This is a genomic window from Corynebacterium sp. MSK041 (assembly GCF_030232265.1).
In the GTDB taxonomy this organism is placed as follows: domain Bacteria; phylum Actinomycetota; class Actinomycetes; order Mycobacteriales; family Mycobacteriaceae; genus Corynebacterium.
The window spans coordinates 57357-115027 of sequence record NZ_JASPJK010000006.1; the positions used below are offsets into that span (position 1 = coordinate 57357).

Here is a 57671-nt window from a genome sequence, read left to right on the forward strand (position 1 = left end):
CCTAGCTTTCCCAAGCCCTCGACTACTGCTGCTCGTCGGACCGGAACCAGTCCATACCGCGAATGATTTCCATTGTTTCTTTCCGCACCTCTGGATCAAGGCGGCGCAGATACAGCACACCATCCAAATGATCCGTCTCGTGCTGAATGCACCGGGCCAGCAAACCACTGGCACTGATGGTCACCGGACGGCCCATCACATCAAAACCACGGGCGATCACGGAATCATGCCGCACAACTTCCGCCTGCACATCCGGGATAGACAGGCAGCCCTCCATACCAATCTGGACCAGATCACCCACCGGCGCCCACTCCGGGTTCACCAACGCGCCGCGCAGCCCATCGCAGTCATACACGAAGATGCGCTGTGCCAGACCAATCTGATTAGCGGCTAAGCCCACACCACCAGCATCATCCATGGTTTCGAGCATGTCGGCGGCGAGGGTGGCCAGGGCATCGTCGAAAAGCTCAATGCTTTGCGCTTCGGTATTAAGGATCGGATCACCGAAAATCCGGATGGGGCGAACTGTCATGGGCGCGAGTCTACCTAGGTGCAGGGGTGGCCTAGCCGATGTGCATCGGGTTGACCTGAATCCGCAGTGGCGCATCCTGCTTGCGCGTTGCCCGGTTCACATTCGCCGCGCGCAACGCCTTGCCCAACGCATTGCGGGATGACAGCGGCGTGCGAATGAGCACGCGCTGCGCCTCCCCCAACGTTGCGCGGTCCCACTCACCCGGCAGATCCACACCGGGCGGCAGATCAACCGGCCCAAGAATATCCACCTGATCAGGCAGATCGATGTGCGCCAAGAAATCAGTCAGCGCTTCACGCGGCGCATCGACGGCCGCCATATGAACCGCTGGCGGGAAGCGCACCTCGCGGCGGGCGGCCAGTTCCAACGCCGCGTGGCCAGGCGCGTCCCAACGAATGAAATGCTGCACGACGGGAAGGCTCGGATCCGCCACAACCACGACATCCCCGCCTTTGCTATGCGGGGCGACAAGCGTGGCCGCCGCCATCCACTTGTGCATCGTCTCCTCTGTCGCGCGCAGGTCAGGGCGCCCCAACAGCGCCCACGTATCCAGCAGGACCGCGGCACCATACGTGCCACCTCCTTCAATGCGAGGCTCCGCGCCCGGTGTAGCCACCACCACGGCGGCTTTATCCGGGATCTCTGCGTGAATGCGCTCACCCCACGAAGAAATCACGGTGGCAGGGGCAAAAGCCCGGCCGAGTTCCTCAGCGGTGCGCTGCGTGCCGAGGACGACGGCGCGCAGACGGTGCGAACCGCACGAGGGACACGAATACGCACTATCAATCCGCCCACACCACCGGCAGGTGGGTGCTGCTGCTTCCCCACCACTGGGCAATCCCAACGGGCCATTACACGCACGGCAACGCGCCGGGGTGCGGCAGATACCGCAGGCCAACGCCTGGACATAACCCGCACGAGGAACCTGAAACAGCACGGGCTTGTTCTCCGCCAAGGCGCGGCGGGCCGCAGCAAAGGCAACAGAGGGCAAGCGCGCGGCACCAGCACGCGGGTCCCGCTGCAGCTCAAAATCACTATCCCCCGCTGCATGGATGTGCGGCGAGCGAGTGCGCAGCGCATTACGGGCAGCCACCAACGAGTGCATCCAGCCAGACTCCACCAGTAGTTGTGTCTCCGCTGTCCGGCCGTGGCCACCGATGATGAGGGAAGCTTTCTCCACTGCTGACCGCGTAGTCAACACCTCCCGCGCGTGGGTGTAGGGCGCGCGGGGATCCACCAGGGAATCGTCCCCATCAAACATGACCACCGCCAGCTTCAGGTTTTTCACCGGCGCAAAAGCAGCAGAGCGCGTCCCAATAACCAGCCGCCCCTGCCCATGCAGCACTGACAAGAATCGGCTGTATCGTGCCTGCGGCCCAAGAGAGGCCGTCAATGTGGTGATCTGCTTCGGGCCAACGTGTTCTGCCAGCGCCGCGGCCATCCGGTCCACGTCCTTCTGGTCGGGTAGGACGATGAGGGCCCCGCCACCGTCGATAGCAACCTTAGCTGCCAATGCCGCGAGCGCTGCTGCCCAATCATCACCGGGAGCGACCTGCCATGCGGCGCGTGCGAGTGTCCCCGTGACCACGGCATCCACGAAAGATTCGCCGTACTCATAGGCACTCCACGCGGAAAGGTCCGGCTCTGTGGCCTCCCCCTGCTCCTCCCATGGCGAGGTGGTGTCGGTCTGCTCCGCCTTCACGTGGCGCGGCGGAATAGCGGTGCGAAGAATATCCGAACGCACCGCCGCGTAACGGTCGGCCAAGTTATCCACCAGGCTCCGGATTTGCTCCGGATAGACAACCTCAGGCGAAATCACACGCTCAATGAACCGGATCTTGCCTTCATGATCGGATGTGGCCACGCGCTCCAGCACCAGCGCATCCGCCAGCCGGCCAGCGAAACGAATGCGCACACGAACTCCCGGCTGCGCGGCTGCTGAATCTTCCTCGGTGACCAGGTAATCAAAAGGCCTATCTAAGTGCGGCAATCCAAGAAGCGGCAGCACGCGCACCACAGGGAGTTTGGCGGCGAGCGTTTCTGGCATGGACATGATCCTAGCGGGCACCCACGACACCCCCTTCGTGGTTCGTTTTTTACCAAGGCAGAGGGCATAATCTATGCGTCTTATTTTCCTGTTTCTGCTTCACCGTCTGCCCATGCGCACCCGGTGCGATTTAGTTGGAGTCTGCGTTTAACTATGAAACGTTTGCTCACTTCGGGCGCCGCTGCTGTTCTCACTGCACTGTCCATGATTGCTGGCACGGGCATGTCTCATGCTGAGCCCAAGGCAATATTGGTGGGCACGGGTTCGGGTGTGTCACACCCCCTGGATCAGGACCCTGCGCCATCGTTCCGCATTGGCAGGTCCCCCTTGCCGCTGAAGCTGAAACCGATTGCCCCGCTGATTCCGCCTGCCCCGGGTGAGATCAATGAGTTTGAGCAGGTGTGGTGCGAAAACTGCGTGGCCATCACCTATGACGATGGCCCGGTACCCAACACCAATGTGCTCTTGGACGTGCTGAAGAAGAAGCGCGTCCACGCCTCTTTCTTCCTCGTCGGCGGTAATGCGAAAGCTTATCCGGAGATTGTGAAGCGGCTGCATAACGAGGGGCATGACATTGGCAATCACACATTGAACCACCCGCAGCTCACCGCGTTGAGCGATGCCCGCGTGGCGTACGAGGTCGATTCCACAAATACGGCTATCAAAGAGGCCGGTGGGCGTTACCCGAAGTGGATGCGCCCACCTTACGGCGCGACTAATAACCGTGTTGCTTCCGTCATCGGCTCCCGCGACCAGGCAGTGGCCCTCTGGGATGTAGACACGGTTGATTGGCGCCACCGCAGCACAGCAAAGACATGTTCAATCGCCGTTGCCCATGCGCAAGCAGGCTCCATCATCCTCATGCACGATATTCACCCAAGCACCGTCAATGCGGCCGAGTGCATTATCGACGGTCTTCGGGCCAAAGGCCTTCACCCCGTCAGTCTGGCAGAGCTGTTTGAGGAGCCCGAAGCCGGCGTCACCTACACCACCGCCAACGATGGCTAATGCCACTTAAGCCCCACCGCGGAACACACGGATCTGTTTGTTAGGTTTGTGGCCATGCAAAGCAACCAGGATGTCCCCGCCGACACCGAAACAGACGAGCAGCTAGACCGGTCAGGCTGGCAGAAAGCAACGCCCATCATCATGGTTCTGGCGTATGTTCTGGTCCCACTGATTCTCATCCCCGCTTTCGGCTCCGATAAAGCACTCATCCCGGTTCTGGTTTTTCTTTTTGGCAATGCTGCCGTCGCCGGCTTTATCGACGGGTGGACGTTCCGCAACACGTTCCCCTTACCCATTCTCGCTGGCGTGGGGTTCTGGGTTGCCAAAGTGCTCTATTTCAATGACGGCACTTTCATCTATGCATTGGGATGTGCCGTGACGGCAGCTATCGCGATGTTCGCCGGGCAGGCATTGCGTAAAGAACCACAGGTGAGCGCCTAAGCATGGACCGTCAAGAACACTGCGCCGACCTCTCGTGTGTAGAGGTCTGGTCCCTGCACCATCCCCGCTATGGACTCATTGAAATTCGCGCGGGTTTTGATCCTGATTTCGCCCGCATCCACGACGATTGGCCGGGCAAGGAAAGAGCAGGCCACCACCTCTCTGCCGAAAGCAGTTTGAAAGAGCGCATCAACGCCCGACGAACTAACCCGCAAACGCGTGTTGAGATCCTCGTGGACGGAGTCCCCCAATACCGCTTCGACCAGCTTGAGTCGGGTCGGTACAGCGTGTTTTCTGCAAAGGCCCCAGACAAGCTCGAGCCGATGATCTCCCTGGGCGTGGACCGCTCCAAGCCCCACGTGAAAATTGTGGCTAGCCCCTTTAAGGAAATCTTGCACGTGGATTTCCGCGAGGGATCGTCCGTCGTTGAATTTGATCCGCCACAGGGTTCGCGGGGCGAGAAACGCAGACAGTCAATGGAGTCCAGCTCATTTCGGCGCACGGCAATCCCCATCGTCGAAGGGATCGGCAAGGGCGGTTGGGCGCTTCTCCTGTTGGTGCTCGGCCCGATTCTGTCCCGCTTTCTCGATTGGCTGCTTCAATTCGTGCCAGATTGGGAACTGCCGGATATCACCTTGCCACACCTTGATCTGCCTGTGCCGCAACTTCCGCAGCTGACATTGCCCACGCCGAACATCAGGTTCCCAGACATCCCCTTGCCTGAGATCCCCGAGTGGGTTGCGCTGCTAGCTGAGTACTCCAAAATCTGGGTGCCGGTGCTCATCGGCATCGCGCTCGGGATCATTGCGCTGCGCAATCACCGCAAATCAGAGGCCGAAAAAGAAAAATGGGCCGAGCAAGAAGGCGTCGAAACGCTTTCCGACGATGCCCGGCCCCTTACGCAGTAAGCCTTAGAGGCCTGCTGCCGCACGCAGGTCGTCGACCTTGTTGGTCTCCTCCCACGGGAATGCAACATCGGTGCGACCGAAGTGACCGTATGCAGACGTTGCGGAGTAGATCGGGCGCAGCAGATCCAGCTCACGAATGATGGCTGCTGGGCGCAGGTCAAAGACCTTGTCCACTGCCTGCTGGATCGACTCATTGGTCAGGCCCTCAGCAGCCGTACCGAAGGTCTCCACATAGAGGCCCACCGGCGTTGCGCGGCCGATGGCGTACGCAACCTGCACCTCAACCCGACGTGCCAGGCCAGCAGCGACGATGTTCTTGGCTACCCAGCGCATCGCGTATGCAGCAGAGCGGTCCACCTTTGACGGGTCCTTGCCGGAGAACGCGCCACCACCGTGACGGGACATGCCACCGTAGGTGTCCACGATGATCTTGCGGCCGGTCAGACCAGCGTCGCCCATCGGACCACCGAGCACGAAGGAACCGGATGGGTTGACCAGCAAGGTGGTGTCCTCGTTGTAGTACTGGCCCAGGCCAGCGTCCTCGATAACCCACTCCAGCACGTGCGTGCGCAGGGCGTCCTCCAGCGCCTGGCCGGTGAAGTCCGGGTCGTGCTGGGAGGAGATGACCACGGTGTCCAGGTAGACCGGCTTATCCCCGTCGTAGGCAAAGGTCACCTGGGTCTTGCCGTCTGGGCGCAACCCCTGAACAATGCCCTCCTTGCGCACCTGCGTCAGGCGACGGGCCAAACGGTGTGCCGTGGAGATCGGCAGCGGCATAAACTCCGGGGTCTCATTGGTGGCGTAACCAAACATCAGGCCCTGGTCACCAGCACCGGATTGGTCTTCCTCACCAGTCGACTCGTTGGTGCGAACCTCAAGCGAATCGGTAACACCGTCGGAGATCTCAGCGGACTGGTCACCGATAGCAATATTTACGCCACAGGTCCGGCCGTCAAAGCCCACCTCGGAGGAGGTAAAACCGATCTCCACGAGCTTGTCACGCACAAGCTTGGCAATGTTGGAGTACGCCTGAGTGGTCACCTCGCCCACAACGTGGACCTGACCAGTGGTCACCATCGTTTCCACTGCCACGCGCGACAGCGGATCTTGGGCGAGCATGTCATCGAGGATGGTGTCCGAGATCGCGTCGCAGATCTTGTCCGGGTGGCCTTCAGTGACGGATTCACTGGTGAACAGGCGGTAGAACGGGTCGGTCATGGGATTGCAGGTCCTTACAGGTGAGACGGCTGTCAAAAGAAATGCGCGCCTTTACGGCGACTGTGCGCACCCAAGAATAGACCAAGCTGTCTAATTCTGTCGAATCGACTCTCCAGCACCTGACGTGATCTTCTCAATCGCATCCCAGATGCGTGCCGCGACCACGTGTTTCGGCCCATCCGCAATCTCTTCTGTCGAGCCATCCGCACCAAGCAGCCAGCCACTGTTGCATAGCTCACCGAAGACTTTGCCGCCTGCCACGGAATTCACCATGAGCATGTCCGCACCCTTGCGCGCCAACTTCGCCCGGCCATTCTCTAGCGGATCATCAGTCTCGGCCGCGAAACCCACGATCGTCGCGGATGTCTCTCCGGCTTCTCGCTTATCGACGAGCCCCCTCAAAATATCCGGATTCTCCACCAACCGCAGCGTCGATAAAGCATCATCCGCCTGCCCTTTCTTCAACTTGGAGTCGGCTTCGTTTTCAGGGCGGTAATCGGCGACAGCAGCTGCCATGATCACGATATCGGCGTTCACCGTAGCGGCGTCGACCGCTTCCTTCATGTCGCGGGTGGAACGTACACGAACGATCTGTGCACCAGGAGGCGTTTCCAACTCATCGGTGTCACCCGCGACGATGGTCACATCCGCACCGCGATGAACCGCAATATCAGCGAGCGCAAAACCTTGCCTGCCGGAGGAACGGTTGCCGATGAAGCGCACTGGATCGATGTTCTCCTGCGTACCCCCTGCGGAGATCACAACCTTCTTGCCTTCAAGTGAGCGTGTGAATCTTCCAGCTTCCACAACCGTGCGCGCCATCGCTGCAATCTGGGATGCCTCTGGCAACCTGCCCGGACCGGTATCCGTGCCGGTCAAACGCCCATGAGCGGGCGCCAGCACAATGACGCCCCGGCGACGCAGCGTTGCTACATTGTCCTGTGTAGCTGGATTCTCCCACATCTCCGTGTGCATGGCGGGCGCCAGCACCACCGGGCATGTGGCCACGAGCACCGTCGCAGTGAGGAGGTCATTTGCACGACCGGCTGCGATCCGGGCAATGGTGTCCGCCGTAGCCGGCGCAATAACAATCAGGTCAGCTTCCTTGCCCACGCGGACGTGCTGCACCTCATCCACGCGACTGAACACACCAGTGTCCACGTGGTGGCCGGACAGCGCTTCGAAGGTGGCAGCACCCACGAAATTCAGCGCCGACGGGGTCGGCACAACGCGCACACTGTCCCCCGCTTCTGTGAACTCACGCACCAAGTGACATGCCTTGTATGCAGCAATTCCCCCGGAGACACCCACAACTACGTTGAGGGCCTCTTTTTTATCTCCACCAACCCCGGTATCAGCACCGGCAGTCTCAGCAGTGTCCAGGTTCTTTGCAGCCATGTCGCTCATGGCCCCCGAGCTTACCTGCCACCGCATCCTCGGCTAGCGGCGAGGCTCACGCACCCAGGCACCAATAACACCAGGCACAACCTCAGGCGCTTCCCCTAGAAGTGCTTTCAAGTTACCTTCGCGTTCTACCGCCGATGTCACCGCTTGCACCCGGCCACGCTTCTGCTGCTTGCCTCCACGTGCTCCCATCCCGGGCGCCACACCGTACCCACCGGCGCCACTCGCTGCATTAACAGGCCCTCCAGCCCGCGCCCCCGCACCGGACGAACCAGCAATCATGCCGTTCGCACCAGCGCCAGCGCCAGCACCGGAACCAAAACCGTTGCTTCCCACACCGGACATACCCGGCCTCACACCGCCACCAAAACGGCCTGCACCAGCACCGAAACCTGATCCCGCACCGGCACCAAAGCCAGCGGCTCCTCGACCGGCAAACGGCATCGGTGCAGCTCCACCGAAACTTCCCAGTCCGCCCGGTGAGCCAAACCCACCTCCGAGACCACCGGCACCAGCTGGCGTCATGGTGCCACCCAGTGGTGCACCACCCATCGCTCCTACCGGTGGCAAGGTAGGCGCCGTGGCACTAGCGACCTGCGTGGGAGTCGCTCCGGAGGCAATGAAGTCCAACATCTCCGGATTGGGGCGACCTACCTGCTCAATGATCTCGGCCGGTGTCGACGCATGCGCAAGATCTTGCCACCCAGCCTCAGTCAAGGCCTGACTTACCACCTGTGGCAATGCCTGCTGGGTGAAGTCCGGTATCCCAGCACCTGAACCACCTTCATCCATCAATCCCCCCTTGGCTGAATCCAGAGAGGGCAGCAGCTGATGGAAGCTCGGCACCGTCGGATGCAACTCCGTGGTGAGGCGTGGCCCATACGTATTCAAATAGGCCTCTTCGATCCCTTTAGCCGCTAAAGGATGCGCCGTTGCCCGTGAGGCCGCCAGCACTGATGCCGCCTGAATCGCACTAGCCTCACTCAGCGTCACAAGTCCGCCAGTATGAACGCCTAGCACCTCGGAGTTGGTCAAATAGCGTGCACCGGCCAAGGCAACCAACTCCACATGGCCCATGGCCGCACTCACCGCTTCCGTCTCCGCGGACCCTGCCAGCAGCCTCAAGGCCTCTGGCACCTTTTCAAGCGCTTGACTCAGCGTCGTGGCGGTTGAGAACCAGTTTTGCGACACCCCCATCATCGACGCCACATCCGTCGCGGCCAACTGGGATACCAACCACTCCAAATTCAGTGGCCTCCCCGCGATGGGAGTAATAACACTAAAAGGATTAACCAGAGGCTGCTCCAACGTGGACGTAACCAACCCACCTGAAACATCCCCACCCGGCGAATTAAAGGACTCCCCGATCCCCACATCCACCGCTGTAAACCCATCAGCCTGCTCCGACAGCAGCTTCGCCGCATTGGCCAGCAACGTACCCAACCCCCGCGTCGCCTCAGGCTGACTCACCGCACTAATCGAGCCGTGCATCTGCCCGGCCTGATCGAAGCCGGAGACAGTCGAGAACGCGCCTAAGCTTCGTAATCCCCCAATAAGTGCAGAGCCCTGCAATTGACTCGCCGCATTGTCAACAATATTCGCAGCCTGCTTCACGGCGATTACGTCAATGAACATGTTCTCTTTTATCCCCCTATATTAAATGTTTATGTTCCGAAAAAGGACTCCATGATGCTTTGAGCAGTTGAACACAGCGTCTGTTCCCCTACCGACTGATCCGCATCCGCAACGATGATCGAAAACTGCCCGCGTGTTGTATCAACTGCAGAAACGCAGCTTGCACTTGCTGTTTCAGTACCGCGGTAGAGAATCAGGCCTGGAATGACGGTCGAATCAGCATCCCTAACATTCGAATCAGGCTGTAGCTCCAAATCCTCGCGCGTAGCCGCGGACGTGCCGATAGCAAGATATTGTCCACGAACATCGCTTACGAGTCCGCACCCAACTCCGCCACCTGGAAGAACACTTTGGGCCTCCAAAGGCTCCAGCCCCACCACTGCGAACTCCTCCGCCGAGATTTCGGTGCAAGGGTTGAAGAGGTTGTCCTTGATGGCGTTGTAGTCGAAGTCGCCGAGGACGAGGTCGCCACTGGCGAAGTGGAAGGCTGGAGCGCCGGTCTGGGATGCAGTGTGGGACTCGGAGGCTTCAGCTGGTGTTGCTGTGTCGATCGTGCCGTGAGGTTCGGCGGTGGTTTCTCCGGTGTCCTGGAAAGGTGTGCAACCAGTCAGTGCCGCGGTCAACATGACCCCCGTGATGTAGGAGAAGCCCCTGTGCTTCATATCCGCCTACCCCCCGGATTTCTAGGTGGATCCTCACATCTTCGTTTGCCCCGGCACTGACCGGCTGCCCTTTGAATATGGCATGGTTTCCTCAGATTCGGAACACCAAACTGTCCACTAAAGTGGACATTCATCGACGCAACGCGCTGACCAGCAGTTTTCGCTTAAATATTCCTAAATGATTCCTTAGAGTAATACCCCCGTTCAGGGGGAAATAATTGTTATAGGTGAAACAAATAACCATGTCAAGGCGACTTGGGAGGGCGGGTCGAGAAGGGGGACGTCGATAAGCGATTGAGAAACTCTTAGAAAATTGAGCGCGCTCGAACGGCAAAACGCGGGCCCCGGCTTACACCGAGACCCGCGCTAAAACTGATGAGTTGAGGCTTACTGGCCTTCCTCATGCTCCAAGAGACCGTGCTCGATCTCACGCAGAGCGATAGACAGAGGCTTCTCCCCCTGCTCCGGAGTGACCAGGGGGCCGATGAACTCGAACACACCCTCATCCTGCTCCTGGTAGTAGCTGTTGATCTGACGCGCGCGCTTAGCGGCGAAGATCACCAGAGCGTACTTGGAAGACACCTTGGTCAACAGCTCATCAATAGGCGGTGCCGTGATGCCTTCAGGTGTGTCATACACCTGCTCGTTGACATCGACATCAGCCGAAGTAGCCAGATCGTTGGTCACGTTGCTCACTTACACCTATTCATTGGTCGGACGATTAACGGACAGAAGAATATCACTAATCCCTGAAACCGCCTCATCCAGGTCCTTGTTCACAATGACTGTGTCGAACTCATCCTGGGCGGCAAGCTCCTCACGCGCCGTTTCAAGGCGACGTTCAATGACATCCTGAGATTCTGTCGCGCGGCCGGTCAAACGATCAACCAGCACTTCCCATGACGGTGGAGCAAGGAAAACAGTCGTTGCTTCCGGCATGAGCATCTTGATGTTGCGAGCGCCAGCAAGATCAACCTCTACGAGCACAGGACGGCCGGCTTCCATAGCCTCACGCACTGGACCCGCTGGAGTGCCTGAACGCTGCAACCCGCTGTGGATATCAGCCCACTCGAGCATCTCACCCGCGTCGATCTTGTCCTGGAATTCCTCAGGTGTGACAAAGAAGTAATCCTTGCCGTGAACCTCTCCCGGACGTGGATCACGCGTGGTCATGGAGACGGAGAAGTACAGATCTTCCACTGACTCCCGGAGGCGCTGAACCACAGTTGACTTACCAACGGCAGAAGGGCCAGCCAAAACAACAAGCCGACCCTTCTTATTCACGGTTGTCACCGATTAGTCCGCGAAGCCAAAACGCTCGAGCAGTGCACGGCGCTGACGCTCGCCGAGGCCACGCAGGCGACGGGTCTGAGCGATCTCCAGCTCTTCCATGATCTCGCGTGCCTTGACCTTGCCCACCTTCGGCAGAGCCTCCAGGAGAGCAGAGACCTTGGTCTTGCCGATGATCTCGTTGGACTCAGCCTTCGCGAGAACTTCCTTCAGGTTGGTCTCGCCGCGCTTCAGGGAAGCCTTCAGCTCTGCGCGCTGCTTACGTGCCTCTGCAGCCTTAGCCAGAGCTTCCTGGCGCTGCTCCGGGGTCAGTTGGGGAAGGGCCACTTCGGTTCCTCCATAAATAGTAGGGGTTAGTTAGTTTTTGACAGTCCAGTGTTTGAACCAACTCGACACTATTGCACAGCTGCTTTTCTAATTACAACCGTGTGATTGGCCGATCGCGGTTCAGTTTAACACTGGCCCTTGCTTAACGCGGTAACACTACCTGTGTTTCGGCATGTCACCGCGTCGACGTTTTCAACCTACCAGCAGTTTTAGGTTTTTCGCTAACTAGGGTTCGATTAGGTTGATGAAACCTGTTCTTTTGCCCGTTTACGCAGGTCTTCAACGTTCGGGCCAGCGGAGAGCACGGAGCGGGAAACATTCGGGAAAACAAGATGGCTGTTTGCGCCCGCAATGCGAGCGACATCAGACATCGTTGCACCCTGCGCCCCCACGCCAGGCATAAGCACCGGCGCGTTGAGGTGCTCTAACCGCGGCGGGTTCTTCACCGTGGCACCAACGACAACCCCAACGTGGCCCACATGGCCGATGTCGGTCTTGTTGTATTGAGCGCACTCATCAACCATGTGCTGGGCGACGGTGCCACCAGTGCTGCCTAGCTGCTGCTCCTGGAAGGCTTCGGCCTCCGGGTTGGAGTTGGCCGCCATGATGAACACGCCACGGCCCTTCTCCCCCGCCAGCGCAATGGCGGGGTCTAAGGAACCGACGCCGAGGTACGGGGTGAGAGTCACGGCATCGCAGCAGAGCGGTGAGGCATCATCGAGCCAGGCCGCCGCATAGCCAGCCATGGTGGAACCAATGTCCCCACGCTTAGCATCAGCGACAATGAGGGAGCCGCTACCCTTAGCGGCGGCGATAACCTCCTCCAATACTGCGAAGCCCTTGGAGCCAAAACGTTCAAAGAACGCCACCTGTGGCTTGATCAGGGCCACGTGGCCCGCAAAGGCTTCCACGCAGCGCAGCGAGAATTCGCGTAAGCCCTCTGCGTCATTGCTCAGCCCCCAGGCAGCAAGAAGCTGCTCGTGCGGGTCGATTCCTACGCACAGACGGCCGTAGTCCACGCCTGCATCAACTAGGCGTGCGCCAAAGCCTCGCCCAGTGCTCCCCTGGCTCATCTACTCCCCTGCCTGAACGTTGTGCTCGAGCTCTTGGAGGCTCGTCACAGTGATCTCATTGTCACGGAGGGATTCGATGCCCTGGACAGCCGCGGTAACACCCTGCACCGTGGTCATGATCGGCACGTTGGACACCACTGCGGCGGCGCGAATGTCGTAGCCGTCGTGGCGTGCACCGGCAGAACCAGCCGGAGTGTTGAGCACCAAATCAACCTCGCCGTCCAAAATGCGGTCGACGATGGACTTGCCCTCAGCACCAGCGCGGACGGCAGAAGCCTTGAGAGCGACCTCACACTCGATGCCGTTGCGGCGCAGCATCTGTGCAGTACCTTCCGTGGCCAGGACCTTGAAGCCCATGGTGGACAGGCGCTGGATTGGGAAGATCAGCGTGCGCTTGTCGCGGTTGGCCAGCGACACGAAGACAGTGCCCTCTGTGGGAAGTTCACCGAAGGCAGCGGCCTCAGCCTTGGTAAAGGCCACACCGAAGGACGGTGCCAAGCCCATGACCTCACCAGTGGACTTCATCTCCGGGCCGAGAATGGTGTCCAGCACGGCACCGTCCGGGCGACGGAAACGGGTGAACGGCAGGACAGCTTCCTTCACCGCAATTGGGTGATCAAGTGGCAGGGAACCACCGTCGTAAGTAGACGGAATGATGCCCTCCTCGCGTAGGTCGGCGATGGTAGCGCCAAGCATGATGCGCGCAGCAGCCTTGGCCAGGTGGACGCCAGTGGCCTTGGATACGAACGGCACGGTGCGGGAGGCACGCGGGTTGGCTTCAATGACGTAGAGGATGTCATCCTTGAGGGCGAACTGCACGTTCATCAGCCCCTTCACACCAATGCCATGCGCGAGCGCTTCGGCGGAACGGCGGACCTTGTCAATGTCGTCTGGGCCCAGAGTCATGGGCGGCAGTGCACACGCGGAGTCACCGGAGTGAATGCCGGCTTCCTCAATGTGCTCCATGACGCCGCCGAGGTAAACATCCTTGCCGTCGCAAAGCACATCCACGTCAATCTCAATGGCGTTGTCCAGGAAGCGGTCCACCAGCACCGGGTGGTCCGGGGACAGTTCGGTTGCGCGGTTGATGTAGTCGCGCAGGTTCTCCTCGTCGTAGACGATCTCCATGCCGCGGCCACCCAGGACGTAGGACGGGCGGACCAGCACCGGGTAACCAATACGGTTCGCCACCTCGCGGGCGCCTTCGAAGGAGGTTGCGGTGCCGTAGGCCGGGGCAGGCAGGTTCGCGGCTTCCAAGACCTTGCCAAACTCGCCACGGTCCTCAGCCAGATCGATGGCCTCAGGGGTGGTGCCCACGACGGGCACACCCGCGTCCGCAAGTTTCTGTGCAAGGCCGAGCGGGGTTTGGCCACCCAGCTGGACGATCACGCCGGCGACGGTGCCGGTGGCTGCCTCAGCGCGGTAGATCTCCATCACGTCTTCGAAGGTCAGTGGCTCAAAGTACAGACGATCAGCGGTATCGTAGTCGGTGGACACGGTCTCCGGGTTGCAATTGACCATCACCGTCTCATAGCCCACGCGGGAGAGCTCGAGGGCGGCGTGAACACAGGAGTAGTCAAACTCAATGCCTTGACCAATACGGTTCGGGCCTGAGCCGAGAATAATGACCTTCTCGCGCTCGCTCTCCTTTTCTTCCTGCGCGGAGCTTGCAACGCGCACTTCGGTTTCCGCATTCGGGTCATATTCATACGCGGAGTACAGGTACGGCACCTTCGCCTCGTAGGCACCAGCGCAGTTGTCTACCGTCTTGAAGGTCGGGGTGATGCCCAGCGACCAGCGCAATGAACGCACACCGTCTTCGCCGGCAAGCTCAGGGCGCAGAGCAGCGATCTGGGCATCGGACAGGCCGAAGACCTTGGCCTCGCGGAGCAGTTCGGCGTCGAGCACCGGGGCGCTTACAAGCACATTGCGGAACTCAATCAGTGCAACGAGCTCCTCGAGGAACCACGGGTCAATGCCAGAGGCCTTGTACACCTCATCGACGGTGGCGCCGAGGCGGAGGGCCAACTCGACGTCGTAAAGCCTTTTGTCCGTAGGCACCTTGAGATCCTCAAGCACAGCGGCGACATCCGTGGCGCGCTCGCCGGCGAAGTACTCATCCGGCTTGGTCCAGAAACCGTTCGGCTTGTCCTCCATGGAACGCATGACCTTGTTCAGGCCCTGGATGTAGTTGCGGCCAATGCCCATGGCCTCACCCACTGCCTTCATGGAAGTGCCCAGGGTCTCATCGGAGCCCGGGAACTTCTCAAAGGCGAAGCGCGGCATCTTCACAATGATGTAGTCCAAGGTTGGCTCTTCCAGTGCAGTGATGGCGCCGCCGGTCATGTCATTGGGGATCTCATCGAGCGTGTAGCCAATGGCCAGGAGGGTTGCCACCTTTGCAATCGGGTAGCCGGTTGCCTTGGATGCCAGCGCGGAGGAGCGGGACACGCGCGGGTTCATCTCAATGGTGATCATGCGGCCATCCACTGGGTTGATGGCGAACTGAATGTTGCAGCCACCGGTCCTCACACCTACCTCACGGATGATGGCCTTGCCCTGCTCAATCATCGTGGCTACTTCGGGCTCAGTCATGGTGAGCACCGGCGCCACAGTGACGGAGTCACCGGTGTGCACGCCCATCGCGTCCACGTTTTCAATGGTGGCGATGGTGATGCAGTTGTCATCCTTGTCCCGGATGAGCTCCAGTTCGATTTCCTTCCAACCGAGGATGGATTCCTCGATGAGGACATTCGCCTCGGGCGAAGCCGTCAGGCCATCACCGGCAATGCGGTGCAGGTCATCCATGTTGTATGCCAGACCGGAACCCAGACCACCCATGGTGAAGGACGGGCGGACAACGCACGGGAAGCCAAGCTCAGCGACGGTCTCTTCGACCTCTTCCATGGTGAAGCACACGCGGGAGCGAGCGGATTCGCCGCCGATCTTTTCCACGATGTCCTTGAACTTCTGGCGGTCCTCACCGCGCTCAATCGCGTCAATGTCTGCGCCGATGAGTTCAACGCCGTGCTTGTCCAAGATGCCCAAGCGATCCAGCTTGATCGCGGCATTCAGCGCGGTCTGCCCACCCAGGGTTGGCAGAATCGCATCCACCGGGTGCCCCTGCTCCTTCTCGCGGGCCAGGATGCGGTCAATGTATTCCGGCTCGATCGGCTCGACGTAGGTGTGGTCGGCGAATTCCGGGTCGGTCATGATGGTGGCCGGGTTGGAGTTCACCAGCGTGACGCGCAGGCCTTCAGCCTTAAGCACACGGCATGCCTGGGTGCCTGAGTAGTCGAACTCGCAGGCCTGGCCGATAACAATCGGGCCGGAGCCGATAACCAGGACGTGATTAAGATCTTCTCGCTTCATTGTTTTCTTCTCCCTGGTTTCTCTTAGGCTTCTTGCTTTTCTGCGATGATCTGGCCGCGCACGGTCTCACCCTTGCGGGTGGCGTCCGCGATGGCGCGGATGAGCATGCGGGTATCTACGCCCCACAGGCCGGTGACGTTCTGTGCGGTCATTTCTTCTTCGAGGCTGCGCTTCGCTTCATGGTTCGAAGCGATGCGTGAGAGGTCACGGATGATCACTGCGGAGACAGTGATGTCCGTCCTACCCTCGCCGGCACCTTGACCTGTCCAACCAACGTTGCCGATCTCCGGGGTAGCGAAGACGAGGATCTGACCCGAATGCTCCGGGACGCACATCTGCTGCTCGTAGCCGAACATGTCGGTGGTGAATGTCACCTCACCAGCAATGTCTGCGGCCGGTGCTGCGCCGAAGAGGAAGCCCGGGAACGTTGCACCGTTATCCAGCACGAGATTCGCGCGCGTGCGATTGCTTATCGACGAGGTGGTCTGGGTGTTCTGTGACTGGGAAGCTTGGTTAGTTGTTGTCACTGTTATGCCTTCTTTGCGGAGTAGGTTGTGGTGCCGCGCAGCCACGTGGAAATGACGCGGGCTTTGAATGTGGAGCCTTCATAGGGCGTGTTTGTGGATTTGGAGGCCATCTCAGTGCCATCAGCGGTCCACGGCGAATCCGGGTCGATGAGGGTGAGGTTGGCGGGCTCACCCACGGCGATTGGTCGCCCGTGGTCCGTCAGACGGAGGATTTCAGCCGGCCGTTCGCTCATGACCTTGGCCACGAAGCGCCAGTCCGCCAGGCCGGATTCGACGAAGATCTGGGCGATGATAGCCAGGGAGGTTTCCAGGCCGATCATGCCGGGCTTGGCGTTTTCAAACTCGACGCACTTGTCTTCAGAGCCGTGCGGTGCGTGATCGGTGGCCACGACGTCAATCGTGCCGTCCAGTAGCGCGTCGCGCAGCGCGAACGTGTCCTTGTTCTCACGAAGTGGTGGGTTGACGCGGTAGACACCGTCGTAGGTTTCCAGCTTGTCGTCCGTAAGCAGCAAGTGGTGTGGGGTGACCTCAGCGGTGACGTCAATCCCCTGCTCTTTGGCCCAGCGCAGGAGGGATACGGTGCCCTCGGTGGAGGCATGGCAGAGGTGGTAGCGCCCACCGTAGTCACGGGTCATGATCAGGTCGCGGGCAACGATGGATTCTTCCGCCACCCGTGGCCAGCCGCGCAGACCCAGACGAGCAGCGTTTTCACCCTCGTGGGCGCAGGAGCCCTCGGTCATGCGGTGGTCCTCAGCGTGCTGTGCCAGCACAACGTCATAGGCCTTCGCGTACTCGATGGCGCGGCGCATGAGCTGCGGGTCGTTGACACAGCGACCGTCATCAGAAAACATTCGCACGTGACCACGGGACATCAGCCCGATCTCGGTGAGTGTCTCCCCACCGAGACCCTTGGTGATGGAACCCACCGGATAAACATCGCACTTGCCGTAGGCCTGGCCCTTTTCCCACACCGCGTCGGCGAGGAAAGGCTGGTCGATGACAGGCTGGGTGTTCGCCATGGTGAACACAGCGGTGAAGCCGCCCGCCGCCGCAGCATCCGAACCCGTGGCAATGGTCTCCGTGTCTTCACGGCCCGGCTCACGCAGGTGCACGTGGACGTCGACAAGACCCGGCAGCAGCACGTTGCCGCCACAATCCACAACCTCGGAGGCATCGGTGAAGGGTGCATCACCGATGGACTCGATGACACCGGCCTCCACGCTGATGAGGATGTTCGTTTCTTCTTCGCCGTAGGGGCGCACATTATTCAAAGCAAGTGTTGTCACTGCCCTACTCCTTTCCTTCCAGCGCATCGTCGCCACTGGCTAGCAGGGTGAACAGCACCGCCATGCGGGTGTACACACCGTTTGTCACCTGGTCGAGGACCACGGTGTTGTCGCGGTCGGCGACATTGAAGTTGATTTCCATGCCGCGCAACATCGGCCCCGGGTGCATGATCAGGGTGTCAGCGCCAAGCTTGTCAGCGCGGTCCTGGGAGAGCCCGTACAAGGTGGCGTATTCGCGGTGGGACGGGAAGAAGCCTCCGTTCATGCGCTCAGCTTGCACGCGCAGCATCATCACAACTGCGGGTTTATCACTAGACGCGAGCTCCGCGTCAAAGTCATAGGCCACGCGGCACGGCCAGTTCTCCACACCGGTGGGCAGCAGAGTCGGCGGTGCAACGAGCACGACTTCTGCGCCGAGTGTGGACAGCAAGTCCACGTTGGAGCGCGCCACGCGGGAGTGCAAGATGTCACCGACGATGAGCACTTTCTTGCCTTCGACGGAACCAATGTGCTGGCGCATGGTCACGGCATCAAGCAGTGCCTGCGTCGGGTGCTGGTGCGAGCCATCGCCCGCATTAATAATCGCCGCACCCGGCACCCACTCACGCAGCAGATTCGGCGCACCGGAAGACGGGTGGCGCATGATGATCGCGTCCGCGCCCACGGCCTTCAAAGTGGCGGCGGTGTCTTTGAGGGACTCGCCCTTCTTCACACTGGAGCTGGATGCAGACACGTTGATCACGTCCGCGCTCATCCACTTGCCCGCCGTCTCAAAAGAGGAGCGGGTGCGCGTGGAGTTTTCGTAGAACAGCGTGAAGATAGTGCGCCCGCGCAGGGTGGGCAGCTTCTTCATCTCACGGCCATCCAGGGCTTCACGGAAACGGTCTGCCTCATCCATCAGCCCGATGATCTCTTCGCGGCTCAAGTCCGCGATGCTGATCAGATGCTTCATTATTCCTCGCCCTCTTTCATCAGGAGGACGGCATCTTCACCGTCGAAAGGTGTGAGCGTCACAGTGACGTCCTCGCTCAGTGCCGTTGGGATGTTTTTGCCCACGTAATCCGCGCGGATAGGCACGGCGCGGTGGCCGCGGTCCACGAGGACGGCGAGCTGGATAATGTCGGGGCGGCCGATAGCGCTCAAGGCGTCGAGTGCGGCGCGGATCGTGCGGCCGGAAAACAGCACATCATCAACCAGCACGATGGTCGCGCCGTTGATATCACCTGGAATGTCCGTGGGCCTCAATGCACGGTGCGGGCGGCGGCGCAGATCATCGCGGTAGAGGGTGACATCCAGGCTTCCAACAGGGACGTTCACCCCCGCGAATTCCTCAATCGCCGCGCCGATGCGCTGGGCCAAGGGCACTCCCCCAGATGGGATGCCCAACAGAATCACCGTTGGTGCACCAGGTGAATCGAGCGCTGTTTTCTCGATGATTTGGTGCGCGATGCGTGCAATCGTGCGCGAGACGTCACTAGCGTCAAGCAACTTCGTGGCACTCATCGAACCTCCTTCCCCGCCTCTCTGTGCGGAATTTAAAGGATGCTTCTTTTTAGCGCCTGCCAATGCTTGGTAGACGCTTGCAACACTAGCACTTTTTCCACTCGTGCACCCCACATCGCAGACCACATCACCGCCCACTTAACCCCCAGTGCAAACTAACCCGCCAAGCCCTCAACCGACACAGGTAACCTTGGGTGCCATGACCACACCCAATGAGAACCCCACTCCGGAGCTCACCGAGGACGATCGTGTCCGCGAGGTCGGCCTCGCCGACATTGCCGCCGTACTTGAGGGCGAGGGCTTGGAATACCGCCTGGAAGAGCCCGTTGTTCGCACCGGCTTCATCAACGCCGCGATGGTGTTCACCTTCGATGACGGCAAACTCGTTTTCGAGTCCGTGTGGCGCGGCGAGTTCGCGCCGGAGGATGTGTCCTCGCTGCTTTACGCCACGAATGAGTACAACCAGTCGCATTTCACACCAACTCTGCGTTTCTTCCAGAGTGAGGAGAACACCCTGGCCATCACGGGTATTCGGTCGCTGGATGTGAGCCGTGGCTTATCGACGAATCAGTTGGGCGCTTTCATCATCACCTCCATCAACGCAACCATGCAGGCTTTCAATTTCTTGGCTGAGTCTTTCCCAACAGCCGTGACGTGGGAGGAGAACTAAATTGACTACCGCGAATTCCACCCCCAGCCTGGTCACCATTGACCGCATCGTTGATGCTTTCGCCCAGTCCGGCGTGGGCGTCACCGCTGATTCCACCGGCCGCGTGGCGCAAGGCACCCACGACAACTTGGAACTCCTCGTTGTCCTGCTTGACTCTGTGTTCATCGTCCGCGCCGATTCCGCCACGGACACTGCCGCCGACTCCCCTGATGCGAATTACTACCTCGCCGCCAATGAGGTGAATTCCACCCTCATCGGCGCCCGCGCCATCGTGGGCAACAAGGCAGAGAACCTCGTCATCCGCACCGAGGCCGAAGTCTCCGTCGCCGCCGGCATGACCGACGAGCAACTCCGCTCCGCCTCCGACCGCGCAGTCAAGGCTGTTGTCAACGCACACAATGCCATGTCCGCTCTCTCCGAGCAGATCAGCGAAGCCCAAGCCAAGCTTGCCGACGACACCCCATAACCAGGAGGCCCCACCATGACCACCCCTTACGGCAACACCTACCCACCCCAGGAGCCACAGGACAACCAGCCCTACGGCACCCCACCTCAAGGCGCCCCGCAGTACCAGCAACCGTCCTACTGGCAACAACAACAGCCGTACGGCCAGCAGTCCTACGAGCAACAGCCCTACGGCCAGCCCAACCCGTACCAGGCAATGGACAAGAACGACTCCTCCACTGGCGGGATCCTGTCCACCATCTTCACGGCCGTCACACTGGGGCTCCCTCTGCTCATCTTGATTGGTACCTTCATTGCGCTTGCCATCGGCGTGTTAGTCGTCCTGTTCGCTGTGTGATCTGCGTATTTACCAAAGATTGGACGAAAGATTGTCGAGTCCTACATTCGAGCAATTTCTCCAAAACAAAAAGGAGTACGGCGATTGTTCTAGCTGGGCACTCTGGCGAATCGGTGCGTGTGAAAATCAACGCTTCGCGCCAGCCCCGGTCAATGCTCCAAAATTCTTCCTGAATTCATTCGTCCGGGACCTGAACAGAGTCGCTAGCGAAAGCGCCTACGGTGCTCTAGCAAAGCAGATTCATACCGACACTGTCTTAGTCGCTCTCAACTTCGCTGAGCGAGACGAACAAACAAAGAAGGCAACACAGGATCTCGCGTTTCATGCTTTTCACGAAGAAACTTCCCTCACCAGCGACCACCGGCTCCGCGATGCGTGCTTAGGTACACCACTGTGGGGAAGTTACATCACCGACCTCGTCAAATTTGAGGATGGCGCACTCACGCCCGTGCGTGACTCGAAGGCGACCAACATCAAGCAGAGACTAAAAGACAAAGACTTCTTGCAGGACCAGGTTCACGGACTGTGCGCCGAGCTTTCAGATCTAGGATGCGTGAATCCAATAATCGTCGCGCTCGGCAACGATGTCTATAACGCATTGACTCAAGGGCGAAATAATCCGTCTTTCAGCATGATCAAAAATTCCCTCGGGGCCGAGACTCACATCATCCGCCTACCCCACTACTCCAAGGCTGCGGGCATTAGTCACCATGACTATGTGGCCAAGGTCTATCAAGAATTATGGGGCAAGTTTCCTGAAATGACTCGCGCCGAGTAACCAGAGGCCTTCATCCCTACACCACTCAAGCTGTTGGTTACATGTCCTCCAAATACCTAATGGGTCCGATTGGTTGAACCATTCGGACCCATTTGTTTTGTGGCGCGTTCAGCGCATTGGGGTTACTGCTTACGCGACCTGACCATCAGTAGCGCTCCGCCGGCAATTGCGGCGAGTGCCAATGCCACCAGTCCCGTGACAGCGGCACCGGTGCTAGCCAGGTCCTTCTTAGGCCCACTCGGCTGCCCTGGCGTGGGGCCAGGCGTCGGGGTTTCGGAGGTACCCGGAGTCGGTGTCGGCGTCGGAGTGCCGGACGGACTCGGCGTCGGTGTCGGGGTTCCAGACGTTCCCGGCGTGGGAGTCGGCGTAGGCTTCGGGGTTGGAGTTGGTGTGGGTGTTGGTGTTGGGGTCGGCGTTGGAGTCGGCTCCGGCTTACGGGTGTTCGTCACCGTGACCTGGTAGTCGCCGTCGACATTTTTCACCTCAACCTTAGATGTGAATCCTTCGATCTCGTCTTCCTTCACCGTGTAGGTGACCGGTTCCTCGTCCACTACGGCTGGAAGGTTTGTGAACGTGTGCTTCCACTCGTTGTCAGCATTGAGTTCAACCTTGTCCCCAACGGGGGTGCTCTCCTCACCCTGCTTGCGGATGAGCTGGACCTTCACGGACTTCGGCGTGTCCTTCAGATCCGCACCCTTGTCGTCCTTCCATACCTTCTCAACAGTGACGTCGACCGGTGTGCGGACAGTGAACTGAGCAGAGGTGCGCATACGCAGCTTGGTGTTTTCAGCGCGGCCAACGGCCTTGTTCACCACAACGTCGCCACTCTTAGCGTTATGCAGTTCCGTCTTAATGGTGATCTTTTGCGCATCGCCGTAAGCCAAAGGAGCGTTCGTAATCACGCGTACTGCCGTGGCTTCTTCCTTCACGCCTTCTGACCAGATGTTAGATGGCTGACCCGTTGCACCATTGACTGTGGCATTCGGATCCTCATCGACCTTCGCTGGATCGACGGTGGTGCTGTACACCGTGGCACCTGCAGCGCCTTCGACGCCTGTCACCTTGAGCTTGCCTTCAAACTTCGAGCCCTGGGCATCGCCGTTGGCAGGAAGCACATCAATAACATCCGTCAGGTTCGACTTCGTTGGATCCTTAGATGTGAGTTCAATAGTCCACTCATTAGAAGCCACACCATTCGGCGCGGTTTCAATGACAGGCTCAGCCACATTCTTCTTCAGTGACGTGTAGCCGGCCTGCGGCACTGTCACCTTCGCCTGCGCCTTGCGGGTTTGCCCCTGACTCGTCGCTGTTACTTCGTTCGTCAGAACATCACCGGGCTTCGCAGCCTTCGGCATGATGGCCTTGTAGTTGATGATGCCCGGGTTCCCGTCCTCCAAAACGCGGAGGTTCGGCTCAACGTTTTCCTTCGTCCAGGTAAGCACCTGCTCGCCCTTGGAGTTTGTTGACACCTCAGGCTCAACATCAGCGCTGCCCGCGACATACTCCATACCCTTCGGCAGAGTGTCCTTGATTACCACCTGAGCATTAGGCATATTGGCAATCTCAGATTCCAGGCCGTAACGGATGGTGAAATCTGCTTCCTCACCCGGACCGTACTCCGGCTGCGCTGCGTCCTTCGCTACAACCGGCAAGGAACCCACCACACGCAGCAAATCGCGGCCAGGACCGGTGTACGGGTAACGCACCCCGTCAGTCACCACACCAGGACTGGCATAGGAAGGCGTGATCTCTTCTTCATCGGTAATACGCTGGAAGTAACGCTTAGCGTTAAGATCCATATTCCATTCGGTGTTGTCTTCCTCCAACACCGATGTAAACGTCCACACATCGTCACCAGGTTGAGCGTCATCATGGATCCGCTGCTCAACAGTCAGGTAGAAGCGAGACTTGGGGAGCTTGGACAGGTAAGCCTTGTCGTGTGGAATACGTACTTTAAGGGCCTTAACCGTGGATAGATCGGCCGGCTTGGTGTAACTCCAGCCGTCCTTTTCATCCTTCCCTTCATCAAATGGAGTTTCCTTCGTTCCGCATTTGAACAGGTTCGGGTCTTCCACCTCACCCGTGTAGTACAGGATCTTCAGGTCCTCGATGTGCTCACCGTAATAAACATTTGGTTTCGCCTCTGGATCAGCCACCACACGGGCATCGACGAAATCAACGCGCTTCGTATCTAAGGTGTTGCAGATCCAGGTGTCTGCAAAGCCGCCTGAATGATTAAACGAGTTACCCGGCCGGCGTGGGCCAATACCCGACACCGACATGACGGTGGCACCAGCAGGCGCACGAGAAGTATCGGACCAACCAATACCTGGGTAAGCCTTAGGCCACTGTGAAGCAACCACCCATGCACCAGTCCAGTTACCACGAACCAAGGGCGCCTTGTTCTCATTATTGGACGGGTCATCCTGAGCTGTTGAGCCATCTTCGGCGGTATACGTCGGCGCAGATGCCTCCAGGTGAATGTTGGTGTCCTCATTCTTATTTGGACCGGAGGTGACGTATGGCACCTTCACGCGAAGTTCACCAGCAGCAATGACCTCACGCGGGTGTTTGGGCTGCACCTGTGGCAGAAGCACACCATTCGAATCCAACTCTGCGCGCTTGGACGTGTAATCCAAATCAGACAACGTTAAGCGGAACGTGTTCTTCTTTCCCTCCACCGCGGTGAACTCACACGTAGGGAGCTTCGTGGTTTGGTTTTCTGGCTTGCCAAAAGCCGAGAATGGGTAGCCCGGCTGCACGCGATCGATCGGTGCGCAGGCGACATCCTGCAGCGTAATATCCTCGTCGTTCACGCCGTTGATGGTGATGTCATAACTGACGGTGTCCGGCCCCTTCGCAGAGCCTTTTGCGTGAGCCAGCGAGAAGGGGAAGTTCATGAACTGGAAGGTGTCCGGATCACCGGTCAGCGACGTCGCCGCGCCACCATCGAACTTGGCGTCCATGAGGAAAGGCGCAATCACAGGAATCTCAGGCAGCTCCGCCTCAAGCCCACGGAAGGTTGCCGTGGCTTTGACTTTCGACTTGCCCGGTCCGTCCACTTTCACACCTGACAGCACCATTTGAGCGGTTCCCTCATCACGCTCGCCGATGTCACAGGTCAGGGTGCGCTTATCTTCAGAAAGCTTCGAAGCGCCCTTGTCCCCACTCAAGCACTGGCTGGGAATCTCACCGAAATGAGCATTTTCGACGCTCACCGTGAGCAAGTTGTCTTTCGTCGGCCTGTTGCCTGGCGCCGCTGCTGAATCATTGATGTCCAGCCACCACACCATCGACAGCACATCAAGGCCGGAGGTCACCTCATTCGGCTGCTGTTTCCACTCACCAATGAGCTCATATGCTTTGGTGCCGCCACCGGCGGTTAGTCCATTGGAATCTGCAGCAGGTGCAGGTTCCTCCGCTGGGGCGTTATTTCCCTCGGCGGTCTCCGTGGCCGTCGCCATGTCGCTGCCAGGTGTGCCAGTAGCGGCGCTCCCAGTTTCAGTCGCGTACACAGATTGCGGTGCAAGCACCATGAACACTGCAAGAAGCATGGCGATGAGCACTACCACTGTGCTTTGTAGTCCACGCCCAAAAGCTTTCAACCCTGTCACTGCAAAACCTTTACTCAATCCGAAACCTATAACCAGCTCAATGCCAGACGATGAATAGCTAACAACATACTCGCTATGCTGCAAAAACTCGACTCCAATGCACAAAGCACGAGGAGGTAGCGCAAGCGCTATCTCCTAGCTGTTCAATGTGATGTCTAGAGACTTTTTGGACACGGAGTCCAGGAGGTTTTTGGACGGTATGTCTAGTGGCTTTTTGGACGGTTACGGCGGTGGAATAGCCGGATGGCTATTCCATTGCATAAGCGTAGAAAGGTCGCAGATTTCGATCCAGTTCGTGACGGCAAGACGGTCACACAGTTTTGCAAAGAATTGGGGATCTCGCGACAGACGTACCACAACATCAAAAACCGGATAGCGCAGAAGGGCCGAGCAGGTATTGTGCCGGATTCGACTGCCCCGAAGAATCCGTTTAAGAAATTTGACGAGGCCGACAAAAACGCAGTCATCCACGCCAGGCAACACTTGATGGAGCAGGGCTTGGATTATGGCCCTTGGTCGATCTACTACTTCTTGTTCGACTCTATCGGTGCCGATCGGACCCCGTCGCGTTCCACCATCGCCTTGTGGCTACAAGAGCTGGGGTTTGTTGATGCCAATGCCCGCAAACGGCCGCGGAGTTCCTATAAGCGCTTCGCCCGCGATTTCGTTGGTGAACTCTGGCAGATCGATGGACTGGTCTATCGCCTCTTCGACCATGCGCACACGCACGTGACGATTTGCCAGATCATCGATGATGCCAGCAGATTTGATGTCGGAACCACAGCATTCGCTCTACCAGAAAACGGTACTGATGCGCGCGCTGCACTGGCCGCAGCGTTCGCCGTCTACGGCAAACCTCAAGAAATCCTTTCTGACAATGGCGATGCGTTCGCCACCTACCACCGGGGTTTTCTCTCTGCTACTGAAACTTGGCTCGCCAGCCAAGGTGTACTTGCTATTGCTGGTTTCGCCCCGACAACCCAGGGAAAAGACGAGCGATCTCACCGTACGTTGACCCAGTTCCTCGATGCACGCCACCCAGTCAACCTTGCCGAGGTCAACACATATCTGGCTGAATATCGCCAGGTTTACAACGAGCGACGACGCCACCAATCACTGCTGGTCGGCAAGATGCACATCACCCCACGCCAAGCTTTCGATACTTTCCCCAAGGCACCGTCGCCTACGCATCCACTCGATCCTGATCAGATCTGGGCCCGCGTAGTTGCCTATAACCAGGCGCACAATCCACAAGCTGTATCCGACATGCTAAACGGCCCCGCGGAAGCGGCAACTTCACACGAGGCCAGCACCGATGACATGGCAGCTCAGCAAGGCATACCTCCCACCGATACCCCTACGTTAACGATGCCTACGACAAATTCAACAAACTATTGGGGCATCCCAGACCAACTCTGTGTGAGCAAAGATGGCGTTGTACGCGTGTGCGGCTTCGGTCTCTACATTGGCCTGAGGTTTAAAAACCGCAGACTCTACTCCACGGTCACAGCCGATAACACTGCGGAGTTCTACACGGCCCATGACGGTGAATTCCTCTTCAGCGTGCCCCTGCCGATCACGTTGAGCCACAGGCCACCAGGTGGTCAGATCAACATCAACCTCGTCGAAGGAATGAAACACCGCCGACCACCCCAGATGAACCCGAAACTATCCAAACCCCGGCCGAAACGCAGGCTACAACCATAAGTCGCTAGAAGGGTCCAAGAACACCATGGATTCCGTGTCCAAAAAGACACCGGACTCCATGTCCAAAAACCCTATGGACATAACACTCCTAGCTGTTCAACTCGTGGCTAAGTGCCTCGAGTTCAGCACCGCCCGACATTTCGCGCGTGAGCTCGTCTAGGGTGACGTGGTCGCGGGAGGCGTCGAGCTCCTGGCGGCCGAGCTTCAGAATCATGAAATGGTCGCCCACCAGATAGGCATGGTGTGGGTTGTGGGTCACCAGAACGACCGCGACGCCACGGTCACGGGCTGCAGCAATGAACTTCAGCACCACGCCGGACTGCTTCACGCCGAGTGCCGCGGTGGGCTCATCAAGCACGATGACTCGGGCACCGAAGTAGACAGCGCGGGCGATGGCGACGACTTGCCGCTGGCCACCAGACAGGTTGCCGGCCTCCACATTCACATCGGGGATGTCAATGCCCATCTCCAAGAGCTGCTCGGAGCAGATGCGCTTCATCTCCTCCTGCTTCAGCGTGCCGAGCACACCGGTCAGTTCCTGGCCCAGGAAGAAGTTCCGCCACACGCTCAGCTCATCGACAATGGCGAGGTTTTGGTACACCGTGGCAATACCCGCATCCAGGGCGTCGCGGGGGGATGTGAAGGTGACGGGTGAGCCGTCGATAAGCAATTGCCCACTCGTTGGGGCGTGCAAACCCGCAAGAATCTTGATGAGCGTCGATTTGCCCGCGCCATTATCACCAAGCACACAGGTGACTTCGCCCGCGTTGATGGTGAGGTCCACTCCGCGCAAGGCGTCGAAGGTGCCGTATGACTTGGTGATGTCACGCAACTCAATGATGGACATGGCCTACCGCCCCTTCGTGATGTTGGCGAATGAAGTGTTGGTGAGCACCGCGAACAAAAGCATCGCACCGAGGAAGAACTTGAACCAGTCAGGATTCCAGCCCGCGTAGACAATGCCCTGGTTGGTCATACCGAAGATGAGCGCACCGATCATCGTGCCGATCGCCGTGCCGCGGCCGCCCTTCATCGCGCAACCACCGATGACAGCGGCGATGATGTACAAGAATTCATTGCCCACGCCTTGGCCCGCCTGAATCGAATCGAAGGCGAACAGCGTGTGCATGCCCACAAACCATGCAGCGAAGCCGACAGTCATGAACAGCACAATTTTAACCAGGCGGACGGGAACACCCACAGCACGCGCGGCATCCTCATCGCCACCGACGGCGGTGATCCAGTTACCGAATTTCGTGCGGAAGAGCACGAACGACGCAATCGCGACGAACAGCAACCACCAAATCACCGTGACACTGATGCGCACGTTGCCGATATGGAAGCTACCAGCAAAGAAGGTGCGTGCGGAGGCGAAGCCCTCCATATCCGCGATGGATGGTGTGGCCACCTGGCCGGTGACGAGCTTGGTCACGGCGAGGTTGAGGCCCTGCAACATGAGGAACGCAGCCAGCGTGATGAGGAAGCTGTCAATACCCGTACGCGTAACGAGGATGCCATTGAGCGCACCAATAGCCAGCGCGATGATGAGCGCGAGGCCCGCACCAACCCACGAGTTCAAGTGCAGGTTGTAATTGAGCATCGATGCGGCCAGCGCCGCAGTGGTCACCGCAACACCAGAAGACAAGTCGAACGCCCCGCCGATCATGAGCAATCCCACGGCGAGTGCCACGATGCCGAGCGTAGAGCTGGCATACAGAATCGTGGCCATCGCCTCAAACGAACGGAACGCTGGGGCGACCGCCAAGAAGAGGCTCAAGATCACCAGGAAACCGAGCAGACTAGCTAGTTCCGGGCGACGGATCAGTTTGGCGAGGCCGGTGTGGGTACGTAGCCGATCGTCCGAGTTACTCTCAGTCGATTCGTCTGTAATTGTCTGGCTCATCGAAGGCCTGCCTTGGCGGCCTCAGCAATCTTCTCCACATTGTCTTTGTCAACGAAGCTCGGGCCCGTGTATACCGGCTGGCCACCACCGAAGGTGCCGCCGTTGCGCTTAGCAACCCAGAGAGAATCCACTGCTAGGTATCCCTGCAGATACGGCTGCTGGTCCACAGCCCACGCCACGCGACCATCCGCAATGGCGTCCACCAGCTCAGCGTTCGTATCAAACGTAACCACCTGCGCCTTGGAACCCGACTGCTTCACAGCCTCCGTCGCACGCATTGCCACCGGTGCCTGCAGCGCGAAAACAGTATCGAAGGACTTGTCCTGGGCCAGCTTGGAGTTAATCGTGGACTGCACCGAGGTCAGGTCCTGGCCATTGACGTAGAGGAGCTCAACCTCGCCTTGGAGGCCTTCCTTCACACCAGCACAACGCGCTTCCTGGGAGGAGTTACCCTGCTCATGGATCACGCAAAGAACCTTGGACTTGCCCTCTTCCTTCAGGCGTTCACCCGCTGCCGTGCCGGCCACCGTTTCGTCCTGGCCGAAAAAGCCGGTGATCCCGTACTTGTCATACTCCTTCATGCCAGAGTTCAATCCCACAACCGGGATGCCTGCCTCCGTAGCGAGCTTCGCGGCAGGACCGATAGCCTCCGCATTCGGCAGCGTCACCGCGATGCCGTCCACGTTCGAGTCCACTGCGGAACGCACCAGGTTCGCCTGGTTCGGCGCCTGCGGATCAGAGGAGTAACGCAACTCAATGTTGTCCTTCTTCGCTGCATCCTCGGCACCCTTGCGCACGAGGTCCCAGTACGTATCGCCCGGCGCACCGTGAGTAACCATTGACACGACGTAGCGCGGAGTGTCTACCCCACCGCCACCCGTGCCGCCAGCCTCACCCTCACGCTGGGCCCCACCCGTGGAAGAGCAACCCGAAAGAGTCAGACCCACCGCGGCCGTCAGCGCCGCGACTTTGTACAGCTTAGAGAAACTTTTCATTCACCCAGTGTGCCCCGTCACAGCGGAAAACCCGGCATCCCAATCGTTCTTTACCGATTAAGTAGTCGGGCCTTGGGCCTTAGTTGAGGTCGGATAATCCTGGGCCTACGGGCTGCTTGTCCAACAGCGGTGTCAGTTCAGCCATGGCTTCCTTCATGTCCTCAACATCCTGGGAGTCGCCTTGCGAGTGGCGGAACATGTACGTGGTTGCCGCAGCGTTGCCGAAACTCGTTGAGCAGAAGAACTGGCGCAGGTCTGCCTCCGGGTGCTTGGCGCACGCGAAGGAGCGGTCCCCCACCGTGAACTCGAACTCATCCCACGGCAGCACTGCCTCCCCGTCACGCTTCTGCTGTTCTTGGTAGCTTTCCATGTGCAGCTTGCGCTCGTCTTGGGCCGCCTTCTTGGGGTCACTCGGGCATGGATCCTGCCCCAGCTCTTCGTCGTAGTACGAAACACCGACGGAGAATTGCTCAGGGCCATTTTGGTAATAGTGATTCCACCCCTCATCCATCACCGTGCTGTAGTCCGGGTCATACGGCAACCCCACGAGTTCATCTGGCATCTCCTCCAGGAGTGCCTTAATGCTCACTTCAGCGGCACACGTGCCGGGATCTGCTTGGTCTTGGGTGGCGCTTGCGTCAGCATCGCTTCGCACGGCGCTGTTCTGTGTGGTGTTTGGTTCTCCTTCGCCGTTTTCAGCGTTCCCCGAACAGCCAGCCACTGTCAGCGCCGTTGCCGCTAGTACCGTCGCAATCGTTTTGGCCTTGCGCATTCGCTCCACTTCCCTCGCAATGTCTCGTCGTGTCAGTCGTACCAGGTGCCAGAAAAATCGTGTGCCCGCAAGGCTACACGCGGTGCTCTTTTGCGGCCGGAGTTTTTCATGCTCATCTGCCTGCCGCTATAAGTGACACTGTTGCTTTCTTTTCGTTCCCCTAAAAAGGTTCAATCACCTTAAGGGGGCTGCAAGGCATGTCCACGTCGGATTGGGTGCTCGCGGTTGACTCCTCTGACCAGATTTCACCGGCCTCCAAGCGACTCATTTACCAAGACAGAGTGCCCATGAATGGCTACGAAATCGAGACCGTGGACAGAGTCTCCGCTGTGTACCGCGACATGATCGCCGGCATCTGGTGGGACTAGTGGCTAGGAGCGGTGTCTAGGACTCCGCGAGACGCTTGAGCTCAACCTCGGGATCGAATTCAGCCTTGGGCCATTCCAGGTTGAGGTCGCGCAGGGCTTGGACGAAGAGAGTCTTCACCACCGTGCGGCAGTAGGCCTTGTTATCGGAGGGGATGCAGTACCACGGGGCAACATCGGTGGATGTGCGCTTGAGCGCAATCTCATATGCTTCTTGGAATTCGTCCCAGAGCCTGCGATCGTCGATATCGCCCGGGTTGTACTTCCAGTGCTTGTCCGGGCGTTCGATGCGCTTGCGCAGGTTCTCCCCCTGGAATTCCTTGGAGATGTGCGGCATGACTTTGATGATCTTCGTGCCGTTGGCAGCGGCTTTCGCCTCAAAGTCAACGATGGCACCGTAGCGGCGCTCAATTTCCTCCGGCGGAGCCATCTGCTTCACACGCTGCACCAACACGTCCTCATAGTGAGAACGGTCGAAAACGCTGATCATGCCGGGCTTGGGCAGGTGCGGCTCAATACGCCAGAGAAAGTCGTGCTTGAGCTCTTCCTCCGTTGGTTTGCCAAAGGCCTTGATGTGTACGCCTTGCGGGTCCATCGTCTCACCCACAACGTTGCGGATGATCCCGCCCTTGCCAGCAGTATCCATGCCCTGCAGGACAAGGAGAATGGAACCGGCGTTCTCATTGCCCGCACGACCATTGGCGTACAGGCATTCCTGGAGTTCATCCAGCTCATCGTCGAATTCATCAAAAGCATCATCGACGTTGTCTTCGCTCACGCCTGGGGTTGACGCCGGATCGACGTCCGCGAGCACAAAGTCCGAGCCAACGCGGAGTTCTTCTGCTTCTTTGATAGATACCTTTGCCATGATGAGCTACTCCTAGTGTTCCCTAGTCCTGCTCTTGCACAGGGGTTTCTTGAACGGATTCGGTGGTCGTTTCGGCCACTTTAGGTGCTTCTACTTCGGCGCCGGGCCCTGCCAACGCATCGGTGGCGTCTTCCTCAGCGAAGCCGATCAGGCCGGTCTCCCCAGTGATGATGTCGGGGGCGTCAGCGGAGTTTGCCTGGATGATGTCATCGAGTACCGCGTGAATGTATGGCGAGGCCTTGTCGCCGGCGTATTCCACGGACATCTCCATTGCGTTAGAGATCACGATGGAGGGTTCCACAGCGGGGTTGTAGAGAATCTCCCACGTAGAGACACGCAAAATGGCGCGGTCAACGGCAGGTAGGCGGTTGAGCTCCCAATCCTCAGAGAGGAAGCGTGCAATCGCATCATCAATCTCGTCGAGGCTTTCAGCGGCACCGGAGATGATCTCACGGGTGTAATCAGCAACAGGGGCCACAGCATTGGCAGGGTCTTCGGCCAGCTTGATGCGGTCCTCCACGATGGCCACCGGGTCCACATCGCGGGTCTCAGCTTCGAAGAGGATGTCTACAGCGCGACGGCGTGCACGGTAACGCGCACCATGACGTTTGTAATCAGGCATGTTTTTCAGAAAGGAAGAAAAGTTGGGTGAAGCGGGCCCAGCTTGAGCCCGCTTCATTGGAAGAAACTAGAACTAGTGCCTAGTTGTTCACGCGAGACAGGTACTCACCCGTGCGGGTGTCCACCTTGACCACGTTGCCAGTTTCCAGGAACAGCGGAACCTGGATCTCAGCACCAGTCTCCAGCTTGGCCGGCTTGGTGCCGCCGGTGGAGCGGTCACCTTGCAGGCCCGGATCGGTGTGCTCAATGGTCAGATCCACGGAGATCGGCAGCTCAGCGAACAGTGCCTCACCCTCATGGAAGGAAACCTGCACGCGCATGTTCTCCAGGAGGAAGCGAGCAGCGTCGCCGAACTTATCCTCCGGCAGCTCGTACTGCTCATAGGTCTTGTCATCCATGACCACGTAGTTCTGGCCATCGTTGTACAGGTAGGTCATGTCGCGACGGTCAACCGTTGCGGTTTCCACCTTGACGCCTGCGTTCCAGGTCTTGTCCACGGTCTTGCCGGAGACAACGTCCTTCAGCTTCGTACGCACGAAAGCAGGGCCCTTGCCCGGCTTCACGTGCTGGAACTCGACGATCTGCTGGAGCTTGCCGTCAACCTTGAGCACAAGGCCGTTCTTGAAATCAGCGGTGGTTGCCACGAAATAATCTCCCTTGAAGTAGATCTGGCTCTTTTAAAACAAGCCCATGCTACACCACTGATCAGCACATGCTTAAGGCAGCGTGGCTCCTTAGAGGACAGTGAGTTCCTTCGGGAATGTGGTGATCACGCGTGGAGCACCAGAAGTAATCACCACTGTGTCCTCAATGCGCACTCCCCCATGTCCTGGCACGTAGATGCCTGGCTCAATGGTCAGGGTCATGTTCTCTTCGAGTGAACCCTTCGCGCGCGTGGACGCGGCAGGACCTTCGTGCACATCCAGGCCAATACCGTGTCCGGTGGAGTGAACAAAGTACTCGCCATAACCAGCTTGCTCAATGATGTCGCGGGACGCCTTGTCCACCTCAACCAACGCGCGCCCAGCTGTGGCTGCGCGGACACCTGCCTTTTGGGCTTCAAGCACTGTCTCGTAGATCTCCCGCGCGAAGTCTGAAACATGCCCAATGATGAAGGTGCGCGTCATATCCGAGTTGAAGCCACGGTAATGGGCACCAAAGTCAATGGTGACAATGTCCCCACTCTCAATCACTCGCTCACCTGCCCCATGGTGTGGCAACGCCGAGTTCGGGCCAGACGCCACGATGGTGTCAAAGCTCGGGCGCTCCGCCCCCAGCAGGCGCATGCGGTATTCAAGGTCAGCTGCCACGTCACGCTCCGTGCGTCCGGCACGCAGTTCTCCTGCCTCGATCAGGCCCGTCAGCGCATCCGTACCAATCTGTGCTGCCTCTTCCAGCCGGGCCAGCTCATAGCGGTCCTTGCGCAGCCGGATCTGCTCAATCGCCCCATCGACGGGAACGAGGGTCACACCATCCGGGCATGCCTTCTTCATGGCTTCGAGTTCAGCCACGGTAGTGCGCGCTGCATCAAAGCCCACACGCCAGCCTTCCGGCACAGTGGCAAGCAGAGCTTCTGCCCCATTGCGCACGATCACGGCCTCAATGTCTTTGACTTCATCGGCGATCTGCGTGGTGTAGCGGCCATCCGTGGCAATGGCGGCGGAAAGATCCTTGTTCACCAGCAAAGCTCCCGCAGAACCAGTGAAGCCAGACAGGTAGCGCACATTGGTCGGATGAGTGACTAAGAAAGAGTCAATGCGTTTGCCCGCTAGTTGCGCGGACAAGGTGCGCCGGCGGGTGAGGAAACGGGAATCAGCGAAGCTCATCAGGACCTCCTCAAGAAGTACTCAAGCGCGAGCTCATAACCCTCAACACCCAGGCCAGCGATCACGCCAATGGCAATAGGAGTCAAGTACGAGTGGTGGCGGAACTCCTCACGCGCGTGCACGTTAGAAATGTGCACTTCAATGAAGCCGGCGCCATCGCTTATTTCTGCCAACGCATCCCGCAAAGCAACGGAGGTGTGGGTAAAGCCACCGGGGTTGATAATCACGGCGGCGCCATTGTCGGCAGCCTCATGCACTACGTCGATAAGCTCGCCCTCGTGATTGGACTGGCGGAAGATGAGCTCCACCTTGTCACCGGCGAGCGCGCGCAGGCGCTGCTCCACATCCGCCAGTGTCGTCGAGCCGTAGATCTCCGGCTGGCGCTTTCCCAACCGGTTCAGGTTTGGCCCGTTGAGCACATAAACCTTCACGTCACCCTCCTTGTTTACTGCGTTGGTCGCGTGAGCTCAGTGTACGCCTGACGCATCTCCTCGATCGTCGCATCTTCCAGGCGAGATGTCTTGCCAATGCCTTCAAGCACAACGAAGCGGATGCGCCCGTCACGATTCTTCTTGTCGTGCGTCATGCCTTCGTACAACTCGTCGAAAGCAGCCGGGTCGTAGGTCACCGGCAGCCCCACGCTGGTCAGGATGTCGCGGTGGAGGGCAACCACCGAATCGCTAATAAGCCCCCTATTCTTTGCCAGCAACGCGACGAACATCATGCCCACAGCGACGGCATTGCCGTGACGCCAGCGGTAATCCTCGCGCTTCTCCAGCGCGTGGCCGAGCGTGTGCCCATAGTTGAGGATTTCGCGTAGGGACGACTCCTTCAGGTCCTCACTCACCACTCGGGTCTTGACCGCGACGGAACGCTCAATGAGCTCCGCGATCTTGTTCTTCGGCACATCATCGCCCTGCTGATAGATATCCAGGATCACGGGGTCGGCGATGAAACCGGTCTTGATGATCTCGGCGGAGCCGGCAACGAATTCTTCGTGCGCGAGGGTGTCCAGGCGGTCCAAGTCAATGAAAACGGAATCCGGCTCATGGAAGGCACCGACGAGGTTCTTCCCGGCATCCGTGTTGATGCCGGTCTTGCCACCGACTGCGGCATCGACCATGGCAAGCAGCGTCGTAGGAACCTGAATGACCTTGATTCCACGCATCCACGTTGCGGCGGCGAAACCAGCAAGATCTGTTGTCGCACCGCCACCAAGACCCAGCACTACGTCCTGGCGGGAGAAATTCTTCTCACCGAAGAGATCCCACAGGCCACTCAGCACAGGCAAAGACTTCCCGTCTTCCGCATCCGGGATTTCCGTTAGGGTGACCTCCACGCCCTTCGCCGTAATGAGCTCACGCAGCCGCTCCGCGATGGGGGTCAGTGGCCCCTGGTGAATGATCGCCGCTTGGCGCGCACCTGTGTCCGCTACGCGCGTAGCAATTTTCTCATCCAGACCCGCACCAATGTGCACGTCATACGGGTTCGGGCCAGTGACACTGATAACCGCCATGGTGAAATGCTTTCTGTGCTGCTTGCTGGTTGCTACTGGTTTTGTACTGCTTGATTATTGCTGTCCGTGGTTGAGCGTGGCTTAGCCGGATTCAATGAGGTTGAGAATCTCCGCCACGAGGCGTTGCGGGGGACGTGAATCGGTGCGCACGCGGTGCATGGCTACCTCACGGTAGAACGGCTCACGTGCTTCCAGCAGCGCGCGGTAATGCGCCACCGGATCCTCGGCGTTGAGTACCGGGCGGGAGTCATTGCCGGACGTCCGGCGCACGCCTTCCTCCACGGATACATCAATCCACACCACGGTGTGCGCTTGGAGGAGCTTGCGGGTTGACTCGGTGACCACTGCCCCACCACCCAGGCTCACCACGCCACCAGATGCCAGGGATTGCGCGACGTAGTCAGCTTCGACTTCGCGGAAGCGTTCCTCACCGAGCTCCGAGTAGACCTCGCCGGTGGGTTTGCCTTCGCCTTTAGCAATGAGCTCATCTGAATCCACCAGTGGCAGATTCATCGCACGCGCAAGGCGACGGCCGATGGTGGATTTGCCGGCACCGGGCGGGCCAACAAGAACAACGCGGGGGGATCCGTGCACGACCTGCTCCCCCAGGGTCTCCACCGGCTCTTGCGGTGTGGCTGGACGACGCGGCCCAGGTTTTGGCACAGGGAACCCCGGGCTAGTCATCGCTGTTTCCTTCGAAAGCGAGGCGCTCCGCAACGTACTGCTTGTACGCCTCCACGTTGCGCTTTGTTTCCTCGATGCTGTCACCACCGAATTTCTCCAGCACAGCGCGTGCCAGCACGAGTGCCACCATCGCTTCCGCAACCACACCGGCAGCCGGCACAGCGCACACGTCCGAGCGTTGGTGAATCGCGGTTGCAGCATCGCCGGAGGACATATCCACGGTCTTGAGCGCGCGTGGGACAGTGGAAATCGGCTTCATCGCAGCACGCACACGCAGGGCTTCTCCATTGGTCATGCCGCCTTCGAGGCCACCGGCACGGTTGGTCTCACGGCGCACGCCATCACCATCACGCACCATCTCATCGTGGGCTTCACTGCCACGACGTCGTGCTTCTTCAAAGCCATCGCCGACCTCAACGCCCTTGATTGCCTGGATGCCCATAAGGGCTGCAGCCAGCTGCGCATCAAGACGGGCATCACCAGACACGTGGGAACCCAAGCCGATCGGCAGGCCCTCCACGATGACTTCAACGATGCCGCCGAGAGTGTCACCCTGCTTCTTAGCCGCCTCAATCTCAGTGATCATGGACGCCTCGGCCTCGATGCCGAACGCGCGGACCGGGGAGGCGTCGATACGCTCAATGTCCTCGAATTTCGGAAGCGGTCCGGTATACGGCTCGGACGCGCCGATGGAGATGACGTGCGAGAGAACCTCAACACCGAGGACCTCACGCAGGAAGGAACGCGCGATCGTTGCGGCCGCCACGCGCGAGGCAGTTTCGCGTGCCGACGACCTCTCCAACACCGGACGCGCCGCATCAAAGCCGTACTTGATCATGCCGGCGAAATCGGCGTGACCTGGACGCGGGCGAGTCAGTGACGCACCACGACCAGAGCTCATGGCCTTAGCCACCTCTGGGTCTTCCATGTCCAACTCATGCGGGGACATGATGGTGGTCCACTTCGGCCACTCCTTATTGCCAATCATCACGGCAATCGGGCTACCAATCGTCTTCCCGTGAATCACACCGGAGAGAACCGTGAGCTCGTCCTGCTCAAACTTCATGCGCGCACCACGACCATAGCCAAGGCGGCGGCGAGCAAGCTGGTGGCCGATCTCCTCAGTGGAGACAGTGACCCCGGCTGGCATATTCTCAACCATCGCGATAAGCGCCTGACCGTGGGATTCACCTGCAGTAGTCCATCGAAGCATGGAGGCATTGTCTCACATTGGCCACACAGTCTCACGTAAGGGCGCACGCAATGACCACCAGCCAGGCTGCAGTGAGCATCGACGGACCATGCGCCATGCCGGATTGTCGGGCAACAAGGAGGACGCATACCGTGATCATGCTGCTCAACAGCATCGCCCCTAACACACCCATCACGCCACCTGAAAGCGCGACGGCAACCCCAAGTGGCACAGCGAGTTTGATGTCACCGCCACCGATACCAGGTCTATTCACGGGCGTGGCCAGCGCTGTGACCAGATACATTCCGGGCCATAGCATCCCCCACCACCCCGTGGGATACACGAAGCACGCCACTACAGCTGCGGCTGCTGCGGGAAGAGTGAGCGCATTGGGCAGACGTTGCTCGCGCACATCCCACACAACAAGTGTCACCGTCCACGCGAGCGCTAGGAGCACTGCCAGAACCAGCGCTACTAGATGCGCGTCATTGGCATTTCCCCCAAACATGTTGATCCACCCCCCCAGATCACGTTGTGGGGCTTAAGCCTACATGCGATTCTGTCGCGTCACACCGGTCGGCGATACCCAGCCGACGTGACGGAACAATGCCTCTCGCATCTCTTCCCGTGGGGCGTCCACACCCGTGAACTGTTCAAACTGTGAATACGCCTGGCATGCCAACATGACCAACCCGCCCACTGTCATGTGCCCGTTGGAGGCAGCACACGTGGCCAGCGGTGTCGGCCAGGGGTCATAAATCACATCGAGGACTGGAGCGTGGCCAAGCTCAGCGAAGCGTGTTTCCAGAACCTTTGCTGGCACCGTGGAGATGATTGCGTCAACGCTCAATGCCAGATCCCGAAGATCACGCTCGAAATTGATGAAGTCCGCTTCCACGCCGGTGTTCTCCAGCAGCGGGGCAAGTTCTTCGGAGCGGTCGGAGCGGTTGAGAACCGTGACTTTATCCACGCCACGTTGGGTGAGCGCCCACAGTGCCGGGCGGGCGGTGCCGCCACTGCCGATGAGCAGCACGTGGCCGAGCTTCTTCTCCGGCCCCACGAGTTCGTTCAGTGCACCGGAGATGCCTTCGCAGTCCGTATTATCAGCACGCCAGAAGGTCTTTCCATCGCGAGTCTCGCGCACCAAGGTGTTGGCCGAGCCAATCGCGCGGGCACGATCGGTGACTTCATCCGCAAATTCCAGCGCTGCGAACTTGCCGGGCATGGTGACAGAGAAGCCACGGTAGCTCTCATCGGCATTGCCAACGATGTCTGGCAGCTGCTCAGCTGTGCACTCAATACGCTCATACTCCCAGCCATCAAGGCCAGCCGCCTCATAGCCGGCTGAGTGCAGCACCGGTGACAGTGAGTGCGCGATCGGGCTGCCCAGCACCGCCGCGCGGTGATTGATCACGGTCATGCCAGCAAGCTCCTTGTCTAGCGCTGGGAATCCAGAATCCCGGATTCGTACGCCCGCTGGACTGCTTCCTGGTGCTCCTCGAAGGTGTTGGTGAACAGCGTGGTGCCGTCCTTGTCAATGGTGACGAAGAAGAGCCATTCACCCTCAGCAGGGTTCTCCATCGCACGGATCGCTTCCTCCGAAGGCGAAGCAATCGGCGTATCAGGCAGACCATCCTTGGCGTAGGTATTCCACGGGGTCTCACGCTGGCGGTCCGAATCGCCGGTAGCCACCTCAACGGACTCAAGGTCGTAGTTCACGGTGGAATCAAACTCCAGGCGCATGGGTGCGTCAAGGCGGTTCAAGATCACGCGGGCCACCTTGTCAAACTCCCCTGCCGGCGCTTCACGCTCCACAAGGGATGCTGCAATAAGAAGCTCATACGGACTCACGCCAATGGCCTGTGCACGGCCGACGATGTCGGTGGCGTTGTACTTCTTCGCCGAACGCGTAATCAGATCAGTCAAAATCGCCTTCGCATCAGCATTCGGGTTGACCACGTACTCACCCGGGGCAATCAAACCCTCAAGGCGCTTAGGGTCACCCTCGCGTGCGCTAACGGGGCCCAGTGCCCATTCCGGCACACCAAGCTCAGACGGATCCGTCTGGGCCGCGACGTCCTGCAGTTCATCAACGTGAATGCAGCCCTCGGCCTTGCCATCCTCACCACACGTCACGCGGGAAATGCTAGAGAAGATGCCAAAGCGAACGTCGCCGCCGACCACGCGGACGTCGTTAAGCGTCTGCCCACCTGGAATCTTCAACATCTCAATTTGAGTGGCCGGATCCAGCAGCGCAGCAACCGCGGACTTCGCGCTCATTTTCTTCTGCAGGCGGTAAAAGCCAGGCTGGATATTATCCGCATCCGGGTTGGACGCTAAAGCAGACTGGAATGCCTGGTTCGACCGCACAACCTCCAGCTCCTCCAGTGTCGGGCCTAGCGCGGTCAGGTTGGAGCCCTCCGGGATCTCAACGATCTGCTCCTGACCGTTACCGTCACCGCTAAAATCCGCCCCCGAGGAGGTCGAACGGGCAACGCCGATGTACACCACTGCTCCGAGGATCAGAAGAATGGACACGATGAGTACCGCGACACCGCGGGTGCGGCCTTGCGAGGTTTGTGCCGTGCTCACGATTAGATCTCCTTGGGGTTATTCAACTGAACAGGGGTCAGCGGTCGTTGGGTGCTGGTCCTGCTGCGTGGCTAGCGCGTTGGCGCGGCCATCAAGCCAGGATTGCAGAATGGCCACCGCAGCTGCTTGGTCAATCACCGCGCGGCCTGCCTTCTCCGATACACCGGAGGAACGCAAGGCATGGGTTGCAGCGACCGTGGTCAAACGTTCATCTGCGTAGCGCACTGGAACATCACTGCGGCGGGAGATACGGAACCCGATCTCCTTGGCATGCTTCACACTCGCAGAGCCGTTGCCCTTGAGGTCCCGCGGAAGCCCCACGACAACCTCAACGGCCTCATACTCCTCAATGATCTCCAGCAGCCGCTCAATATCCTCACCATCACGGTCTTTGAAACCGGTCACGCGAGGCACAGTTTCCACGGGCGTGGCTAGAAGCCCATCGCGGTCAGAGGAAGCCACGCCGATACGCACGGTGCCCACATCAATGCCGATGCGGCGACCAACCCCGGGATCATCAACCCCAGGCGTATCAGGATGTACCTTCATTTACTCGCGTGAACCTCAACTGTGTGTCGGATGTGTGGCACCTGCGCGTGTGCCTTCACCCACGGTAGTTGGTGAAGGCACTGTCACAGACCCGTTGTAGGGCGTGTCACGTAATCATTTCGTGACCTTGGAAGCACTCTAGCTTAAAACCGGTTAGAGCCGGCTGAGCTCCTCGCGCACAGCGTTGAAACCGGCATCAATGCCAGCAGCATCCGACCCGGAACCCTGTGCCAGGTCCGGCTTGCCGCCGCCCTTGCCGCCGATGTAGCCACCGAAAAGACCAACGTAAGCACCGGACTTGATGCCCTTATCCACGGCCGCCGGGGTTGCTGCCACTGCGAACGGGACCTTGCCGCCGTTGTCGGAAGCCAGGACGATGACAGCTGCGGTCTCACCGAAGCGGCCACGCAGATCCTGCGCCATGGTGCGCAAGTCCCCGCCGCCAACACCATCCGGAAGCTTGACACCCAAGAACTTCACGTCACCGATGGTCTCCGCGTTGTTAATCAACTCACCGGTCTGGTTGGCCAGCTGCTGCTTGTGCAGGTTCTCAATTTCCTTCTCAGCAGCACGCAGGCGCTCAGTCAGTGCAGCAATGCGCTCCGGCAGCTGATCGGACGGGGCCTTCATCTCCCCTGCCAATGCGTTGGCAATGGCGGCTTCCTTGGAAAAGTAGGAGAAGGAATCCATGCCCGAGTACGCCTCAATACGGCGCGCACCGGAGCCAACGGAGGATTCACCCAGCACTGCCACCGGACCGATCTGGGAAGAGTGCTCCACGTGAGTACCACCACACAGTTCGATGGAGAACGGACCACCGATTTCCACCACGCGCACCTGGTCACCGTAGTTCTCGCCGAACAGTGCCAACGCGCCCATCTCCTTAGCCTGTGCCAAAGAGGTTTCAAAGGTATTCACGGCAAAGTCCGCGTCCACTGCCTGGTTGGCAATGAGGGAGATCTCCTCCAACTGCGCCGGGCTGAGCTGCTCGGTGTAGTTGAAGTCAAAGCGCAGGTAGCCCGGCTTGTTCATGGAACCAGCCTGGACAGCTGTGGGGCCCAGCACCTGACGCAGAGCAGCGTGGATCAGGTGGGTAGCGGTGTGCGCTTGGCGTGCGCCGTGGCGCCACTTCGGATCTACCTCCGTACGCACAACCTGCCCCACATCCAAGCCACCGTTTTCCACGGTTGCCTTGTGCACCCAGAGCTTCTTATTACCCACCTTCTGCACGTCGTGGACCGTCAGAATGGTGTCACCGATGACAATGCGGCCACGGTCAGCCAGCTGTCCGCCGCCCTCGGCGTACATCGGGGTGACATCCAGAATGACCTCAACCTCATCGCCCTGGGCAACCTCGCCGACCTTCTCGCCGCCACGGACGAGGCCAAGGACCTTCGACTCGTGCTCGAGTTCTTCAAAGCCAACGAACTCGGTCGGGTGCGCATCAACCCACTCGCGGTAGAGGGACTCGTCGATGTTGCCGGTCTTCTTCGCCTTGCTATCGGCCTTCGCGCGGTTACGCTGCTCCTCCATCGCGGCATGGAAGGCATCCATGTCCACGTCCAGACCAGCCTCAGCTGCCATCTCCAGGGTGAGGTCGATGGGGAAACCATAGGTGTCGTGCAGCTCAAAGGCCTGCTCGCCGGACAGAACCGCAGCACCGGATTCTTTCACGTGTGCAGCTGCTTCGTCGAAGCGGTGGGTGCCGGACTCCAGGGTTTTCAGGAAGGTCTTCTCTTCCGCCACGGCCACGCGCAGGATGCGCTCGCGGTTGTCCGCAATCTCCGGGAAGGAAGGAGTCATAGTGTCCATGATCGTGTTTATGAACTGCTCAATGGTGTGGCTCTGTGCACCCAGCAGACGCGCGGAACGAATGATGCGACGCAGCAGGCGGCGCAGGATGTAACCACGGCCCTCGTTGGACGGGGTCACACCATCAAGAATGATCATCATCGCGGTACGGGAGTGGTCAGCGATGACACGGAAGCGGACGTCCGATTCCTGGTTCGCACCGTACTTCGTTCCGGTGAGTTTCTCCGCGGTGGCGATCACCGGGGCGAGCAAGTCAGTCTCGTAGACGTTGTCCACGCCCTGCAGGATGCAAGCCAGGCGCTCAATGCCCAAGCCGGTATCAATGTTCTTGTTCGGCAGCTCGCCGAGAATATCAAAGCCACCCTTCTTATCGCCTTCACCGCGGATGGACTCCATGAACACGAGGTTCCAAATCTCCATGTAGCGGTTGTCATCAGCGATCGGGCCGCCCTCTTTACCGTGCTCAGGGCCACGGTCGTAGTAAATCTCGGAGCACGGACCACACGGGCCCGGCACACCCATGGACCAGAAGTTGTCCTCCATGCCCAGGCGCTGAATACGCTCAGCCGGCACACCGATCTTCTTCTCCCAGATCTCCGCTGCCTCATCGTCCTCAGTGAACACAGTCACCCACAGGCGCTCCGGATCAAGTGCGAAGCCACCCTTGTCCAAGGGCTTCGTCAGCAGCTCCCACGCCAACGTGATAGCGCCTTCCTTGAAGTACTGGCCGAAGGAGAAGTTACCGGCCATCTGGAAGAAGGTGTTGTGGCGGGTGGTAATACCCACTTCCTCAATATCCAGGGTGCGCACGCACTTCTGGATGGAGGTTGCGGTTCCGCTTTCAAAAGGCGGATTCTGCTGGCCCAGGAAGTACGGCTTGAAGGGCACCATACCGGCGTTCACAAACAGCAACGTCGGGTCGTCCAGAATCAACGATGCGCTGGGGACGGGCACGTGGCCCGCATCGACGAAGTGCTGTGTGAACCGGTCGCGGATCTCATGAGTTTGCACGAAAGAATCCTTACAAGATGCAATGAACGTTAAAACGTTGGCTAGGGCAAAACTTAACGCGCATCACCTTACCCGCTTTGCCCGTAATGCTTGTGCGCGCCTACTGCCCAGCCCCATCACCCCGCACCATTCGGCGCAGGCGTTCGGCGTATTCACTGATGCGCTTTTCGGCGCCGTGGCCACTGGGCGTGTAGTAGCGGGCCTCATCCAAACCTTCGGGAATGTAGCGTTGCTGCACCACACCACGCGGATCATCGTGGGGGTAGATGTAGCCAACCGCGTTGCCCACGGCCTTCGCCCCCTCATAATGTCCATCGCGCAAGTGCGGTGGGACAGTGCCGGCATGTCCTTTACGGATATCCGCCAGCGCGGCATCAATCGCTGTGTACACGGAATTGGATTTCGGCGCGGTAGCAAGGTGAATGGTGGCTTGCGCCAGGGGTAGGCGTCCTTCCGGCATACCGATAAACTGCACGGCGTTCGCCGCTGCCGTGGCCACCTGCAGTGCCGTAGGATCAGCCATGCCGATGTCCTCCGACGCGTGGATGACCAAACGTCGGGCAATGAAGCGCGGGTCCTCCCCCGCCTCAATCATGCGGGCAAGGTAGTGCAACGCTGCGTCTACGTCAGAGCCGCGAATGGACTTGATGTAGGCAGAGATCACGTCATAGTGCTGGTCCCCATCGCGGTCATAGCGCACAACAGCACGGTCCACGCTGCGCTCAATCACCTCGGTGGTGATACGGCCATCCTCTGCGCCTTCGGCCGCAGCCTCCAAGTAAGTCAGCGCCCGGCGGGCATCGCCGCCGGCGAGGAGGACGAGTTGGTCCCGTGCCGCGTCGTCAAGCAACACTGCCCCTTTGAGCCCTCGCTCATCCGTGACTGCGCGCTCAAGCACTGTGGCAATGTCTGCGTCGGACAGCGATTCCAGGCGCAACAGCAACGAACGTGAGAGCAACGGCGCGACCACGCTAAACGACGGGTTCTCCGTCGTGGCCGCAACGAGCAGAACCGTGCGATTCTCCACCGCGGCGAGCAACGCATCCTGCTGAGTTTTAGAAAAGCGGTGGACCTCATCGATGAACAACACCGTGTGCTGGCCACGCACGAGATCACGGCGCGCAGCGTCCAAGACCTCACGGACCTGCTTGACGCCGGAGGACAATGCGGACAAGCCTACGAAATTCTGCCCCATTGCCTGCGCGATGAGCGAAGCAATCGTTGTCTTACCAGTTCCCGGCGGGCCGTACAGAATTACCGACGCATCGCCGGAACCTTCCACCAAACGGCGTAGCGGACGGCCCGGGCCTAGCAAATGCTGCTGGCCGACGAGCTCATCCAGATTGCGCGGCCGCATCCGCGCAGCCAAGGGCGCGGTGGCCCCAGCTTCAAAGAACGCGACACCACGCGGGGCGGATGATGTTGAGTCCGCCGCATCCGCCGGATCCGAGAAAAGCCCGCCTTGTGTCACACCAAACGCTCCGCAACTGACGTGGCAAAAGAGGCAATCTCTGCGTATGTGGGCTCCGTGCCCGTTGCGGCATAACGTGCCAGAGCATCGAAAGTGCCCGCGACATCACGGCGGATAGCTATCTCTTCCGGAGTGAAATCTTGGCGTGCAGAAGAACGCAGAATCCTCGCGCCCAGCTCAACATCCTCCTCGCGGATCTGCGGGTCGAACATGTCCGTGTGCTCCCCGGAGGGTGAGTCCACGTCCACTGCCCAGCCGCCCTTGCCGTAACGAGGACCGGACAACGTGTCATCGCCGTCCACGTAGAGGATGGACACGCTGAAAAACGCCCACCCAATGAGTGATGCGGTGATGCGTGCTTGCAGAGTGTCCTCGTTGTTCACCGAAGGCCACGCGCCGCCAACTTCAGCTGCCCAGGCCTCTACGAAAACCTTTGCCTCATCATCGCTCAGCGCCCGCGAAGAAATGTACTGCGGGAAACCAGCAATGACGCCAGCGACATCGAACATAACGTCACGGAAACCCGCCCACTCATAGTCCAGGAACTGCGTGCGGTCCGCGAAAAGAATATTGTCCGGCGACAGATCAAAAGGCGTGAATGCCCGTGACCCGCCGTGCAACATGCGTACCTGCACCGTATCCGCGATGGAAGCGACGTTCTCAGGCACATCAACACCGGCGCGACGCACAATCTCCAGGCCCTCAAGAATGCGATTTTCTAGCAGCCCTTCACGCATCAGCTGCACGTCACGCGCGCCGTCAATGTTCTTCACCATGCGCGCCAGCAGAATATTAAAGCTCGTTTCCGCTCCCGCTGTGCCCGCATGCATTTTGCCTAACGACGTCCCCAGGTTCCGCAACAACCTCACCCGCTGTTCCTCATCCGAGGTTTCCAGCAGCGTGGCCAACGTGTCGCCGTTACCGGAATCAGACAAAATGATCGCGCGCTTGTCCAGGTCATAGCCGAGCATGACCGGCCCTGGGCGGACCTCCTCACTCAGCGAGGTAGTGAACTGGTAGGCCACCACTTCACGCACAAAAGCAGCATCATCAATCGGATCACCCGTGCGTGGCGAGTACTTCACCACCACGGAGCGATGCGACAAAAACGGGTTATTAGCCACACGCAAACGCAACACAGTCGTGCTGCCGGTGCCGGAGAGTTCCTCCGGTTCCGTCAGTAGCTGCTGCCCGCCGTAGCGATGATTCAACATCCCCTCAGCAAGCTCAATGATCTGCTCGTGATTCAACATACGTTTGTGCCGCCAACCAGCATGATGCTGCTACGTGCTGTTAGGCCTGTTCTGCCTTCTTAGCTTCCGGCTTGAAGTCCACACCGGTCTCCTTGCGCTGCGCTGCCGGGATCGGGCCCGGAGCATCCGTCAGCGGATCAACACCCCCACCGGACTTGGGGAAGGCGATGACGTCACGGATGGACTCAAAACCACCGAGCAGGGAGACAATACGGTCCCAGCCGAAGGCGATACCGCCGTGAGGCGGTGCACCGAAGGAGAATGCGTCGAGCAGGAAGCCGAACTTCTCCTGCGCTTCTTCCTCGTTGATGCCCATGACATCAAACACGCGCTTCTGCACATCCTGGTTGTGGATACGGATAGAACCACCCCCGATCTCATTGCCGTTGCAGACAATGTCGTAGGCATAAGCAAGCGCTTCACCCGGTTCCTTGTCAAAGGTGTCCAGGTACTCCGGCTTCGGGGAGGTAAAAGCGTGGTGCACAGCAGTCCACTGGGAGTGCCCCAGTGCCACATCACCAGAAGCAGATGCATCAGCCGCCGACTCAAACAGTGGCGCATCGACGACCCAGGTAAATGCCCAGTCGCCTTCCTTGATCAGACCAAGCTTGTTAGCAATTTCACCGCGGGCAGCACCCAGCAGTGCACGGGACGCCCTCGTCTCACCAGCAGCGAAGAAGATGCAGTCCCCCGGCTTCGCGCCAACGTGCGCTGCGATACCAGCCTTCTCCTCATCCGTGATGTTCTTTGCCACTGGGCCAGCCAGCTCGCCGTCCTCCTGCACGAGGATGTAGGCCAAGCCCTTAGCGCCACGCTGCTTTGCCCACTCCTGCCATGCGTCCAGCTGACGGCGTGGCTGGGAAGCACCGCCTTCCATGACCACAGCGCCGACGTATTCGTTCTGGAAGACGCGGAAGGTGGTGTTCTTGAAGAACTCGGTGCAGTCCACCAACTCAATATCAAAGCGCAGATCCGGCTTGTCGGAGCCGTACTTCTCCATCGCTTCCTTGTAGGTCATGCGCGGAATCGGCGTAGTGATCTCGTAGCCGATGAGCTTCCACAGCTCCACCAAGATCTCTTCTGCCAGAGCGATGATGTCATCCTGGTCCACAAAACTGGCCTCAATATCCAGCTGGGTGAACTCCGGCTGACGGTCCGCACGGAAATCCTCATCGCGGTAGCAACGCGCGATCTGGAAGTAACGCTCCATGCCAGCCACCATGAGCAGCTGCTTGAACAGCTGCGGGGACTGTGGCAGTGCGTACCAAGAGCCCGGGCGCAGGCGTGCCGGCACCAGGAAGTCACGCGCACCTTCCGGAGTGGAACGCGTCAACGTCGGCGTTTCAATCTCCACAAAGTCGTGCTTAGCCAGCACATCACGGGCAGCCTTGTTTGCGGAGGAACGCAGGCGCAGAGCGTTGGCCTGGCGCTCGCGACGCAGATCGAGGTAACGGTAACGCAGACGGGTTTCCTCGCCTACCTCGTTGTTGGAGAAGTCCTCCACCTGGAACGGCAGTGGTGCTGCCGTGGACAGAACCTCAAGCTCGGTCGCGTTGACCTCAATCTCACCGGAAGCCAGGTTCGGGTTAGCAGAACCCTCCGGGCGTGGCTCCACAACACCGGTGACCTTCACGCAGTACTCACTGCGTAGATCATGCGCTGCTTCCGCCACGTCAGATTCACGGAAAACTACCTGGGCATAGCCAGAACGATCACGCAGATCGATGAAGATCACTCCGCCGTGGTCGCGGCGGCGGCCAACCCATCCGGTGAGAGTGACGGTTTGACCATCCATTTCTTTGCGGAGATCCCCCGCGAGGTGAGTGCGCAGCACGGTGCAGTCCACGTCCTTCCACGTGTTCTTAAATAATGTTTAACTCACGCGATTCTACCGAATGCCTATTTGAACATCAGACCACCTCCACATTCACAGCACTTCCCACGGAAGCACCTGAACATATGGCATGATTTGGCCATGACTTTCAAAAGTGGTGTGCGACCATCCGGCAGAGGCGTAAGCACGTCAGGCGGCTCGCGTAGAGGTGGCGGCAGTATGCCCGTCATGTTGGGTGGTGGCGGTCTGGGTACGCTGCTCCTCGTCGGCTTGTTTGTCCTCCTCGGTGGTGACATTGGCAGCCTCGATGGTGGCGCCCCCCAGCAGGAGCAGAACCAGGTGGCCCCTGAGGGCTTTGACCTCACGCAGTGTGAAGTTGATGGTGCCGTCAATGAAATCCCGGAATGCCGTGCGGCAGCCACCGCCGACTCCCTTAACGCTTTGTGGCCGGCCATCCTGGCTGAGCAAGCCGGTCTAGATTACGGCATGCCCAATTTGCGGATGTTCCAGAGCAATGTCCAAACCGGCTGTGGCTTTGCTTCCTCCGACACGGGGCCGTTCTACTGCCCGCGTGATCAAACGGTGTACCTGGACGTGACCTTTTACCATCAGCTGGAAAGGCTCGGCGGTAGTGATGGCTCGCTGTCGCAGATGTACGTGCTGGCTCACGAGTGGGGCCACCACATTCAAAACATCGAGGGCACGTTGGGTCTGAGCGATTACAACAACCCGGGCGAGGATTCCGCAGCGGTGGCAATTGAGCTGCAGGCTGACTGCTACGCCGGCATCTGGGCATCCCGCGCCGATAAGGGCGCGGACGCGATGCTTGAGCCAATCACTGAAGATCAGGTCATGCAGGCAGTCCAAACGGCACGTGCGATTGGTGATGACCATATTCAGGAGCGCTCTGGCCGCCAGGTCAACCCGGATGCCTGGACCCACGGTTCTTCTGAGCAGCGCCAGCAAGCTTTCCTCGCCGGCTATTCCTCTGGCCAAATGAAGGCATGCGACACCCTCAACCGTGGCGTCTACCAATAAGCACGAGGTGTGACACCGATGACAGAGGCCTATTCCAACCGGGCAGTTCCATTTCTCGCTGCGTTCAATGACATTGAGTCTTTTCTGCGCAGCGAGCTCAACGCAAAGAAGTCCGATAGCTTCAACTGGATGGTGTCCAAGGCTGAGAAGAACCATGTTCTTACTCCAGCCCAGGCGAATGATCTGAAAGAATTCGCCAGCCTCCGCAATGCGATCAGCCACGGCGAGTATCAAAATTTCCGCCCCATTGCTGAACCTTTGCCGGAAACGGTGGCGGAGATCGAGCACATCCGCGACCAGTTGCTCCACCCGCCAACGGCGATGGATGTGATTGGTCACCAGGATGTGATCACCTTTGGGCCAGAAGATGACGTGTACGAAGCGTTGAGCTCTATCCGCGACACCGGCATCTCTCAGTTCCCTATCTACGAGGGCAAGCAGTGCATTGGCGTGTTAACCACCAACACCATTGCCCGGTGGTTGGCCAATGAGCTGGGCGACACTGACACGCTCACTCACAGGGATATCCGTCACGTGCTCACGTTCAATGAACGTAAGGATCAAGCGGTGTTTCTTCCCCGTGATGCTTCAGCGGCCAAAGTCATCGCTGCCCTGACCTCACCGGCAGCGCATAACACCTTGCCACGCTTGGTGATCATTACGGAGCATGGCCACAACAACCAGCAGCCGCTTGGCGTGATCACACCATCGAATCTGGCCGCGCTTTTCGACGCGGTGTAGGGCCCCGCCTACTCCCCCAGTTCCTGCCCCAGCGGCAAAGCGAGAATCAGGCGTACGAGGAAGAGCGCTACCGCCGGGATGAGGAAGAACACCAGCGGGATAGACAGCGCCACGGGGAGTTTCACGGTGACAACAACCGCTGCCACAAGAACAGCTACCGCAGCCACGGTGTATCCGAGATACCGGAACGTGCACTGCACCGCCGTACCGGCAGTCTGCGCCAAAGCCTGATCCGATTCAATCTCCTTTGTTTCGGCATCGCTGCTCTGAAGCGATGCCAAGGCGAAGAACCACACACTAATCCCGGCGATGATGAAGGCGCCGGCGAGTGCTAACCCTTGGATGACAATGAGAGCGACTCCTGTCACTCCAGCTTGGAAAACCACGAATTGTTGGTACGCCAAAAGAGCAATCGCAGCAAGAAGGCCCAGCCAGTAGATGGTGGCGTTCTTCCACTCCACGGTGAGTTGGCGGATGAAGGCCAACCCGTAACGGGACCCCTTGCCTTGCACCATGTCCCCCACCACAACGTTGGCAGCACGCATTGCCGCCCCACCGGTGATGACGGGCAGTGAGGCGACCATCAACAACATGTTCACGATGACAATGTCGGCGAACAGGTTGAAGGCGGCCATGAACTTCGAGTCCGGGTGAAAGGCCTGCATGGTTAAACCGTTGGATTAGCCCTTCACGGCACCAGCAGCCACACCTTCGATGATGTGCTTCTGGGCAGCCACGTAGAAGATGATGATTGGCGTGATGGCAAGCACCAGCATGGCCATCATCGCACCCAGATCACGGTCACCCTGGGAGCCGATGAACTGCTGGATGACAACGGGGATGGTGCGGTACGGCGTGGACAAACCAATGACCAAGTACGGCAGCAGGTAGTCATTCCAGATCCACATGGCGTTCAAAATAGCCACGGTGATCGCCGTTGGCTTCAACATCGGCATGACCACGCGGAAGAACGTGGACAGCGGCGAGCAGCCGTCGATAACCGCTGCTTCCTCGATTTCCAGCGGGATGGATTTGATGAAGCCGGAGAACATGAACACCGACAGACCTGCGCCGAAGCCCAGGTACAGAACCACCATGCCCAGCGGGTTGGCCAAGCCCAGACGGTCAGCGATGACCACTGTGGGGAACATGACCATCTGGAATGGAATGACCATGGAGAACACGAAGGTGTAGTACAAAGCATTCGTCCACCACGTCTTCACACGGGTGATGTAGTACGCGGTCATGGCGGAGAAGAACACGATGACAACAACCGAGCTGATCGTGATCACAAACGACCACACGATAGCCCAGCCAAAACCTTCACCTTGAACACCGGTGATGTAATTGGTCAGCCCCGCCCACAGCTCACCGACGGGTAGAGCAAAAGGATTCGTCGAAATGGCAAAACGATCCTTAAACGAGTTGAGCAGGATGAAGAAGATCGGGCCCAAAAACACGACGGTGAGGAAGATCAGCACCGCGTAGATCAGCCCCTTGGCGCCACTGGACACCGTTGATTCATCCGCAACAGCGTTCTTGGTCGGCTCAGCTGCTTTCGCACTGTTGGGGGTAGAGATACTGGTTGTCATGATTTAAGCCTCCACTTCGCGGCTGCGCGTCGCGCGGAGCTGGAACATCGCGATGGCAACAACGACCACGACGAAAATGACCGCCTTGGCCTGGCCGACGCCTTCAGCGCCCACTCGGTTGAACATGGTTTTGACGATGTTGAGGGCGACCATCTCTGTCGACCCACCAGGTGCGCCATCGGTGAGCGCCAAGTTTTGGTCATAGACCTTGAACGTGTTGGACAAGGTGAGGAAGAGGCAGATCGTGATAGACGGCATCATGAGCGGAATAGTCACGTGCCACAGCTGCTGCCACTTGGACACACCATCAATCTCCGCGGCCTCAATGAGCTCCGGCGGAACGTTTTGCAGTCCGGCGATGTAAATGATCATCATGTAGCCGATCAACTGCCAGTTCATCAGAATGATCAGACCGGCATAGCCAAAGCGCCAGTCCGCAGAGATCGTTGTCTCATAATTGGCCAGCACCGCGTTGATCATGGACTGCCAGGTGTAGCCCAGCACGATGCCACCAATTAGGTTGGGCATGAAAAACACGGTGCGGAAGAAGTTGGTGCCGCGCAGTTTGCGGGTCAACGTCCACGCCACAGCAAAGGCGATGACGTTGACAGTGATGATGGACACCACCGCCACGGCCACCGTGAACAACAGCGCGGAGACGAAGCCTTCGCGCTCGCTGAACACCCGCGCGTAGTTGTCTAGGCCAACCCAGGTGGCATCCGTAATCGTGGTAAAGCTAGTGAAAGAAAGAGCTGTGCCCACGAGGAACGGAACAAAGAACGCGATGGCAAACGCGATCAGAGTTGGCAGCACAAAAATGGGAAAGAATTTTTTCAATGTGTCTTGCATGATGTGACCTCTCGCTTAGTCCCGTTGTGCCTAATCCAGCAGTGCAATCTGGTTAGCCATCTCATACTTCCAATCCGTTTGAAGCCTGCTCACCACATCCTCCCACGGCATTCTGCCGTTGGCGTACTGGGCGAGGTTCTGGCCAAACAGGTCACGGAACTGCTGGTTTGGGGAGAACTGGAAGTCCCACGGCAGAGCCTCCACGGAGTCGCTGCTAAGCGCTTCCTGGACTTGACGCGCCAGCGGATCATCCGGCACATCCTCCTCGTTGTAATTCTTGAACGGCGCGATGAAGCCCAAGTCGTTGACCACGATCTCCTTGCCACGATCAGACAGGAAGAGCCACGCGAGGAAGTCGCGGGTCGCTTGCTGGTCTTCCTCACTCGCCTTGGCATTCACGCTGAAGAAGTTTTCCGTACCCACGTTGATGCCTACGTTTTCCTCATTGGGCAGCCCCATGTACATGGGCATGAACTTGATCTTGTCCTCCTTGACCACGTTGCCACCCTCGCTGGAGATTTGGCTCCACGCCCAGTTACCGTTCTGCACCATCGCCGCCTTGCCGGTGGCGAATTCCGCCATGGAATCAGACACAGCACGAGCTGATGCAAGACTCGGCTTCACCGTGGAGTTCTGCAGGTAAAGGTCAAACAGATTCCGGTAGTTATCGCCGTAGAGGAACTCCATTTCCTCCATATCCGCGAATTCCTGGATGTCGCGGTCAACGATCTCGTAGTGAATCGGGCCGTTCATCAAGTGGTTTGTCCACCGCCACTCCTCACCCGCGCCGAGTGAGGTTGCGGCAAACGCGCCGTTGATACCCAGCTCCTCCTTGTATGCCTGCATGTCCTCCGCGAGGACCTTCAGGTCGTTGAAGGACTTCACACCATCCATGGAGGTGATCTTCGCGCCCGGAAGGGCGAAGTAGGCGTCTAGGATTTCCTCGTTGTAGAGAATGCCAAAGCCCTCCATAGCAAAGGGCACGCCCACAACCTTGCCCTGCGGATCCTTGATCGGCTGCGCATCCTCCTGCAGAGCCTCCGTGATCTCAAAATCAGACATATCGGCGAGGTAGTTCTTCCACACGCCGTAGCCTTCCTGCCCATTGATCTGGAACAGGGTTGGCGCATTGGACTTAGCCATCTCCGCCTTGAGTGTCTGCATGTAGGAACCAGAAGCGGCGGTAACCACCTTCACCGGAACACCGGTTTCCTCGGTGTACTCCTGAGCAATGAGCTCAAACGTTTTCGCTTGCTCAGGCTTGAAATTCAGGTAGTACACGCTCGGGCCATTGTTCTGCCCACATGCGGAAAGACATAACGTACTCAACCCGATCGTGGCTAAAACAGCCACTGTGCGCGTGGAGTGTTTCATCGCATGAACCTCGCTCTTCGTAGGAATTCTTCTCATGTTTCTGTTCTTCATTTTTAAGAACTATCGGGCGCTAACCCGTCTGGGTCGTCTGGACTATCTGGATCATCCGGTATATCCGAATCATCAGGGCTCAACGCACTATAAATCCGAGCCTCATCGGGACGTTCCGGCAAAATAGTGCGGAAGTAAGACTTGGCGGCTTCCTCCAAAGGGACGTAGCGCTGTTCGTTTTCGGAGATGAACCAGCGGTGGTCCAAGATCTCGTGGAAGACCTGCGCGGGTTCTAGCTTGGTGCGCAACGGTGCTGGGGTGAGCGCCACCACTGGCTCATACCTGTTCACCAGCCAGTCCAGTGCCACGTCTTCCAAAGACAGCGTGTCGCCGTGGTGTAACGCACGGTAGACCTCCATCTCACTGAGCAGGCGCTGCGCTTGGCGGTCCTGTACATCAAGGCCTGTGAGCTTTTTCAGCTTGCGGCTGTGGAAGCCAGTGGAAAACACCGATGGCTCGATGCTCACCCGGTACACATCAACGGTGTTGCCGTCAGCGTCCCGCCGCGTCTGCTCATGGGTGATTTCTGTTTCCCCGATATCAAAACCAAGGGAGTTGATCTTTTCAATGTGCTCGGCGATCTGGCTGAACGCATCGCCTTCCACCACGAGCTCTTTTGTCATGAGCTCCCACAGCTCGTGGTAGATCGCATCCACCGCGTTGCCCAGGGCAATCACGTCAACTGTGTCGGCGATGAACCCACCTGCTTGAAGGTCCATCAGTTCGCCGATGATGTTGACGCGGGCCACCTCGACGTCGTAAAGCCTGCGCCCTTCAGACAATGGGGAATGGAACTCCCCTGTCTCCGCATCCACGAGGTACGCCGAAAACTCGTCCGCATCCCGGCGGAAAAGCGTGTTGGACAAGGACACATCGCCCCAATAGAAGTTGAGCAGATGCAGCCGCACCAACAACATGGCCAGTGCGCGAATGAGTTTGTTCACCGTGCCCGGCGCGAGCGATCGACTGAACACATCACGGTAAGGCAAGGAGAACTCAAGGTGCTCGGTGACCAGGCACGGCGTGAGCTCTTCAGCGCGGGAATCGTTCGTGCGCTGCGCGATCACAGCAACTGGTTTCACACACGGAATATCCAAGTCTCGCAGCTTTTTCAACGTACGGTACTCGTGGTACGCCACCGATTCGCCGATCTCCTTGATGGCTAAAGCCATGCCATCGATGGAGACCAAGCGGACGGTGTGACGTGAAATACCCCGCGGGTAGGCGGCGAGGAGCTCATCAGGCCAGTCCGCGAGCGGGATTGCCCAGGGCAGGCCTAACAGCACTTTGGCGTAGGCCGGCGACTGGACGCTCATTCTCTCGGACACGGCAGTTCTTTCGTGGCGTTCGGACCCGGCTACTAAATACGTTTGCCGGTTGACTTGGAAAAGGCGTGCAGGCCACCTTCATTGATGGTCACGTGGATGATGTCACCCTTGCTGAAACCAGACATCGGTGCAACGCGCACCACAATCTGGCCGGCCGCAGCATCATCCGTGCCCTCCTCACGCCACTGCCCGCCTACCAGGCTGCCGTAGACATAAGAATCAGAGCCAAGCTCTTCAGTGAAGTCCACCTGCACTGGCACGGTGTGCTGCGTACTGGAATCCACCACGGTGAGTGCCTCTGGGCGGAAGCCGAGGATGATCTGGTTGTTGTCCTCTGGGGTCATTGCCGCAAGGTGCTCTTCTGCCAGTGGAATCGATGCCTCACCCAGGGTGGCCAGGTTGCCCTCCACGTTGAAGGTGGACAGGTTCATCGCCGGGGAGCCAATGAAGCCTGCCACAAAGACATTTTCCGGCTCTTCATACAGCTCACGTGGGGTGCCCACCTGCTGCAGCACACCAAAGTTCAGCACAGCAATGCGGTCACCCATCGTCAGCGCCTCCGTCTGATCGTGCGTGACATAGATCGTGGTCACACCCATGCGGCGCTGCAGGCTGGCAATCTGCGTACGCGTTTGCACACGCAGCTTCGCATCCAGGTTGGAAAGAGGCTCATCCATGAGGAAGACCTGTGGCTCACGCACAATGGCACGGCCCATGGCCACGCGCTGACGCTGACCACCAGACAGTGCCTTTGGCTTGCGGTCCAGGTACTGCGTCAGATCCAGCGTCTTCGCCGCGTCCTCGACGCGACGGTTGATCTCATCCTTGTCCATTCCGGCGATCTTCAGAGCAAAGCCCATGTTCTCGCGCACGGTCATGTGCGGGTACAAAGCGTAGTTCTGGAAGACCATCGCAATATCGCGGTCCTTGGGGGATACATCCGTGACATCACGCTCCCCGATGAAAATGCGGCCCTCATTCGTCTCCTCCAAGCCCGCGAGCATGCGCAGTGCGGTGGATTTGCCGGAGCCCGACGGCCCAACGAGGACAAGGAACTCACCGTCAGCGATATCAAGCTCAAGCTTATCGACGCTCGCTGTCGTCGCCTTTGGATAAATCCTCGTCGCCTTGTCGTAGGTCACTGTAGCCATGTGTATCTCCTCTAGTGGGTGGCACAAACCTGTCCGTAATGTGCGGTTCAAACCTATGTCCCAGACTAACACCGAAAGGCTTGTGGCCGGTGTGCCCCTAGTGGGTCGATCATGCTCATGTGAATCCGCGCTACCCTCGTTGGCATGGCATCGCATCGTGTTAGTGTCATTGACCTTTTCAGCATTGGCATCGGCCCGTCGTCTTCACACACCGTGGGCCCAATGCGAGCAAGCGCCGCCTTCGTGGAAAAGCTCGGCCAACTTCCGGCAGAAGTCCATGTTGAGCTGCGTGGTTCCCTCGCCGCAACCGGCGTGGGCCACGGCACTGACCGCGCTGTTCTGCTGGGGCTTGTCGGCTATACCCCACTGACCACTGATCAGACCGTGGAACCCGTGCCCGGCGACCCCATCCCTGCCAAGGGCACCATCAGCGGCCCGGACGGCACCATCGACTACGAGCTCACCTTCAACCCCAAGCCTGTTGCAGAGCACCCCAACTGCCTCATCTTCGATGCATGGGATGCACGAGGCACCCGCCTGGCCAGCCGAACTGAGTACTACTCCGTCGGCGGCGGTTTCATCATGGACCGCGCCGCCATGCAGGAAGCAGCTGGTGAAGGCGCTAGCTCCGGCATTGCCGCCGCGACTGCGGTTGCGGAGGCAGAAGAGAAACAAACTCACTCGCAGCCCGATGAGCTCCATGCTTTCAATTCCTCCGCGGATCTACTCGACGTGTGCGACCGCACAGGCCTCACTATCGCCGAGGTCATCGCCCACAATGAGACCATCACCCACGGAGAAACCGAATACACCGCCCACTTGGATGGCGTGTGGTCTGCCATGCAGGAGTGCGTGAAAAACGGCATCTCCACCGAAGGCACCCTGCCAGGTGGATTGAACGTCCGACGCCGCGCACCCCGCATGTACGCACTCCTGACCAGTGAGCAAAAACGCCACAACTCCGAAGGCCTTGACGCTATGGAGTGGGTCAACCTCTACGCTTTGGCCGTCAATGAGGAAAACGCTGCCCACGGCCGCGTTGTCACCGCCCCCACTAATGGTGCTGCCGGCATCATCCCCTCCGTCATGCACTACTGCCGCGATTTCACCGCTGACTTCTCCCCTGCCCGTGCCCGCGAGTTCCTCCTCACCGCCGGCGCTATTGGCGCCATCATCAAAACCAACGCATCCATCTCCGGTGCGGAGGTCGGCTGCCAGGGTGAAGTCGGCTCCGCCTCAGCCATGGCCGCCGCCGGCATGTGCGCCATCCTCGGTGGCAACCCAGCTCAGGTAGAAAACGCCGCTGAGATCGCCCTGGAGCACAATCTTGGCCTTACCTGCGATCCCGTCGGCGGCCTTGTCCAAGTCCCCTGCATCGAACGCAATGCCATCGGCGCTGTCAAAAGCATCAACGCGGCGCGCCTAGCCAAATGGGGCGACGGCACCAACATCGTCACGCTTGACGACGCAATCGAGACC

At 59.1% G+C, this 57671-nt stretch carries 54 protein-coding genes (1 of these 54 only partly in view); 12 read left to right on the forward strand and 42 right to left on the reverse strand.

The genetic code is table 11. From position 1 onward, the window contains the following. Nucleotides 1-22: 22 nt before the first annotated feature. Together def and QP968_RS06505 are read right to left on the reverse strand one after the other, a co-directional pair. Nucleotides 23-532, reverse strand: a complete 510-nt coding sequence (def, locus tag QP968_RS06500; RefSeq protein WP_284855590.1) for a peptide deformylase — start codon at nucleotides 530-532, stop codon at nucleotides 23-25. A 31-nt stretch (nucleotides 533-563) separates the two neighbouring features. Beyond that, complete coding sequence (locus QP968_RS06505; protein WP_502870923.1) at nucleotides 564-2585, reverse strand: primosomal protein N'; 2022 nt, start codon at nucleotides 2583-2585, stop codon at nucleotides 564-566. A gap of 147 nt (nucleotides 2586-2732) precedes the next feature. On the opposite strand from QP968_RS06505, the gene QP968_RS06510 reads away from it, so the two are divergent. Genes QP968_RS06510 through QP968_RS06520 form a run of 3 tightly spaced genes read left to right on the forward strand, consistent with a single transcriptional unit; the run spans nucleotide 2733 to nucleotide 4936 of the window. Next, nucleotides 2733-3587: a polysaccharide deacetylase family protein gene (locus QP968_RS06510; RefSeq protein ID WP_284855594.1), complete on the forward strand. Its 855-nt coding sequence runs from the start codon at nucleotides 2733-2735 to the stop codon at nucleotides 3585-3587. A gap of 54 nt (nucleotides 3588-3641) precedes the next feature. Beyond that, nucleotides 3642-4028, forward strand: a complete 387-nt coding sequence (locus QP968_RS06515) for a hypothetical protein (protein ID WP_284855595.1) — start codon at nucleotides 3642-3644, stop codon at nucleotides 4026-4028. 2 nt (nucleotides 4029-4030) lie between these two features. Next, a complete protein-coding gene (locus QP968_RS06520; protein ID WP_284855596.1) occupies nucleotides 4031-4936 on the forward strand; it encodes a hypothetical protein in 906 nt (301 codons plus the stop codon). A 3-nt stretch (nucleotides 4937-4939) separates the two neighbouring features. On the opposite strand, the gene metK is transcribed toward QP968_RS06520, so the two are convergent. From metK to pyrR, 13 genes are all read right to left on the reverse strand, one after another. Then, nucleotides 4940-6154, reverse strand: coding sequence for a methionine adenosyltransferase (gene metK, locus QP968_RS06525; RefSeq protein WP_284855598.1), 1215 nt, complete (start codon nucleotides 6152-6154; stop codon nucleotides 4940-4942). Between the two features lie 90 nt (nucleotides 6155-6244). Continuing rightward, nucleotides 6245-7561 (reverse strand): bifunctional phosphopantothenoylcysteine decarboxylase/phosphopantothenate--cysteine ligase CoaBC, encoded by a 1317-nt coding sequence (gene coaBC / locus QP968_RS06530; protein ID WP_284855599.1) that lies wholly within the window; start codon nucleotides 7559-7561, stop codon nucleotides 6245-6247. 33 nt (nucleotides 7562-7594) lie between these two features. After that, nucleotides 7595-9193, reverse strand: coding sequence for a hypothetical protein (locus QP968_RS06535; protein ID WP_284855600.1), 1599 nt, complete (start codon nucleotides 9191-9193; stop codon nucleotides 7595-7597). A 29-nt stretch (nucleotides 9194-9222) separates the two neighbouring features. Further along, the gene (locus QP968_RS06540; RefSeq protein WP_284855602.1) at nucleotides 9223-9855 is read right to left on the reverse strand and encodes a DUF3558 family protein; all 633 of its coding nucleotides are present in this window, start codon (nucleotides 9853-9855) and stop codon (nucleotides 9223-9225) included. A 387-nt stretch (nucleotides 9856-10242) separates the two neighbouring features. Then, entirely contained in the window at nucleotides 10243-10551 is a 309-nt protein-coding gene (gene rpoZ, locus QP968_RS06545) for a DNA-directed RNA polymerase subunit omega (RefSeq protein ID WP_284855603.1), read from the reverse strand. A 6-nt stretch (nucleotides 10552-10557) separates the two neighbouring features. Next, nucleotides 10558-11139, reverse strand: coding sequence for a guanylate kinase (gmk, locus tag QP968_RS06550; RefSeq protein WP_502869994.1), 582 nt, complete (start codon nucleotides 11137-11139; stop codon nucleotides 10558-10560). 12 nt (nucleotides 11140-11151) lie between these two features. After that, nucleotides 11152-11472: an integration host factor, actinobacterial type gene (mihF, locus tag QP968_RS06555; protein ID WP_284855607.1), complete on the reverse strand. Its 321-nt coding sequence runs from the start codon at nucleotides 11470-11472 to the stop codon at nucleotides 11152-11154. A gap of 236 nt (nucleotides 11473-11708) precedes the next feature. Further along, nucleotides 11709-12545 (reverse strand): orotidine-5'-phosphate decarboxylase, encoded by an 837-nt coding sequence (gene pyrF, locus QP968_RS06560; protein ID WP_284855608.1) that lies wholly within the window; start codon nucleotides 12543-12545, stop codon nucleotides 11709-11711. After that, nucleotides 12546-15917 carry a carbamoyl-phosphate synthase large subunit gene (gene carB / locus QP968_RS06565; protein WP_284855609.1) on the reverse strand — a complete coding sequence of 1124 codons (3372 nt, stop codon included), beginning with the start codon at nucleotides 15915-15917 and terminating at the stop codon, nucleotides 12546-12548. A gap of 23 nt (nucleotides 15918-15940) precedes the next feature. After that, nucleotides 15941-16444, reverse strand: a complete 504-nt coding sequence (locus QP968_RS06570; RefSeq protein ID WP_284855610.1) for a carbamoyl-phosphate synthase domain-containing protein — start codon at nucleotides 16442-16444, stop codon at nucleotides 15941-15943. Nucleotides 16445-16446: 2 nt separating this feature from the next. Further along, nucleotides 16447-17757 (reverse strand): dihydroorotase, encoded by a 1311-nt coding sequence (locus tag QP968_RS06575; protein WP_284855611.1) that lies wholly within the window; start codon nucleotides 17755-17757, stop codon nucleotides 16447-16449. Then, nucleotides 17735-18682, reverse strand: a complete 948-nt coding sequence (locus QP968_RS06580; protein ID WP_284855612.1) for an aspartate carbamoyltransferase catalytic subunit — start codon at nucleotides 18680-18682, stop codon at nucleotides 17735-17737. Before QP968_RS06580 ends, QP968_RS06575 begins: the two co-directional genes overlap by 23 nt. Beyond that, a complete protein-coding gene (gene pyrR / locus QP968_RS06585; protein ID WP_284855613.1) occupies nucleotides 18682-19233 on the reverse strand; it encodes a bifunctional pyr operon transcriptional regulator/uracil phosphoribosyltransferase PyrR in 552 nt (183 codons plus the stop codon). The genes QP968_RS06580 and pyrR overlap by 1 nt, the downstream gene beginning before the upstream one ends. 199 nt (nucleotides 19234-19432) lie before the next feature. On the opposite strand from pyrR, the gene QP968_RS06590 reads away from it, so the two are divergent. From QP968_RS06590 to QP968_RS06605, 4 genes are read left to right on the forward strand one after another with little or no spacing between them, the layout of a single operon-like run. After that, nucleotides 19433-19903 carry a YbjN domain-containing protein gene (locus tag QP968_RS06590; protein WP_284855614.1) on the forward strand — a complete coding sequence of 157 codons (471 nt, stop codon included), beginning with the start codon at nucleotides 19433-19435 and terminating at the stop codon, nucleotides 19901-19903. A 1-nt stretch (nucleotide 19904) separates the two neighbouring features. Then, a complete protein-coding gene (locus QP968_RS06595; protein WP_284855615.1) occupies nucleotides 19905-20369 on the forward strand; it encodes a YbjN domain-containing protein in 465 nt (154 codons plus the stop codon). A gap of 15 nt (nucleotides 20370-20384) precedes the next feature. Continuing rightward, nucleotides 20385-20705 carry a hypothetical protein gene (locus QP968_RS06600; protein ID WP_284855616.1) on the forward strand — a complete coding sequence of 107 codons (321 nt, stop codon included), beginning with the start codon at nucleotides 20385-20387 and terminating at the stop codon, nucleotides 20703-20705. 31 nt (nucleotides 20706-20736) lie between these two features. Next, nucleotides 20737-21483, forward strand: coding sequence for a hypothetical protein (locus tag QP968_RS06605; protein WP_284855617.1), 747 nt, complete (start codon nucleotides 20737-20739; stop codon nucleotides 21481-21483). 122 nt (nucleotides 21484-21605) lie between these two features. Here QP968_RS06605 and QP968_RS06610 read toward each other — a convergent pair whose 3' ends face one another. After that, nucleotides 21606-25037: a Cna B-type domain-containing protein gene (locus QP968_RS06610; RefSeq protein WP_284855618.1), complete on the reverse strand. Its 3432-nt coding sequence runs from the start codon at nucleotides 25035-25037 to the stop codon at nucleotides 21606-21608. A gap of 303 nt (nucleotides 25038-25340) precedes the next feature. Here QP968_RS06610 and QP968_RS06615 point away from each other — a divergent pair, with 303 nt between their 5' ends. Continuing rightward, nucleotides 25341-26804, forward strand: a complete 1464-nt coding sequence (locus QP968_RS06615; protein ID WP_284855619.1) for an integrase core domain-containing protein — start codon at nucleotides 25341-25343, stop codon at nucleotides 26802-26804. An 88-nt stretch (nucleotides 26805-26892) separates the two neighbouring features. Here the strand turns inward: QP968_RS06615 and QP968_RS06620 are convergent, their stop codons facing one another. The 4 genes from QP968_RS06620 to QP968_RS06635 form a co-directional block, all read right to left on the reverse strand. Further along, complete coding sequence (locus tag QP968_RS06620) at nucleotides 26893-27651, reverse strand: ATP-binding cassette domain-containing protein (protein WP_284855620.1); 759 nt, start codon at nucleotides 27649-27651, stop codon at nucleotides 26893-26895. Between the two features lie 3 nt (nucleotides 27652-27654). After that, the gene (locus QP968_RS06625; protein WP_284855621.1) at nucleotides 27655-28707 is read right to left on the reverse strand and encodes an ABC transporter permease; all 1053 of its coding nucleotides are present in this window, start codon (nucleotides 28705-28707) and stop codon (nucleotides 27655-27657) included. After that, nucleotides 28704-29702, reverse strand: a complete 999-nt coding sequence (locus tag QP968_RS06630) for a substrate-binding domain-containing protein (protein ID WP_284855622.1) — start codon at nucleotides 29700-29702, stop codon at nucleotides 28704-28706. The genes QP968_RS06625 and QP968_RS06630 overlap by 4 nt, the downstream gene beginning before the upstream one ends. Before the next feature lie 79 nt (nucleotides 29703-29781). Continuing rightward, nucleotides 29782-30474, reverse strand: coding sequence for a hypothetical protein (locus tag QP968_RS06635; RefSeq protein ID WP_284855623.1), 693 nt, complete (start codon nucleotides 30472-30474; stop codon nucleotides 29782-29784). A 197-nt stretch (nucleotides 30475-30671) separates the two neighbouring features. Here QP968_RS06635 and QP968_RS06640 point away from each other — a divergent pair, with 197 nt between their 5' ends. Further along, the gene (locus tag QP968_RS06640; RefSeq protein ID WP_284855624.1) at nucleotides 30672-30842 is read left to right on the forward strand and encodes a hypothetical protein; all 171 of its coding nucleotides are present in this window, start codon (nucleotides 30672-30674) and stop codon (nucleotides 30840-30842) included. 16 nt (nucleotides 30843-30858) lie between these two features. Here QP968_RS06640 and QP968_RS06645 read toward each other — a convergent pair whose 3' ends face one another. From QP968_RS06645 to aspS, 16 genes are all read right to left on the reverse strand, one after another. After that, complete coding sequence (locus QP968_RS06645; protein ID WP_284855625.1) at nucleotides 30859-31707, reverse strand: PPK2 family polyphosphate kinase; 849 nt, start codon at nucleotides 31705-31707, stop codon at nucleotides 30859-30861. 22 nt (nucleotides 31708-31729) lie between these two features. Beyond that, nucleotides 31730-32329 (reverse strand): transcription antitermination factor NusB, encoded by a 600-nt coding sequence (gene nusB, locus QP968_RS06650; RefSeq protein ID WP_284855626.1) that lies wholly within the window; start codon nucleotides 32327-32329, stop codon nucleotides 31730-31732. 79 nt (nucleotides 32330-32408) lie between these two features. Further along, entirely contained in the window at nucleotides 32409-32972 is a 564-nt protein-coding gene (gene efp / locus QP968_RS06655; protein WP_284855627.1) for an elongation factor P, read from the reverse strand. Nucleotides 32973-33062: 90 nt separating this feature from the next. Next, on the reverse strand, nucleotides 33063-34154 hold the full coding sequence (locus tag QP968_RS06660; RefSeq protein ID WP_284855628.1) for a M24 family metallopeptidase: 1092 nt from the start codon (nucleotides 34152-34154) through the stop codon (nucleotides 33063-33065). After that, a complete protein-coding gene (gene aroQ, locus QP968_RS06665; RefSeq protein WP_284855629.1) occupies nucleotides 34154-34585 on the reverse strand; it encodes a type II 3-dehydroquinate dehydratase in 432 nt (143 codons plus the stop codon). The genes QP968_RS06660 and aroQ overlap by 1 nt, the downstream gene beginning before the upstream one ends. 14 nt (nucleotides 34586-34599) lie before the next feature. Continuing rightward, a complete protein-coding gene (aroB, locus tag QP968_RS06670; RefSeq protein ID WP_284855630.1) occupies nucleotides 34600-35670 on the reverse strand; it encodes a 3-dehydroquinate synthase in 1071 nt (356 codons plus the stop codon). 81 nt (nucleotides 35671-35751) lie between these two features. Beyond that, nucleotides 35752-36354, reverse strand: coding sequence for a shikimate kinase (locus QP968_RS06675; RefSeq protein ID WP_284855631.1), 603 nt, complete (start codon nucleotides 36352-36354; stop codon nucleotides 35752-35754). Then, nucleotides 36347-37567, reverse strand: a complete 1221-nt coding sequence (aroC, locus tag QP968_RS06680; protein WP_284855632.1) for a chorismate synthase — start codon at nucleotides 37565-37567, stop codon at nucleotides 36347-36349. Before aroC ends, QP968_RS06675 begins: the two co-directional genes overlap by 8 nt. 31 nt (nucleotides 37568-37598) lie before the next feature. Next, nucleotides 37599-38054: a prepilin peptidase gene (locus QP968_RS06685; RefSeq protein ID WP_284855634.1), complete on the reverse strand. Its 456-nt coding sequence runs from the start codon at nucleotides 38052-38054 to the stop codon at nucleotides 37599-37601. Nucleotides 38055-38093: 39 nt separating this feature from the next. Then, nucleotides 38094-38966: a shikimate dehydrogenase gene (locus tag QP968_RS06690; protein WP_284855635.1), complete on the reverse strand. Its 873-nt coding sequence runs from the start codon at nucleotides 38964-38966 to the stop codon at nucleotides 38094-38096. A gap of 17 nt (nucleotides 38967-38983) precedes the next feature. Further along, the gene (gene mltG, locus QP968_RS06695) at nucleotides 38984-40138 is read right to left on the reverse strand and encodes an endolytic transglycosylase MltG (RefSeq protein WP_284855637.1); all 1155 of its coding nucleotides are present in this window, start codon (nucleotides 40136-40138) and stop codon (nucleotides 38984-38986) included. Nucleotides 40139-40156: 18 nt separating this feature from the next. Beyond that, entirely contained in the window at nucleotides 40157-40687 is a 531-nt protein-coding gene (ruvX, locus tag QP968_RS06700; protein ID WP_284855638.1) for a Holliday junction resolvase RuvX, read from the reverse strand. A 153-nt stretch (nucleotides 40688-40840) separates the two neighbouring features. Further along, a complete protein-coding gene (gene alaS, locus QP968_RS06705; RefSeq protein WP_284855640.1) occupies nucleotides 40841-43510 on the reverse strand; it encodes an alanine--tRNA ligase in 2670 nt (889 codons plus the stop codon). A 100-nt stretch (nucleotides 43511-43610) separates the two neighbouring features. Then, nucleotides 43611-44981, reverse strand: coding sequence for a replication-associated recombination protein A (locus tag QP968_RS06710; RefSeq protein ID WP_284855641.1), 1371 nt, complete (start codon nucleotides 44979-44981; stop codon nucleotides 43611-43613). Next, nucleotides 44978-46234 (reverse strand): phosphotransferase family protein, encoded by a 1257-nt coding sequence (locus QP968_RS06715; RefSeq protein ID WP_284855642.1) that lies wholly within the window; start codon nucleotides 46232-46234, stop codon nucleotides 44978-44980. Before QP968_RS06715 ends, QP968_RS06710 begins: the two co-directional genes overlap by 4 nt. A 40-nt stretch (nucleotides 46235-46274) precedes the next feature. Next, a complete protein-coding gene (gene aspS, locus QP968_RS06720; RefSeq protein WP_284855663.1) occupies nucleotides 46275-48068 on the reverse strand; it encodes an aspartate--tRNA ligase in 1794 nt (597 codons plus the stop codon). Nucleotides 48069-48209: 141 nt separating this feature from the next. Between aspS and ypfJ the strand changes: the two genes are divergently transcribed. Both ypfJ and QP968_RS06730 read left to right on the forward strand, forming a co-directional pair. Continuing rightward, nucleotides 48210-49106, forward strand: a complete 897-nt coding sequence (gene ypfJ / locus QP968_RS06725) for a KPN_02809 family neutral zinc metallopeptidase (protein WP_284855643.1) — start codon at nucleotides 48210-48212, stop codon at nucleotides 49104-49106. A gap of 18 nt (nucleotides 49107-49124) precedes the next feature. Continuing rightward, nucleotides 49125-49847, forward strand: coding sequence for a CBS domain-containing protein (locus QP968_RS06730; RefSeq protein ID WP_284855644.1), 723 nt, complete (start codon nucleotides 49125-49127; stop codon nucleotides 49845-49847). Nucleotides 49848-49855: 8 nt separating this feature from the next. On the opposite strand, the gene QP968_RS06735 is transcribed toward QP968_RS06730, so the two are convergent. From QP968_RS06735 to QP968_RS06760, 6 genes are read right to left on the reverse strand one after another with little or no spacing between them, the layout of a single operon-like run. Continuing rightward, complete coding sequence (locus QP968_RS06735) at nucleotides 49856-50512, reverse strand: MusI family membrane protein (protein WP_284855645.1); 657 nt, start codon at nucleotides 50510-50512, stop codon at nucleotides 49856-49858. Nucleotides 50513-50527: 15 nt separating this feature from the next. After that, entirely contained in the window at nucleotides 50528-51439 is a 912-nt protein-coding gene (locus tag QP968_RS06740) for a carbohydrate ABC transporter permease (RefSeq protein WP_284855646.1), read from the reverse strand. Nucleotides 51440-51442: 3 nt separating this feature from the next. After that, nucleotides 51443-52288 (reverse strand): carbohydrate ABC transporter permease, encoded by an 846-nt coding sequence (locus tag QP968_RS06745; protein ID WP_284855647.1) that lies wholly within the window; start codon nucleotides 52286-52288, stop codon nucleotides 51443-51445. 30 nt (nucleotides 52289-52318) lie between these two features. After that, nucleotides 52319-53662, reverse strand: a complete 1344-nt coding sequence (locus tag QP968_RS06750) for an ABC transporter substrate-binding protein (RefSeq protein ID WP_284855648.1) — start codon at nucleotides 53660-53662, stop codon at nucleotides 52319-52321. Nucleotides 53663-53715: 53 nt separating this feature from the next. After that, complete coding sequence (locus QP968_RS06755) at nucleotides 53716-55041, reverse strand: DUF4032 domain-containing protein (RefSeq protein ID WP_284855649.1); 1326 nt, start codon at nucleotides 55039-55041, stop codon at nucleotides 53716-53718. A gap of 32 nt (nucleotides 55042-55073) precedes the next feature. Then, nucleotides 55074-56192 carry an ABC transporter ATP-binding protein gene (locus tag QP968_RS06760; protein WP_284855650.1) on the reverse strand — a complete coding sequence of 373 codons (1119 nt, stop codon included), beginning with the start codon at nucleotides 56190-56192 and terminating at the stop codon, nucleotides 55074-55076. Between the two features lie 144 nt (nucleotides 56193-56336). Here QP968_RS06760 and QP968_RS06765 point away from each other — a divergent pair, with 144 nt between their 5' ends. Next, nucleotides 56337-57671, forward strand: partial view of an L-serine ammonia-lyase gene (locus QP968_RS06765; protein WP_284855652.1) — the 5' portion only. 102 nt of this gene lie beyond the right edge of the window; the window shows 1335 of its 1437 coding nt (coding positions 1-1335); its start codon is at nucleotides 56337-56339; the stop codon falls past the right edge of the window.

Excerpts from the sequence above, each read along its gene's own strand:
- def (WP_284855590.1), bottom strand. The coding sequence starts at position 532 with ATGACAGTTCGCCCCATCCGGATTTTCGGTGATCCGATCCTTAATACC.
- QP968_RS06505 (WP_502870923.1), bottom strand. The coding sequence starts at position 2,585 with ATGTCCATGCCAGAAACGCTCGCCGCCAAACTCCCTGTGGTGCGCGTG.
- QP968_RS06510 (WP_284855594.1), top strand. The coding sequence starts at position 2,733 with ATGAAACGTTTGCTCACTTCGGGCGCCGCTGCTGTTCTCACTGCACTG.
- QP968_RS06515 (WP_284855595.1), top strand. The coding sequence starts at position 3,642 with ATGCAAAGCAACCAGGATGTCCCCGCCGACACCGAAACAGACGAGCAG.
- QP968_RS06520 (WP_284855596.1), top strand. The coding sequence starts at position 4,031 with ATGGACCGTCAAGAACACTGCGCCGACCTCTCGTGTGTAGAGGTCTGG.
- metK (WP_284855598.1), bottom strand. The coding sequence starts at position 6,154 with ATGACCGACCCGTTCTACCGCCTGTTCACCAGTGAATCCGTCACTGAA.
- coaBC (WP_284855599.1), bottom strand. The coding sequence starts at position 7,561 with ATGAGCGACATGGCTGCAAAGAACCTGGACACTGCTGAGACTGCCGGT.
- QP968_RS06535 (WP_284855600.1), bottom strand. The coding sequence starts at position 9,193 with ATGTTCATTGACGTAATCGCCGTGAAGCAGGCTGCGAATATTGTTGAC.
- QP968_RS06540 (WP_284855602.1), bottom strand. The coding sequence starts at position 9,855 with ATGAAGCACAGGGGCTTCTCCTACATCACGGGGGTCATGTTGACCGCG.
- pyrF (WP_284855608.1), bottom strand. The coding sequence starts at position 12,545 with ATGAGCCAGGGGAGCACTGGGCGAGGCTTTGGCGCACGCCTAGTTGAT.
- carB (WP_284855609.1), bottom strand. The coding sequence starts at position 15,917 with ATGAAGCGAGAAGATCTTAATCACGTCCTGGTTATCGGCTCCGGCCCG.
- QP968_RS06575 (WP_284855611.1), bottom strand. The coding sequence starts at position 17,757 with ATGCGCTGGAAGGAAAGGAGTAGGGCAGTGACAACACTTGCTTTGAAT.
- QP968_RS06580 (WP_284855612.1), bottom strand. The coding sequence starts at position 18,682 with ATGAAGCATCTGATCAGCATCGCGGACTTGAGCCGCGAAGAGATCATC.
- pyrR (WP_284855613.1), bottom strand. The coding sequence starts at position 19,233 with ATGAGTGCCACGAAGTTGCTTGACGCTAGTGACGTCTCGCGCACGATT.
- QP968_RS06590 (WP_284855614.1), top strand. The coding sequence starts at position 19,433 with ATGACCACACCCAATGAGAACCCCACTCCGGAGCTCACCGAGGACGAT.
- QP968_RS06600 (WP_284855616.1), top strand. The coding sequence starts at position 20,385 with ATGACCACCCCTTACGGCAACACCTACCCACCCCAGGAGCCACAGGAC.
- QP968_RS06610 (WP_284855618.1), bottom strand. The coding sequence starts at position 25,037 with ATGCTTCTTGCAGTGTTCATGGTGCTTGCACCGCAATCTGTGTACGCG.
- QP968_RS06615 (WP_284855619.1), top strand. The coding sequence starts at position 25,341 with ATGGCTATTCCATTGCATAAGCGTAGAAAGGTCGCAGATTTCGATCCA.
- QP968_RS06620 (WP_284855620.1), bottom strand. The coding sequence starts at position 27,651 with ATGTCCATCATTGAGTTGCGTGACATCACCAAGTCATACGGCACCTTC.
- QP968_RS06625 (WP_284855621.1), bottom strand. The coding sequence starts at position 28,707 with ATGAGCCAGACAATTACAGACGAATCGACTGAGAGTAACTCGGACGAT.
- QP968_RS06630 (WP_284855622.1), bottom strand. The coding sequence starts at position 29,702 with ATGAAAAGTTTCTCTAAGCTGTACAAAGTCGCGGCGCTGACGGCCGCG.
- QP968_RS06635 (WP_284855623.1), bottom strand. The coding sequence starts at position 30,474 with ATGCGCAAGGCCAAAACGATTGCGACGGTACTAGCGGCAACGGCGCTG.
- QP968_RS06640 (WP_284855624.1), top strand. The coding sequence starts at position 30,672 with ATGTCCACGTCGGATTGGGTGCTCGCGGTTGACTCCTCTGACCAGATT.
- QP968_RS06645 (WP_284855625.1), bottom strand. The coding sequence starts at position 31,707 with ATGGCAAAGGTATCTATCAAAGAAGCAGAAGAACTCCGCGTTGGCTCG.
- nusB (WP_284855626.1), bottom strand. The coding sequence starts at position 32,329 with ATGCCTGATTACAAACGTCATGGTGCGCGTTACCGTGCACGCCGTCGC.
- QP968_RS06660 (WP_284855628.1), bottom strand. The coding sequence starts at position 34,154 with ATGAGCTTCGCTGATTCCCGTTTCCTCACCCGCCGGCGCACCTTGTCC.
- aroB (WP_284855630.1), bottom strand. The coding sequence starts at position 35,670 with ATGGCGGTTATCAGTGTCACTGGCCCGAACCCGTATGACGTGCACATT.
- QP968_RS06675 (WP_284855631.1), bottom strand. The coding sequence starts at position 36,354 with ATGACTAGCCCGGGGTTCCCTGTGCCAAAACCTGGGCCGCGTCGTCCA.
- aroC (WP_284855632.1), bottom strand. The coding sequence starts at position 37,567 with ATGCTTCGATGGACTACTGCAGGTGAATCCCACGGTCAGGCGCTTATC.
- QP968_RS06685 (WP_284855634.1), bottom strand. The coding sequence starts at position 38,054 with ATGTTTGGGGGAAATGCCAATGACGCGCATCTAGTAGCGCTGGTTCTG.
- QP968_RS06690 (WP_284855635.1), bottom strand. The coding sequence starts at position 38,966 with ATGACCGTGATCAATCACCGCGCGGCGGTGCTGGGCAGCCCGATCGCG.
- ruvX (WP_284855638.1), bottom strand. The coding sequence starts at position 40,687 with ATGAAGGTACATCCTGATACGCCTGGGGTTGATGATCCCGGGGTTGGT.
- QP968_RS06715 (WP_284855642.1), bottom strand. The coding sequence starts at position 46,234 with ATGTTGAATCACGAGCAGATCATTGAGCTTGCTGAGGGGATGTTGAAT.
- ypfJ (WP_284855643.1), top strand. The coding sequence starts at position 48,210 with ATGACTTTCAAAAGTGGTGTGCGACCATCCGGCAGAGGCGTAAGCACG.
- QP968_RS06730 (WP_284855644.1), top strand. The coding sequence starts at position 49,125 with ATGACAGAGGCCTATTCCAACCGGGCAGTTCCATTTCTCGCTGCGTTC.
- QP968_RS06735 (WP_284855645.1), bottom strand. The coding sequence starts at position 50,512 with ATGCAGGCCTTTCACCCGGACTCGAAGTTCATGGCCGCCTTCAACCTG.
- QP968_RS06740 (WP_284855646.1), bottom strand. The coding sequence starts at position 51,439 with ATGACAACCAGTATCTCTACCCCCAACAGTGCGAAAGCAGCTGAGCCG.
- QP968_RS06745 (WP_284855647.1), bottom strand. The coding sequence starts at position 52,288 with ATGCAAGACACATTGAAAAAATTCTTTCCCATTTTTGTGCTGCCAACT.
- QP968_RS06750 (WP_284855648.1), bottom strand. The coding sequence starts at position 53,662 with ATGAAACACTCCACGCGCACAGTGGCTGTTTTAGCCACGATCGGGTTG.
- QP968_RS06760 (WP_284855650.1), bottom strand. The coding sequence starts at position 56,192 with ATGGCTACAGTGACCTACGACAAGGCGACGAGGATTTATCCAAAGGCG.